Source organism: Limnoraphis robusta BA-68 BA1 (genome assembly GCF_034932365.1).
Lineage (GTDB): Bacteria > Cyanobacteriota > Cyanobacteriia > Cyanobacteriales > Microcoleaceae > Capilliphycus > Capilliphycus robustus.
This window is the reverse complement of record NZ_JAYGHR010000085.1, coordinates 1-57,671: the sequence shown is the minus strand read 5'-3', so window position 1 is coordinate 57,671 and position 57,671 is coordinate 1. Positions and strand designations below refer to the sequence as shown.

Annotated in this window: 42 protein-coding genes (1 of these 42 running past the window's edge); 21 read left to right on the top strand and 21 right to left on the bottom strand. The window is 41.4% G+C overall.

What is annotated here, in order from left to right; translation table 11 throughout:
- Nucleotides 1-1,503 carry the 5' portion of a hypothetical protein gene (locus VB836_RS25165; RefSeq protein ID WP_323223603.1) on the bottom strand. It extends 69 nt beyond the left edge of the window, so only the first 1,503 of its 1,572 coding nucleotides appear in the window; the start codon lies at nucleotides 1,501-1,503; its stop codon lies off the left edge, out of view.
- Nucleotides 1,504-1,649: 146 nt separating this feature from the next.
- On the opposite strand from VB836_RS25165, the gene VB836_RS25160 reads away from it, so the two are divergent.
- On the top strand, nucleotides 1,650-3,716 hold the full coding sequence (locus tag VB836_RS25160; protein ID WP_323223601.1) for a thioredoxin domain-containing protein: 2,067 nt from the start codon (nucleotides 1,650-1,652) through the stop codon (nucleotides 3,714-3,716).
- A gap of 120 nt (nucleotides 3,717-3,836) precedes the next feature.
- Nucleotides 3,837-4,841, top strand: a complete 1,005-nt coding sequence (locus tag VB836_RS25155) for an AI-2E family transporter (protein ID WP_323223599.1) — start codon at nucleotides 3,837-3,839, stop codon at nucleotides 4,839-4,841.
- Nucleotides 4,842-4,863: 22 nt separating this feature from the next.
- Here the strand turns inward: VB836_RS25155 and VB836_RS25150 are convergent, their stop codons facing one another.
- The 3 genes from VB836_RS25150 to hslO all read right to left on the bottom strand — a co-directional run bounded on the left by VB836_RS25150 (nucleotide 4,864) and on the right by hslO (nucleotide 8,701).
- On the bottom strand, nucleotides 4,864-5,187 hold the full coding sequence (locus VB836_RS25150) for a hypothetical protein (protein ID WP_046280092.1): 324 nt from the start codon (nucleotides 5,185-5,187) through the stop codon (nucleotides 4,864-4,866).
- Between the two features lie 24 nt (nucleotides 5,188-5,211).
- Nucleotides 5,212-7,515, bottom strand: a complete 2,304-nt coding sequence (locus tag VB836_RS25145; RefSeq protein WP_323223596.1) for a hypothetical protein — start codon at nucleotides 7,513-7,515, stop codon at nucleotides 5,212-5,214.
- A 253-nt stretch (nucleotides 7,516-7,768) separates the two neighbouring features.
- The gene (gene hslO / locus VB836_RS25140; RefSeq protein ID WP_323223594.1) at nucleotides 7,769-8,701 is read right to left on the bottom strand and encodes an Hsp33 family molecular chaperone HslO; all 933 of its coding nucleotides are present in this window, start codon (nucleotides 8,699-8,701) and stop codon (nucleotides 7,769-7,771) included.
- A 325-nt stretch (nucleotides 8,702-9,026) separates the two neighbouring features.
- On the opposite strand from hslO, the gene VB836_RS25135 reads away from it, so the two are divergent.
- Together VB836_RS25135 and rlmN are read left to right on the top strand one after the other, a co-directional pair.
- Entirely contained in the window at nucleotides 9,027-9,431 is a 405-nt protein-coding gene (locus VB836_RS25135; RefSeq protein ID WP_323223592.1) for a hypothetical protein, read from the top strand.
- A 323-nt stretch (nucleotides 9,432-9,754) separates the two neighbouring features.
- A complete protein-coding gene (gene rlmN / locus VB836_RS25130) occupies nucleotides 9,755-10,801 on the top strand; it encodes a 23S rRNA (adenine(2503)-C(2))-methyltransferase RlmN (protein WP_323223590.1) in 1,047 nt (348 codons plus the stop codon).
- Here rlmN and VB836_RS25125 read toward each other — a convergent pair.
- The gene (locus VB836_RS25125; RefSeq protein WP_323223587.1) at nucleotides 10,798-11,646 is read right to left on the bottom strand and encodes an AraC family transcriptional regulator; all 849 of its coding nucleotides are present in this window, start codon (nucleotides 11,644-11,646) and stop codon (nucleotides 10,798-10,800) included. The two genes, rlmN and VB836_RS25125, sit on opposite strands and share 4 nt — an antisense overlap.
- 95 nt (nucleotides 11,647-11,741) lie before the next feature.
- On the opposite strand from VB836_RS25125, the gene VB836_RS25120 reads away from it, so the two are divergent.
- A complete protein-coding gene (locus VB836_RS25120; protein WP_323223585.1) occupies nucleotides 11,742-12,848 on the top strand; it encodes an alkene reductase in 1,107 nt (368 codons plus the stop codon).
- 43 nt (nucleotides 12,849-12,891) lie between these two features.
- Here VB836_RS25120 and VB836_RS25115 read toward each other — a convergent pair whose 3' ends face one another.
- The gene (locus VB836_RS25115; protein WP_046280277.1) at nucleotides 12,892-13,128 is read right to left on the bottom strand and encodes a hypothetical protein; all 237 of its coding nucleotides are present in this window, start codon (nucleotides 13,126-13,128) and stop codon (nucleotides 12,892-12,894) included.
- A 386-nt stretch (nucleotides 13,129-13,514) separates the two neighbouring features.
- Nucleotides 13,515-14,387: a lysophospholipid acyltransferase family protein gene (locus VB836_RS25110; RefSeq protein ID WP_323223583.1), complete on the bottom strand. Its 873-nt coding sequence runs from the start codon at nucleotides 14,385-14,387 to the stop codon at nucleotides 13,515-13,517.
- An 81-nt stretch (nucleotides 14,388-14,468) separates the two neighbouring features.
- On the opposite strand from VB836_RS25110, the gene VB836_RS25105 reads away from it, so the two are divergent.
- Nucleotides 14,469-14,942, top strand: a complete 474-nt coding sequence (locus VB836_RS25105) for a CoA-binding protein (protein ID WP_235441116.1) — start codon at nucleotides 14,469-14,471, stop codon at nucleotides 14,940-14,942.
- Here the strand turns inward: VB836_RS25105 and VB836_RS25100 are convergent.
- The 3 genes from VB836_RS25100 to VB836_RS25090 all read right to left on the bottom strand — a co-directional run bounded on the left by VB836_RS25100 (nucleotide 14,930) and on the right by VB836_RS25090 (nucleotide 21,743).
- Complete coding sequence (locus VB836_RS25100) at nucleotides 14,930-16,342, bottom strand: diguanylate cyclase domain-containing protein (RefSeq protein ID WP_046280279.1); 1,413 nt, start codon at nucleotides 16,340-16,342, stop codon at nucleotides 14,930-14,932. The two genes, VB836_RS25105 and VB836_RS25100, sit on opposite strands and share 13 nt — an antisense overlap.
- Before the next feature lie 22 nt (nucleotides 16,343-16,364).
- Nucleotides 16,365-19,691, bottom strand: a complete 3,327-nt coding sequence (locus VB836_RS25095) for a PAS domain S-box protein (RefSeq protein ID WP_323223580.1) — start codon at nucleotides 19,689-19,691, stop codon at nucleotides 16,365-16,367.
- A 348-nt stretch (nucleotides 19,692-20,039) separates the two neighbouring features.
- The gene (locus tag VB836_RS25090; RefSeq protein WP_323223578.1) at nucleotides 20,040-21,743 is read right to left on the bottom strand and encodes a GAF domain-containing sensor histidine kinase; all 1,704 of its coding nucleotides are present in this window, start codon (nucleotides 21,741-21,743) and stop codon (nucleotides 20,040-20,042) included.
- A 504-nt stretch (nucleotides 21,744-22,247) separates the two neighbouring features.
- Here VB836_RS25090 and VB836_RS25085 point away from each other — a divergent pair.
- Nucleotides 22,248-23,129: a S1 family peptidase gene (locus VB836_RS25085; RefSeq protein WP_323223576.1), complete on the top strand. Its 882-nt coding sequence runs from the start codon at nucleotides 22,248-22,250 to the stop codon at nucleotides 23,127-23,129.
- 33 nt (nucleotides 23,130-23,162) lie between these two features.
- Here VB836_RS25085 and VB836_RS25080 read toward each other — a convergent pair whose 3' ends face one another.
- The 7 genes from VB836_RS25080 to VB836_RS25050 all read right to left on the bottom strand — a co-directional run bounded on the left by VB836_RS25080 (nucleotide 23,163) and on the right by VB836_RS25050 (nucleotide 35,422).
- Nucleotides 23,163-23,423: a hypothetical protein gene (locus VB836_RS25080; RefSeq protein WP_046280280.1), complete on the bottom strand. Its 261-nt coding sequence runs from the start codon at nucleotides 23,421-23,423 to the stop codon at nucleotides 23,163-23,165.
- Between the two features lie 84 nt (nucleotides 23,424-23,507).
- The gene (locus VB836_RS25075) at nucleotides 23,508-23,732 is read right to left on the bottom strand and encodes a hypothetical protein (RefSeq protein WP_046280281.1); all 225 of its coding nucleotides are present in this window, start codon (nucleotides 23,730-23,732) and stop codon (nucleotides 23,508-23,510) included.
- A 12-nt stretch (nucleotides 23,733-23,744) separates the two neighbouring features.
- Entirely contained in the window at nucleotides 23,745-24,077 is a 333-nt protein-coding gene (locus VB836_RS25070; protein WP_046280282.1) for a hypothetical protein, read from the bottom strand.
- Between the two features lie 159 nt (nucleotides 24,078-24,236).
- Nucleotides 24,237-24,815 carry a COP23 domain-containing protein gene (locus tag VB836_RS25065; RefSeq protein ID WP_323223573.1) on the bottom strand — a complete coding sequence of 193 codons (579 nt, stop codon included), beginning with the start codon at nucleotides 24,813-24,815 and terminating at the stop codon, nucleotides 24,237-24,239.
- Nucleotides 24,816-25,614: 799 nt separating this feature from the next.
- Nucleotides 25,615-29,853 (bottom strand): two-partner secretion domain-containing protein, encoded by a 4,239-nt coding sequence (locus VB836_RS25060; RefSeq protein WP_323223571.1) that lies wholly within the window; start codon nucleotides 29,851-29,853, stop codon nucleotides 25,615-25,617.
- 158 nt (nucleotides 29,854-30,011) lie between these two features.
- The gene (locus VB836_RS25055; protein ID WP_046281012.1) at nucleotides 30,012-30,965 is read right to left on the bottom strand and encodes a diguanylate cyclase; all 954 of its coding nucleotides are present in this window, start codon (nucleotides 30,963-30,965) and stop codon (nucleotides 30,012-30,014) included.
- On the bottom strand, nucleotides 30,962-35,422 hold the full coding sequence (locus tag VB836_RS25050) for a GAF domain-containing protein (RefSeq protein ID WP_323223567.1): 4,461 nt from the start codon (nucleotides 35,420-35,422) through the stop codon (nucleotides 30,962-30,964). The genes VB836_RS25055 and VB836_RS25050 overlap by 4 nt, the downstream gene beginning before the upstream one ends.
- A gap of 195 nt (nucleotides 35,423-35,617) precedes the next feature.
- On the opposite strand from VB836_RS25050, the gene VB836_RS25045 reads away from it, so the two are divergent.
- A complete protein-coding gene (locus VB836_RS25045; RefSeq protein ID WP_323223565.1) occupies nucleotides 35,618-35,800 on the top strand; it encodes a hypothetical protein in 183 nt (60 codons plus the stop codon).
- 437 nt (nucleotides 35,801-36,237) lie between these two features.
- Entirely contained in the window at nucleotides 36,238-37,692 is a 1,455-nt protein-coding gene (locus VB836_RS25040; protein WP_323223563.1) for a hypothetical protein, read from the top strand.
- A gap of 182 nt (nucleotides 37,693-37,874) precedes the next feature.
- Here the strand turns inward: VB836_RS25040 and glgX are convergent, their stop codons facing one another.
- Complete coding sequence (glgX, locus tag VB836_RS25035; protein WP_323223562.1) at nucleotides 37,875-39,998, bottom strand: glycogen debranching protein GlgX; 2,124 nt, start codon at nucleotides 39,996-39,998, stop codon at nucleotides 37,875-37,877.
- A 155-nt stretch (nucleotides 39,999-40,153) separates the two neighbouring features.
- Nucleotides 40,154-41,155, bottom strand: coding sequence for a tRNA lysidine(34) synthetase TilS (gene tilS / locus VB836_RS25030; protein WP_323223616.1), 1,002 nt, complete (start codon nucleotides 41,153-41,155; stop codon nucleotides 40,154-40,156).
- 203 nt (nucleotides 41,156-41,358) lie between these two features.
- Here tilS and VB836_RS25025 point away from each other — a divergent pair, with 203 nt between their 5' ends.
- From VB836_RS25025 to VB836_RS24990, 8 genes are all read left to right on the top strand, one after another.
- Complete coding sequence (locus tag VB836_RS25025) at nucleotides 41,359-41,865, top strand: SRPBCC domain-containing protein (RefSeq protein WP_323223560.1); 507 nt, start codon at nucleotides 41,359-41,361, stop codon at nucleotides 41,863-41,865.
- A 646-nt stretch (nucleotides 41,866-42,511) separates the two neighbouring features.
- Entirely contained in the window at nucleotides 42,512-43,798 is a 1,287-nt protein-coding gene (locus VB836_RS25020; protein WP_323223558.1) for a glycosyltransferase family 4 protein, read from the top strand.
- 22 nt (nucleotides 43,799-43,820) lie between these two features.
- Nucleotides 43,821-45,467 carry a glycerol-3-phosphate dehydrogenase/oxidase gene (locus tag VB836_RS25015; protein ID WP_323223556.1) on the top strand — a complete coding sequence of 549 codons (1,647 nt, stop codon included), beginning with the start codon at nucleotides 43,821-43,823 and terminating at the stop codon, nucleotides 45,465-45,467.
- Between the two features lie 12 nt (nucleotides 45,468-45,479).
- Nucleotides 45,480-46,019 carry a metal-dependent hydrolase gene (locus VB836_RS25010; RefSeq protein ID WP_323223554.1) on the top strand — a complete coding sequence of 180 codons (540 nt, stop codon included), beginning with the start codon at nucleotides 45,480-45,482 and terminating at the stop codon, nucleotides 46,017-46,019.
- Nucleotides 46,020-46,194: 175 nt separating this feature from the next.
- A complete protein-coding gene (locus VB836_RS25005) occupies nucleotides 46,195-47,037 on the top strand; it encodes a hypothetical protein (RefSeq protein WP_323223552.1) in 843 nt (280 codons plus the stop codon).
- Between the two features lie 42 nt (nucleotides 47,038-47,079).
- Nucleotides 47,080-47,808 (top strand): class I SAM-dependent methyltransferase, encoded by a 729-nt coding sequence (locus tag VB836_RS25000; protein ID WP_323223550.1) that lies wholly within the window; start codon nucleotides 47,080-47,082, stop codon nucleotides 47,806-47,808.
- Between the two features lie 20 nt (nucleotides 47,809-47,828).
- Nucleotides 47,829-48,866, top strand: coding sequence for an NAD-dependent epimerase/dehydratase family protein (locus VB836_RS24995; protein WP_323223548.1), 1,038 nt, complete (start codon nucleotides 47,829-47,831; stop codon nucleotides 48,864-48,866).
- Between the two features lie 34 nt (nucleotides 48,867-48,900).
- Nucleotides 48,901-49,674 carry an acyltransferase gene (locus VB836_RS24990; RefSeq protein WP_323223546.1) on the top strand — a complete coding sequence of 258 codons (774 nt, stop codon included), beginning with the start codon at nucleotides 48,901-48,903 and terminating at the stop codon, nucleotides 49,672-49,674.
- Nucleotides 49,675-49,904: 230 nt separating this feature from the next.
- Here the strand turns inward: VB836_RS24990 and VB836_RS24985 are convergent, their stop codons facing one another.
- On the bottom strand, nucleotides 49,905-51,317 hold the full coding sequence (locus tag VB836_RS24985; protein ID WP_323223544.1) for a flippase: 1,413 nt from the start codon (nucleotides 51,315-51,317) through the stop codon (nucleotides 49,905-49,907).
- Nucleotides 51,318-51,857: 540 nt separating this feature from the next.
- Between VB836_RS24985 and VB836_RS24980 the strand changes: the two genes are divergently transcribed.
- The 4 genes from VB836_RS24980 to VB836_RS24965 all read left to right on the top strand — a co-directional run bounded on the left by VB836_RS24980 (nucleotide 51,858) and on the right by VB836_RS24965 (nucleotide 56,336).
- Entirely contained in the window at nucleotides 51,858-52,949 is a 1,092-nt protein-coding gene (locus VB836_RS24980; protein ID WP_323223542.1) for a glycosyltransferase, read from the top strand.
- A gap of 484 nt (nucleotides 52,950-53,433) precedes the next feature.
- Complete coding sequence (locus VB836_RS24975; protein ID WP_323223540.1) at nucleotides 53,434-54,561, top strand: TRAP transporter substrate-binding protein; 1,128 nt, start codon at nucleotides 53,434-53,436, stop codon at nucleotides 54,559-54,561.
- Nucleotides 54,562-54,662: 101 nt separating this feature from the next.
- Nucleotides 54,663-55,883 (top strand): RNA-guided endonuclease InsQ/TnpB family protein, encoded by a 1,221-nt coding sequence (locus tag VB836_RS24970; protein WP_323223538.1) that lies wholly within the window; start codon nucleotides 54,663-54,665, stop codon nucleotides 55,881-55,883.
- Nucleotides 55,884-55,991: 108 nt separating this feature from the next.
- Nucleotides 55,992-56,336: a universal stress protein gene (locus VB836_RS24965; RefSeq protein WP_323223536.1), complete on the top strand. Its 345-nt coding sequence runs from the start codon at nucleotides 55,992-55,994 to the stop codon at nucleotides 56,334-56,336.
- A 115-nt stretch (nucleotides 56,337-56,451) separates the two neighbouring features.
- Here the strand turns inward: VB836_RS24965 and VB836_RS24960 are convergent, their stop codons facing one another.
- On the bottom strand, nucleotides 56,452-57,627 hold the full coding sequence (locus tag VB836_RS24960) for a tyrosine-type recombinase/integrase (protein WP_323223534.1): 1,176 nt from the start codon (nucleotides 57,625-57,627) through the stop codon (nucleotides 56,452-56,454).
- Nucleotides 57,628-57,671 lie beyond the last annotated feature (44 nt).

Sequence of the window (57,671 nt, the reverse complement as noted above, 5' to 3'; positions counted from 1 at the left end):
GGTAGACTCAAAGGAAATTCCGGGTTTAAACTGTCCGACTTGTTCGACTTTCAGGCGATAATATTCTCCTGCTGCATTTTCTAAAGCGTTGGAGTCGTTGGGTTTTGCGGTTTCCCAATATAAATTAAACAGATAAACGCCATTATATCCAGCCGTTACTAATTTATAACCATCGGTAAAAATTGGTGTAGAAATTGAACCGCCAATTCTTTGTTTAAAGACGATAACAGGGGTATGATAACTTTGTTTTAATAGCGGCCCTTTCACTTTTTCGCCTGTGATTTTATCCTGAGAACCAATATAAAGATAGCCATCAATTGCATTTGTAGCAAATAAAGCGGGAAAACCATCCGGGTTGTATTCATCGTTCAAGCCAACAGAACCAATAATTCCGCCTTTCCAACTGGCTAAATTTGTATTTCCGGTGGGTAAAAACCATTCAACGCTATCTTGAGGTGGTTTATCTGGATTGAGTTTTATCACACCACCTTGGCCGGGAATAAATTCTTTTTCAATCGTACAAAAAAGCCTATTAGATTTTGAGATAACGGCTGTACCATCTAAATCTGAACCCGTGTAAAAATCCCAGATAATTTTGCGTTCATCTAAACTAATTCCATAAATATGTCCAGAACCTGAAGCTAAAAAGAGGCGGTTGTCGAGGCGAGAAGGGGAAGACTCACTGACAATATTTCCGCCTTGTCGTCGAGAGTCTGAGGAAGTATACAGTGGAACTTCTGATAATATTTTTGGTTGCCGAAAGCCTAATTTTTTTTGAGCGGCTTTTGTCGAACTGCTGAGGAAGTAACCGATGCTATTTTCTCCCGCATTAAAAATAATATCATCACCGAGATATAATGCTGAACTGTCATTATCTTGGCTATAAGAAGCTGTTTTTTTTATATTCAGTTTCCAGAGTTCTTGACCCGTTCTAAAAGAAATTGCTCGAAAACTGGGTGCAATTCCATTTCGGGGTCTACCTGTTCGACTGCCTTGTAAAATCACAATTTGATTGTCTATGGTTGCTGTTTCATCAATATAAATACTCGAAGAACCTTTAATCACATCATCAAATTTATATTTCCAAATTTCTTCGTTTGTTTCAAAATCTATCTTTCTTAAATGATGATCATAGGCACCAATAACTAAATAGATTTTACCTTGATCGCGTGTAATTGTGGGTTGTCCTGTCCAACCAGCCCCACTCCAAACTTTTCGGGTACTCCCAACATAAGTTACTCCGGTTCCCAGGGGAAATTTATGGATAATATTCAAGCCTTCAGGAACCCCTCGACCATAAAATCGTCTCTGAGGATTCCCCAAAAAAGTCGGAACTAATAAATCGGTTTCGGCTTGCAAATAACTGACAATTTTATTAAAGCCATTGCTGATATTCTGTTCTTTTAAACGGGGTTGAAAAAAGTTTAAAAACGTTCCCGGAAACAAGGCACTGATTAAAAATTGAGCTGAATATTTGTGGAATTTTCGTCTGGATAGGTTCATCGACTTAAGGGTGCAATTCTAAAAGCAATCATTATTAAACCATGAATTGCTCTGATTGGTAGAAAATGTAAGTTGCCTAGAGTTTTGGGGTCATTTACGCTAAACTAGAAGACTAATAAGCGGACTCAATATGAGCAGGTGTTCCTATGGCTAACCGTCTTGCCCAGTCCAAAAGTCTCTATCTTCGCAAACACGGGGAAAATCCCATCGACTGGTGGCCCTGGTGCGATGAAGCCCTGGAAAAAGCCAAGGGTGAGGATAAACCCATTTTCCTTTCGATTGGCTATTCTAGTTGTCATTGGTGTACAGTGATGGAGGGTGAAGCGTTTTCGGATCGGGCTATCGCTCAATATATGAATGAGAATTTTGTCCCCATCAAAGTTGACCGCGAAGAACGGCCGGAAATTGATAGTATTTATATGCAAGCGCTACAAATGATGACGGGTCAAGGGGGCTGGCCGTTAAATATATTTCTCTCTCCTGATGACTTAGTTCCCTTTGTTGGTGGCACTTATTTTCCGGTTCAACCTCGCTACGGACAACCGGGTTTTATAGAAGTTTTGCGACGAGTCAGGAATTTTTATAATACAGAAAAGACTCGTTTGCAAAATCTTAAACAAGAAATTCGTAATGCTTTAGTTGAATCAACATTATTACCTGCTTCTCAACTGAGTGAGGGTTTATTACAACAAGGTTTAACAACCAATACAGGCATTATTAGTCGCAATGATTTTGGTGGGCCGCGTTTTCCAATGATTCCTTATGCGGATACGGCTTTACATGAAACTCGATTTGATTTGGAATCTCGTTATGATAGTTTACAAGCTTGTACTCAACGGGGAACTGACCTCGCTTCTGGGGGAATTTATGACCATGTAGCGGGGGGTTTTCATCGGTATACGGTTGACCCCACTTGGACGGTGCCGCACTTTGAAAAAATGCTTTATGATAACGGACAAATTGTTGAATATTTGGCTAATTTATGGAGTAAAGCCGTTACTGAACCTGCCTTCAAACGATCAATTTCGGGAACGGTCAATTGGTTAAAACGAGAAATGACTGCATCAAAGGGATATTTTTATGCGTCCCAAGATGCGGATAATTTTACCACTCCTGAAGAAGTTGAACCGGAAGAAGGGGCGTTTTATGTATGGACTTGGCAAGAATTAGAGGAGATTCTTTCACCGGGAGAATTTGGAGAATTGCAAGCCCAATTTACGGTTACAAAAGCGGGTAACTTTGAAGAAAAAAATGTCTTACAGCGTTGGAATTGTAATGAACTGAGTAAACAATTAGAATCAGCCTTAGCAAAATTGTTTGCAGTGCGTTATGGTTCCAAGCCTGAAGATTTAGAAACGTTTTCTCCCGCTACAAATAACCAAGAAGCCAAAACCAAAAACTGGCCCGGCCGTATTCCTCCCGTCACAGATACTAAGATGATTGTGGCTTGGAATAGTTTGATGATATCCGGTTTAGCGAGGGCGGCGACGGTTTTTCAACAGTCAGAATATCTGAAAATTGCCACAACAGCCGCACAATTTATTTTAGAGAATCAATGGGTGGATGAACGACTGCACCGGGTTAATTATGATGGAAATCCTGATGTTTTAGCCCAGTCGGAAGATTATGCGTTATTGATTAAAGCCTTAATTGATTTGCATCAAGCCAGTGTATTAGACGCGAGTTTTAAAGCCCCCGAATATTGGTTTGAAAAAGCGGTTCAAGTTCAACAGGAATTTGATCAATTTCTCTGGAGTTCAGAATTGGGCGGTTATTACAATATTGCGATGGATGCGGGGAACGAATTATTAATGCGAGAACGTAGTTATATTGATAATGCTACCCCGGCGGCGAATGGAGTTGCAATGGCGAATTTAGTGCGGTTATTTTTGCTGACTGAACAGTTAGACTACCTCGATAAAGCCGAACAAGGTTTACAGGCATTTAGTAGTATTATGGAAAAATCCCCCCAAGCCTGTCCGAGTTTATTTGTGGCGTTAGATTGGTATCGTAATAATACCTTAGTCAGAAGCAATGTAGAACACATTAAAACCTTGAGTTCTCAATACTATCCTGTGACGATTTTTAAAGTGGATACTAACCTTCCTGAAGGGGTAACGGGGTTAGTTTGTCAGGGGTTGAAATGTAAAAAACCCGCTAATACCTTTGAGGAAATGCAGCAACAACTTCAAGAGAGTCAAACTCGTTCCTAGAAGATTAAAAATTCCTGGTTTCTCAAAGAAGCCGGGATTTTTTTTGTCATTTAGTATTGCTAGAGGTCAATTTATGCTTAAATAAACGGTATGATTCTCGTCAAAATTTATTTAAGGTAAATGTTAGAAGATTTAAACTCAATTTGGAAACGGGTTAATAGTTCAATGTTGCTGCGTTTCCTGTTACTGTTTGCTTGCGGTTGGGTGGTTGTTCAACTGATTGATTATTTCTACTCTGTTATTACAATTTTTACCATTTCCGCAACGTTGGCGGCTTTATTAAATTATCCGGTTCAAAGCCTTTCTCGTTATATTCCGCGTGGATTTGCCATCGCTGTTACTTGTATCATAACCTTTGGATTATTAATAGCTTTAATTGGTATACTCGGTGCAGAAATTATTAACCAGGGACAGGGATTTGTAACCAGTTTACTGAATTTTTTACAGGATTCTGATGTTAATCCAATCGAAAACTTTTTAGATTCGATTAATATTGAAAGGATTATTCAAACCTTACAAACCGGATTGCTAACAGGTTTAGGTTTAGTTCAAGGCACATTTTCAAACTTTTTAACCTTAATTTTTATTGTTGTAATTTGTGTTTATATGCTGATTGATGGAAGTAAAATTTGGTCAGCTTGTTTAAAAATATTACCTGTAGAGATTCGCGAGCGCTTTTCTGTAACGGTTCAAGAAAGTTTCATTGGTTTTTTTCGTGTTCAGTTTTTATTAGTGCTATTTTTATCAACTTCTGGGTTTATTGTTTTTTCAATTTTAGGTATTCAATATGCTTTATTTTTGAGTATTATTTTAGGTGTAATTGATCTGATTCCGGGTATTGGTGGAACATTATGTGTGATTGTCGTGAGTTTATTAGTGTTTCTCTCTCAAGGGGTTTGGATGGGGGTTAAAGTGTTAATTGCAGCAACAATTTTACAGCAAGCTCAAGATAACATCATCTCTCCTAAACTGATGAAAGATAACTTAAATATTAATCCTGTCTTTCTGTTCTTTTCTCTGTTTGTCGGGGAAAGAATTGCCGGAATTTTAGGCGTATTTCTCGCGATTCCGATTGCTGGAATGCTGATTAGTTGGTTGAGTGAACCCCAGGAGGAAGACAATTAAATAGAGAAACTGAAGTCATTTTTTATTCAGTTGTTTCTTTTTTTGGACGGGAAAACATAGCTTTAAACCAACTGGTTTTACTCAGACTATTTCCCCACATCACAATTCCCGTTGTTAACATCAACAGCAACCCCAACCCATTCAATAAAACATAAACAGGTTCGAGTTGCTTTCCGAGATATTCTCCTTCGTGAATCACCATTAAAAAGTGAACTTGATCGCGAGATAAACCAAACCAACTCTTTCCTAATCGATAAGCTACACCTGTCGTTGCCGTAATCAAAAACGGTAGCATAATAATCGGAGCGAGTTGGCGATGGAATTGGCGAAGTGTACGAAGGTTCATAGGAGATTTGGTGTTTAAAAGTCCTTATCGAATATCTGAAACTTTGTTAACGGTGATCGGTTTATTCAACTCCACAGAATCATTATAAATTTCAGAAGGCGAAATTTGGGGTTGAAGAGTCGGTGTTTGCTGAATGGGTTGATAGGGTTGGCTATTGTAGTCCTGATAACCATCCTCATTATTGTAATTGTACCCGTCATCATAATTCCCGTAGTCATTGTAATCGTTAGATCTCGGAGGTTCAGGTTCAGGTTGAGGTTCAGGTTCAGGTTGAGGAGGCGGAGGGTTCAACCATCCTTCCCAGGTTTGAATTTGAGGTTGAGCCGCATTAAACGCATTTGTTCCATAAGGAATTTTCTTCAACGTAGCGATCGCCGCAGGTAAATCATAAACTGATTGATCCAAACCGATGTCTAACATTTCCTGACTCCATTCCCCAATTAAACGATCCGCACGTCCCCGCCAAGAACTCGAAGGAGACACTTGAGAAGCCAGTTGAATCGCTTTGACATAACTATCTACGGTACCACTAGCGGCGATATTTTCTGCATCTTGAACATTTTTAGTATCTTGAAGTTCAGCTTTCCATCCATCAACCTTCATTTTGGCTTCAGGATAGAGTACAATTCCGGGTTTAATCTGTTCAGCCACCGAAATGGCTTGGGCTAAATCTCCGTCTGAAGCGATTTGAACGGCTCGATCTAAAATGGGTTGAAATTCCAAGCGTTGGCTTCTTTCTGCCCACTCAGAAATTCGATCTTGAGCTTCATCATAAAGCGCCCGTCCTTGGCTAATTTGTTGTGCTTGAGAAATCGCTTCTTTGAGGGATTTCACATCTCCAAAACTGGCTAATTGATCGGCATTTTCTAATAAAGGTCTATCTTCTATTTCTTCTATTTTCTGATTCCAACGCACCATCTGAACCTGGGCATCGTCGCCCCGAGGATTAGAAGTCGGAATTGATCGCAGTTCAGCAACAGCAGCCTTTAAGTCTTTAACAGCACCAGAACGGGCTAATTTTCGAGCTTTTTCTAAAGTTGCCACATCCGAGATCGCCTGTTGCCAGTCGCGAATATATTGTTGTGCTTTATTATGAAAAGGACGACCGACATTAATTTTACGAGCTTGAGCGATCGCATCTTTCAAGCCTTCTACCGTATCCAACGAGGCGGGAATATGAGCGCGAGATAACAAGATAAAATCTTCAACTTCTTTATCTAAATTCGCCCGTTTGGGGATTTGCTGCGCCATATTAATTGAGCGTTGCCAATCTCCAGTTTTTAAATTTTCTTCTGCTAAATTCAGAGCGGTTTTGCTGTATTCTGTAATCGCCTTTGTCGCGCGATCATAGAGATAACTTTCTGAACCAATTACCTCTGCTTTTTTGATCGCTTCAATGATATTATCAAAACCACCTTGTTCAGCAATTCCTCGGGCTTCTGCCAATTTTTTGCTTTCTTCACGAACAATCTGAACGAAATCGGTCAGTTCTTGATATTTGGTTGTTTCCCAATATTGATTTCCCATATTCAGCAAACGAGTCGCTTCTCGAAATGCCAAATTCGTCTGTTCTTGACGCAAATGATCTTCCGCTTTGCGGTAAATACCCTCAGCTTCTTTCCAGAGAGCGTTCCATTCTTTAATTCGTTCTTCTACCTTCGCCATTGCTGGGGTATCTTGAGGAACTTTGCGAGCGCTTTCTATGGCTTTTTTCAGTTCACCTGCTTGAAATAAATTTTCACTCAAATCGAGAATATCCAGTGACCACTGTTCAATCCGACGGTTAATTTCAGGACGGAGGGGGTGAGTTTTCGATAAACCATCCACCAATTCAATCGCCACCAACAAATCTTGAACCGTTTCTTTTTTAGCGGCGGTTTCTGCACAATAAAGACGCAAAGAAGCCGAAGCAATCGGCCAGAAAATTTTCGGACAATTGGGTAAAGACGGCGATCGCAACAGCATCGAACTGGCTAAATATCCCACACCTCCCGGCGTTAAGATCATCAACACCAACCACAACGGCGTTAACTTCAGCACCAAGGCTCCCTTCGACTGTTTCGGCGCTCGGGGTGGCGGTTCAGGAATAGGTTCCGATGGAGGAATCGCTAAAGTCTGCGGAATCACAGTCTCCGGTTGGGGATCTGTTTTTGGCGGTTGAGTTGATTGTTCCTCAAGCCCCGACTCCAACAACGCCCGCAACTCTTTGAGTCGTTCAGCGCGACTTTTCCGCAGCGACAAGGGTTGCGCGGACAGTTGAGGATCTTTTCCTGGTTGCGTGGATAATCGTTCTATCCAACGGCTCTGTTTCTTGTGCTTTTCACTCATAGGTATGCTAACCCAAAACAGCTCTCACCACACAAACGCCTCGACTCCCGACCTGACAGTAGAAGTATGGGCGACAATCTACCGTAAATGAAAGGGGGAGAGAGGTTCAGGTCAGAGTATAGCGGCCATTGGTATACAACAGCTTCAACCCGATAATTCCCATGCTCCAATCTCCCCCATCCTGGTTTGATCAGACCAGGGTTTTGATTTTAACTTCGATTCGACTGTCATGTACAACTTGAGCTAGCTGACATCAGAACAGAATCGATCTTCTCCGAATATTAGGTGAATCGGTTCGCGATCGCAACTCCTCAATCAGTTTAGAGAGATGATCGCCATTGGCTTGATAGACTTCCCCGCAAAATTCACACTTGGCTTCGGCGCCGTTGTCTTTGGCGATCATGTCCCGCAGTTCGGCTTCTCCGAACATTTTTAAAGCGTTCAAGACTCGTTCAAAGGAACAACTACAATCAAAGCGGACAAGTTGGGTTGTCGGTAGAATCTTTAAGTCCATATCTCCCAACAGGTGTTGGAAAATGTCGGGTAGGGTTTGACGTTGGCGTAATAGGGGAGTAAACCCAGATAAGCCTTCAATTCGAGATTCTAAGGTTTTTACTAATTCTTCATCGGTTGCGGCTTTGGGCAGGACTTGCAATAATATTCCCCCAGCCGCTTGTACACCCTCACTATCAACAAACACGCCCAAGACCAAAGCAGAAGGCGTTTGATCGGAGTTGAGAATATAGTAAGTCAGATCGTCACCAATTTCCCCAGAAATCAGTTCAACGGTACTCGAGTAACGATAGCCATAGCCTTCATCCCGCACCACATAAACAAACCCATTGCGACCCACTGCACCCCCAACGTCGAGTTTTCCTTTTTCGTTGGGCGGAAGTTCCACATCGGGATTTTCTACATAACCTCGGACGGTACCATCTAACCCCGCATCAACGAGAACTCGACCAAGGGGGCCGTCTCCTTTGATTTGAATGTTGACTCGGGATTCAGCTTGCTTCAAACTCGAAGCAAGTAACAATCCTGCGGCCATTGTCCGACCGAGCGCCGCCGTAGCAACGTAGGAAAGTTTGTGGCGTTGTTTGGCTTCTTCGGTTAAGCGGGTGGTAATGACTCCCACCGCCCGGATTCCATCCGACGCCGCCGTAGCGCGAATCAGTTGATCAGCCATGCTTACATTTCTTTACACTGCCTATTTTAACCATTGTAGTTTTTTCCGGGGTCTTGGCTGAGGGAGAGTGCGATCGCTTACCATATAAGACAGTTATCAGTGACCAGTTATCAGTGACCAGTCAATATGTGTCAGGTCTTAGGTGTCAGGTGAGATGATAACTGTTAACTGAAATAACTGGTCACTCTCTTACAAACTTTGCTCTCGGCGGAAACCGCCGGGCCGCAAGTTTGCGCTGGTTACTGTTCACTGTTCACTGGTTACTGTTCACTGTTAACTGAAAAACTGGTCACTGATAACTGGTCACTGTTAACTGTAAAATACTATGCTGGGTACTTTTCAACAAAGCAATCTTCGTATTGAAGTCGAAGCGTCAGAAGCGGCGATTCGAGATAGTTTATTACGCCCGAGTCAGTTTCAACAATGGTTATGGCCCCAGCAGTTTTCTCCGGGACTCCCGGAACAGTTTCAAACCGGGATGATGTTTACCAGTTCTATTGGGCCTGTTACCATTCAACATTATGTTGATGTCGCTGAGTCGAACTGTCTCCGTTTGTTACTGAGTCGGGGAATTGATGGTTTTCACGAATGGTATTGGGGCGAGGGTTGGCTTCAGTCCCGACTGGAAGGAATTTCGGTGATTCCATTGAATTTAGGTCAAACGATTAATTTAATGCGATTAAAAGAATTTTTGAGTCATCAAAATAAGGTAGGGGCGGGTTCACGTTAACCTTTGATACCCACAAACAATTCAGATAAACCCGCCCTCAACAGTGAACAGTAACCCTTCGGGTTCAGCAGTCGCTCCACTTGGGGAGACCCCAAGACCGCGCTGCTTCACCAGTGAACAGTAACCAGTGATAACTAATAACTAATAACTACTAACTAATAACTGTAAAAACTGGTAACTGCATAACTGTAAACTGTAAACTGTAATGCCGAACCCGCCCCTACGGTTTGATTGTATATTTGTTAGGGGCGATCGCATTTTTTGATTTTTGTTGGTATTTTGTGTTATAATTTATAGGAATTACATCTTTATTCTAACTTTCTATGGTAACGGTTCAATCTGCTGCAAAACCGCTTTTAGGATTGTCTGTAGACGAATTAACGGCTTGGGTTCAACAACAAGGACAACCTGCCTATCGCGGTAAGCAACTCTATCAATGGATTTATCAAAAGGGGAGTAAATCTCTATCTGAAATTACAGTTTTTCCAAAACAATGGCGAGAAACGGTTAGAGATTTTTCTATTGGTCGTTCTACTATTCATTATCGTGCGGTTGCGCCGGATAAAACGGTCAAATATCTGTTAAAGTTGGCGGATAATAATATTATTGAAACAGTCGGAATTCCTACCGAAAAACGCCTAACGGTATGTGTTTCGTCTCAAGTCGGTTGTCCGATGGCTTGTGATTTTTGTGCGACGGGGAAAGGGGGATTTGTTCGCAATTTAGAAACCCACGAAATCATTGATCAAGTATTAACGGTTCAAGAAGATTTTGGGCGACGAGTCAGCCATATTGTGTTTATGGGAATGGGAGAACCCCTTCTCAATACGAAAAATGTCGTCAAAGGGATCAAATCTCTTAATCAAGATGTTGGTATCGGACAGCGAATGATCACGGTTTCAACGGTGGGAATTCCCCAACAAATTCGTCAATTTTCTGATTATCAACTGCAAGTGACTCTGGCGGTGAGTTTACACGCTTCTAACCAAATGTTACGAAAAAAACTGATTCCCAGTGCCGAACATTATCCCCTAGAAAAACTTTTAGCAGATTGTCGAGAATATGTCAATCAAACCAGCAGACGAGTCAGTTTTGAATATGTTCTTTTAGCGGGTTTCAATGATAAAACAGAAAACGCAGTTGAACTTGCTACCCATTTACGCGGCTTTCAAAGTCATGTGAACTTAATTCCTTATAACCCGATTTCTGAAGTTGATTATCAACGTCCGACTCCACTGCAAATCAATAACTTTATGAAAGCGTTGAAAGATCGACATATTGCGGTGAGTGTTCGTTATTCTCGGGGTTTAGAAGCCGATGCTGCTTGCGGACAGTTACGCGCTTCTCTGGCTAATTCTTCTCAAAATTAGCTCACAGTCTGACGAATTTGTAAAGGTGTTTTTCCCAAACGTTGCTTGAATAGGTTGGTCATGTGACTTTGGGAAGAAAAACCACAGTTTACCGCAATTTCAGCGAGAGATTGTTGAGTTTTTATTAACAATTTTTCAGCCATTTCTAGGCGTTTCTTGATAATATATTGATAGGGCGTTAAACCCATACTCTGTTTAAAACAGCGCAAAAAATGATATTCACTCAAGCCAACTTGTTGGGCTAAAGTGGTAATGGTAATCGCTTCGCTGTAGTAGATTTCAATATAATCGATCACCTGTTGTAAACTATGCCTTGAAAGTCCACTTTTAACGCGAGGAATGGAGTGTTTTTCGTGAGAATGACACTCTATTAAGCGCAATACAAACGTCATACAAAGGCTTTCTTTATATAAACTTGAAGAAATATCGGCATTTTCACTAACTTTTGCTAACGTGAGTAAAAGCTGTTCAAGTAAGGGATCTTGTTGTTTCAAGACAGAGTTTAACTCAAAGCGTTTTCCCTCTAAAAAACGTTCAGCATAGTGGTTGAATAATTGATGATCAATCGATGCAATTAACCCATGACAATTTTTCCACGCCGCCCAATGAGACGCCCCGGTTGGAAAGATAAAAAACTCACCAGGAGATAAGCGTAAATCCTGTGTGCGATCGCTATTATGACGAAGGGCGAGGCGATAGGGATGCTTGATGGTTAAGCCGATCATGTGGCGAGTTAATATTGTTTGTCCCGGATCTTCACTACTATTATTGTCACACCGATAAAGTTGAATCATCTGGGCGGGTGTTTCATAAGCCACAGATTTAGGGTTGGTGATAATTGCCATCGAAGTTTAGCAAAAATATAAAATATTTCGCAAAAATCAGCAAGACAAAGCTTTTAGATCTGTTGAATACTCAGGTTAATTTTACAAAATTGCTGATGAATACTCAATTGAATCTTTTTTCCCCGGTTCAACTGGGCGCTTATACCCTGCCTAACCGTATCATTATGGCACCGATGACCCGTCTAAGGGCGGATGACACCGTTCCAACGGCACTGATGGGAATTTACTATGCTCAACGGGCTGATGCTGGATTAATTGTAACTGAATGTACGATGGTTTCGCCGTTGAGTAAGGGTTACATGAATTGTCCGGGAATTTATTCGTCGGAACAAGTGGAGGGCTGGAAACAGGTGACGGAAGCGGTTCACGATGCAGGAGGGCGGATTTTTCTGCAATTGTGGCATAGTGGACGGGTAGCCCATTCGTCGTTGTTGGATGGGGAAACGCCTGTCGCCCCGAGTGCGATCGCAGGCGAAGGACAGCTACATACACCTGTTGGGAAGGTGGCGTTAGAAACGCCTCGCGCTTTAGAAATTGATGAAATTTCAGAGATTATTGAACAGTTTCATCAAGGGGCAAAAAATGCAAGGTCAGCAGGTTTTGATGGGGTTGAATTGCATGGGGCGTTTGGTTATTTAATTGATCAATTTTTGCAAGATGGTTCTAACCAACGTAACGACAAATATGGCGGAACGGTTGAAAATCGCGCCCGGTTTTTATTGGAGGTGGTTGAGGCGGTAACGCAGGTTTGGGGCGGCGATCGCGTCGGGATTAAGTTGTCTCCGAGTAATACGTTTTATGGGATGAAAGATTCTGATCCGAAAGCGACGTTTAGTTATGTGATTGAGATGTTGAATCCTTTTAATTTAGCGTATTTGCATTTGATGGAACCGAATGAACAGGATTTAGCAACTCGTGAGGTTTTGCATCCAGTTTTGCCGATTTTTCGTTCAATTTACTCGGGAACAATTGTCACGAATGGCGGTTATACTCAAGAAAGCGGTAATGCAGTGTTAGCTGAAAATATGGCGGAAGCGGTATCGTTTGGTCGGTTATTTTTAGCGAATCCTGATTTAGTGAAACGCTTTCAAGTGAATGCTGTTTTAAATGAAGCAAACCCTCGGACTTTTTATGGTCAAGGTGCGAAGGATGCTGAAAACGGTTATACAGATTATCCGTTTCTCGCCGACTTAAAAGTTTAGATGAATTTGGAGGAGGGTGAACTCCTCCAAGTTTTTTCAAAGGTTATTGAATACCAAAAACAACAGATTTGACGGACTGTAAATTTCCTGCATACAAACCGGGTGCTTGGGCTTCGATGACGTTTCCGGTTTTCGGACAAGTTACCATTAAATAGTCACATACCCCACATTCGGTTTTAGTGTGTTCCGGGTGGTGCCAACGTTCGGCTAATGCGCCACAATTCGGACAGTGAACTGCTTGTTTTGTTACCGTTTGAATGGATTTTTGTTTTGTAGTCATTTGAAACACCGCTTGTGTGATTGAGTAAAGGTTTTAAAGTGAGGTTCAATTTATTTCCGAATTTAGGCTGTAGGAATGTAACCCGATGTGACTACCGATGATTGCTAGAATTATAGAGTCTGATCAAACAAGGAGCAATCTTTTTCTACTTATCCTTATCGTTTGTCATCAATGACATCCCCCACAAATCCTTCTTTCGGCATATTTCATTGATCCCCTTTGATAAATTATGTAGATTTTACTGATTTAATAGAGGATCTTATCACAGTTTTCTCTAAAAACCAGAAAATATTTTCGTGAAGATAGTTTAAGGTTCCTCCAGGAAAATCATTAAAAAAAGTTAAACAAATCAAACAAAAGGCGGCAATAAGATTAATTTAATACTATTAATGGTTTTGGGCTTCAACAGAGGCGACTAGATCGTTGAGTTCTTGCTGCATTTTAGTTTGAACCTGTTGATAACAAGCATTGACATATTTGTTATCTTGAGCGGCTTCTCGGCCATAGCGTTCCAAGAAAATCGGCGCACATACTCGGGTATGAATCTGAACAGGTAGAGGAAAATTGGGCAATGGCCCGATGCTTATTCCCCAGGGAAGACCCAGATAAATGGGAAAAACTTCGGGGTCTATATTATTTATTAACCAAGGCATTCCCAAGTCATGCAATTGTTTGACCTGTTTGTAAAAATCTGCTAAAACAATTAAAGTATCGTGAGCGCCCCAAGAAATCAGGGGAATAATCGGAACTTCTTCTCGTAAAGCCAGTTTGATAAAGCCTTTACGTCCCGCAAAATAAATTTTATCCCGTAAGGAATGAGGACGAAAAACGTCTTCTGCACCTCCTGGATAAACAACGACTGGGGCGTTACGTTTAAAAGCTGCGATCGCCATTTTCGGATGGGCTATAATTGCACCACATTGCATCGCTTGACTGGCAACAGACGGTGCCGCTTTCCACATATTTGGGTGCATCAAGCCATACAACAAGCGATCAGTCCCAAAACGCCGAAACCAGTCATACAAACACATATGCATATCGGGTGAGGCTAAACCGCCATTGTGAGAACCGACAACCAGAAATTTCCCCTCAGATGGGACATGGTGCCAACCGTCTGTTTGAACTCGAAAATAATAGCGATAAAACCATTCCCACAATGGCATTAAAGCGTTAATATAGTCGGGGTTGCGTTCGTCTAAAGACCAACCATCGTAGCGAGAACGAGAAACAGGGGGACGAAAATCGGCGGAATCTGACACTGTAGATTAAGAATTGTAAACATTACCACTGCCTAAGATAATCTAGTTTTGCTAAAAGTGCCAATAGATGGAGATCAATTAATGATGAGTTCTGAATATTCACACCGTCTCATGGCAAACTTAAATCTAGAGGATGAAGTCATCGCTCATATTTTGACAAATGCTAAAGTCATTGCCGTTGTGGGTCATTCTGATAAACCCTCACGAACCAGTTATCAAATTGCCCAATTTTTACGAAGGGTTGGTTATCGGGTTTATGCAGTTAATCCAACTGTCAAAGAAATTGAGGGTGAATGTTGTTATGCGAGTTTAGAAGAGATACCTGAAAGGATTGATATTGTTAATGTGTTTCGTCGGGCAGAATTTTTATCTGAAATTGTCTCAGAAGCGATCGCAATTCAGGCGAAAACGGTTTGGGGACAGTTGGGTGTTATTGATGCAAAAGCCGCTCAAACGGCGATTGATGCTGGCTTAACTGTTGTGATGGATCGCTGTATTAAAATTGAGTATGCACGCCTGAATGTACAGCATTTTAATGGCTCTCAAGCCGATTGAGGTTCTGAGTGTAAGTAATAGGTGTCTCGTCCGCGTTGTTTGGCTTGAGATAAGGCTCTAATGGCTACAGTCATTAAGGCTTCCGCCGGACAAGATTCTGAACTCGGAACCACACTAGAAACTCCTAAACTTAAAGTAACGAATTGACTGACATTGGATTGATTGTGAGGAATTTTGAGTTGTTGAATAGATGAACAAATGGCCTCAGCAACCTGTGAAGCTTCTAAGGAATTGGTATGGGGAAGAACCACTGCAAATTCTTCACCGCCATAACGAGCAACCAGATCCGCAGGTGTACGAGTAATTTGCAAAAGAGTTTGAGCGATTAGTTGCAAACAGTCATTTCCGGCTTCATAACCGTAGGTATCATTATAATGTTTAAAGTAGTCAACATCGCATAAAATAAAGGATAATGGCGCTTGTTCACGTCCGAGTTTTCCCCATTGTTGACCCAAATATTCTTCAAAGCGCCGACGGTTGGCAATTTGGGTTAAATCATCAATGGTTGTAATTCGTTTTAATTCTTGAGTGGCGCGTTGGACGACGGCTTTGGCTTGTTTGCGATCGGTGATATCATTGGGAATTGCGAGGAGATAATCTTGTCCGTCATATTCAAAGATTTCGGCTGATAATAAGACGGTTCTAATGGTTCCTAATTTAGTCCGATAATTAAATTCTTGATTGCGAATGGTTCCTTCTGATTGTAATTGTTGAACGACTCGTTGTCGATCATCGGAGTTCACCCAAAAATCTAATTCATCTGCGGTTTTTCCAATCAATTCATCAAAACTATAGCCGGTTAAGCGACAAAAGCTTTCATTGACTTCAATATAGCGTCCTTCTGCGAGGGTGCTAATCGTCAAAGGATGGGGACTACAGCGAAAGGCTTTAGAAAACTTTTCTTCAGATAATCTAAAGGCGGATTCTGCTAGTTTTCGATAGCGAATTTCTTCTTGTAAAAGCTGATTTTTTTCTTCTAACAAGTGATTTTGTCGTTCGAGTTGTTTGGTTAAACTGCGTAATTTGAGGTGAACATTCACTCGGGCGATCGCTTCTTCATGTTGTAGGGGTTTTGTAATGTAGTCAACGGCACCCAAAGTAAACCCTTTGAGTTTATCAACGGGATCTGTTAAAGCCGTCATAAAAATCACAGGAATGTCTTTAGTTGCCTCTAAGGCTTTCAGGCGACGACAGGTTTCAAACCCATCAACTCCCGGCATCATTACATCTAATAGTATCAAATCTGGTATGATTTTTTCCAGTTTACTGAGGCAACTTTCGCCATCTTTAGCGATTAAAACTTTGAATCCAAAGTCTTTTAAAAAATCCGATAATACTTTGATATTCGTCGGATTGTCGTCAACAATTAATATAAGTTCTTGCTGTCTATTTTCTATCATAATTTTAGCCTTTTCAATGAGTTTAGTTTAATAGAATTAAATTGATAATAGCTTCTTCATCAAACTCCTGCGCCATTTCTAACATTTTTAGCGCAAAATTAGCATAACTTTCATCTAACCCCTTAATTCGTTCTGCTTCTTGTTCAATCGTTTCAAAATCCCCAATTTCTAATGCTTCTTTAACCGTGATCAATTCCGAGATGGGCGGCACTACCATGTCGGCACTGTTGTGATATTTTGCTGCATAACTCACGCCATTTTGAACTTCAGTTTCTTCATAAATCCAAGAGATTTTCAGCAAGACTTGTAAGGTTTCTAGCAAATCTTCAAGCTGCAAGGGTTTCGGTAAAAACGCATCACAACCTGACTCTTGACTTTTTTGGCGATCCAAGCTAAAAACACTGGCAGAAGTCGCAATAATATTTGTTTTTTTAAAGTGAGGTATTTGGCGAAGTTGTCGAGTCATTTCAAAGCCATCCATATGGGGCATGACTAAATCAGTAATAATCAGATCCGGTTGATGGAGAATCGCTTTTTCGATCCCTTCCTCACCGTGAGTCGCTTCTAGCAGTTGAAAACCTAAAGGTTCTAACATATTAATCAGAATCGAACGATTATCCCAACGATCATCAACGACTAAAATTTTATATTTTTTACCTTTGTACCCTCTAATAATTGCAGGCATCATTAAACTCGCATCTACCCATTGTGAAGCTTCATGTAAATCTAAATCAACCCAAAATTTACTGCCTTTGTTTACAACACTTTCCACATTTAACGTACTTCCCATCATTGCCACAATTTTCTGGGTAATGGCTAATCCTAATCCCGTTCCTTCAGCTTTCCGAAAGCGATCGCCAACTTGTTCAAACGGAATAAAAATCTTATCAATTTGTTCGGCAGGAATGCCAATTCCTGTATCTTCCACTAAAAATCTAATTTTGTGAGTTGCACATTGAGGCGGCGTAAAACATTGCTCCGGTTGTTCAAGTTCACAAACCGTAGCCGCACCATTTTCAATCAGTTCAACACTAAATTTAACACCGCCTGTATCGGTAAATTTAATCGCATTACTAATCAAATTAATCAAAACTTGGCGCAATCGTTTTTCATCGGTATGAAGATTTTGGGGCAAATGTTGACTGGTTTGATAGCTAAAGGAAATATTTTTTTGTTCAGCCCGAACACGGCAAATTTCCGAGACGCCACAGAGAAACGTTAAAAAGTCAAAATCCGTCGGATGAAGTTCTAGTTTTTGCGCTTCAATTTTAGACAAATCGAGGATATCATTAATTAACGTCAACAGATGAGAACCACATTGTTTAATCACTCCTAATCCTTTTTGTTGCTGGGCGGTAATCGTTTTATCCCGTTGCAAAATTTGAGCATATCCCAAAATTCCATTTAATGGTGTTCTTAATTCATGGCTCATATTCGCTAGAAATTCACTTTTAGCACGACTTGCAGTATCCGCCGCCGCTTTAGCACGTTTAAGTTCTTCTTCGGCGCGTTTGCGTTCGGTAATATCACGAACAAAAGCGGTATAAATCCGTTTTTTTCCCAGTTGTAATTTAGAAATAGAAGCTTCAATGGGAAATTCTTCTCCATTTCGACGTCGGCCAAATACGGTATTTCGTTCGCTCATTTTACGAGCCGATAATGAGGTTTGGGTAAAATTTTTAATATGCTGATGATGATCTTCAATAAACCGTAAAGGCAGTAAAATATCAAGGGGTTGACCGAGAACTTCGGCTTGAGAATAGCCAAAAATCTTTTCTGCTCCTTGGTTAAATAGAGTGATATGTTGAGTTTCATCAATGGAAATAATCGCTTCGTCTGCATTGTCTAAAATGCCAGCAAAGCGGGCTTCTGAGTCTCGTAAAGCCAGTTCAGCTTCATATTTAGCTTGAGCGATCGCAATTAACGCCCCGACTCGTCGCACTAAGTTAATCTCTTCTTGACTCCAAACTCGTGGTGATCGTACATTATCAAGACCAATAAACCCGACATCTTGATTAACTTCTAGCCCAGTTAATTGCATCGGAACAATTAATAAAGATTGGGTTGTTAGGCGTTTCAGTTCGGCTTTTTCTGCCTCGGCCACATCGGGTAAATGAGCAATACTGGAAACTTGAAAAGGCTTACCTTTAAGAATCGTTTGCACAAACCAAGGAAAAACTTCAATCGGAACTCCTTGATAATCTTGAATGAAAGACGGAACATCCTGACCGCACCATTCGTGAGTTTGAGTTAATTTGGTATGATTATCGGTGTAACGAAAAACATAAACGCGATCGCAGTCCATAAATTCGCCTGTGGCTTGCAAGGCTAGATGAATTCCTGCATCAGTATCTTGGTTGAGAAACTGTTCGGAAATGCGACTGAGTAAATTGTCTTTTTGGGCGCGATATTCCAGGGCTTCTTCGGCGCGTTTGCGATCGCTAATATCGGCGTGAGAACCTGCAAACCGAACCGCTTCTCCATTCTCATCAAACAGGGCTTGTCCACGAGATAAAATCCATTTATATTCACCATTTTTGCAGCGCATTCTAAACTCAAACGTAAAGTAAGTCGTTTTGCGCTTCGTATGCTCTTCAATGGCTGCTAAAATTAGGGGAAAATCATCAGGATGCACACGCCCTGACCATTCATCGAGGGTATTTCCGATCTCGTGATCTTCATAACCTAACATTTCTTTCCAACGACTCGAATAAAAGGTTTCACTGCTTTTCAAATTCCAGTCCCAGATGCCATCATTGCTTCCTCGTAGGGCCAGTTGCCAACGTTCTTCACTTTTTCTCAGTTGTTCTTCTTCACGTTTTAGTAGGCGATTTTTTTCTTCGAGTTCCCAAGTTCGTTCGGCTACTTTTTGTTCGAGACTGGCATTGAGTTGTTCTAATTCTTGATTAATTTTATGGAGAGCGGTGTTTTGGGCGGAGAGTTGTTTGTCCCGTTGATAACTTCGTAAAGCGGCGGTTACGGTTAAACACAGATCGGTTTCATTCCAAGGTTTGGGAATATAACGATAGAGACTGGCGCTATTAACTGCATTGCCAATAGCTACGGTGCTGGCTTGTCCAGTCAGGAGAATTTTTAGGGTTTTGCTCGAGCGCTCGTGAACTTGTTTGAGGAGTTCATCTCCAGTCATTTTGGGCATGATCAGATCAGAGATGATTAAGGGAATTTCCATCTGTTCGCTTTGTAACTCTTCTAGAATTTCTAGGGCTTCTTCTCCACTTTCTGCCAGTTCAATATTATATTTTTCTCCCAAATAGGGTAAGAGCTGATCCCGTAGACTAATCAGCACAACTCGTTCGTCATCTACACAAATAATAGCGGGTTTGCCCATAGATTCTCCCTCTATATTTTTTGTTTCCCAACCTCTTCGTCTTGAAAATTAATGATTTTCAAGGAGATTCCCAACTTTGATTCTGGTTTTAGAGGTCAATTCTTTTGAATAATCAATTAAAGTTTATATTAGACTGAGTTTGAGGTTAACGTTTAAGTCTCTCTGAAAAGACTAAAGCCGTAAGAATTTTTACTGACTCGGAAATTTATTCTAACCCAAACAGACCCTCTCGAATGATTGAGTCAACGGATGTCCGATGCGATTAACCCTGTCGATCCAGTGGGTTTAAAGATTGACTATTTTCCCACCCTAATCATCAGGATAAGCTGAAATTTCAACCCGATCTGTTCAAATTGAACTGATTTTACTCGAAGATGTAATGGCCTGATGAATGGGCAACCAGACTGTAAAGGTTGTTCGTCCTGGTTGACTTTCCACCTCTATCTGTCCATGATGTTGCTGAATTATCTGACGGGCAATATCTAACCCCAAGCCTGTCCCAACTCCGGCGACCTTAGTCGTAAAGAAGGGTTCAAAGATTTTGTCTTGGATCTCAGCAGGAATACCACAACCGGAGTCTGTCACTTGAACTCGGATCAAACCCTGATGGCCAGTCGCGGTGATGTCTAATTTTCCCTGACGTCCCATTGCCTGAATCGCATTATGAATCAGATTAGCCCAGACTTGATTGAGTTGTTCAGGATAACATACAATCTCAGGTAGATCTTGATAGCTGGTACTCACTTGAATCCCCTGTTTTAACTGATGTTGGTAAAGAATTAAAACGCTATCAATTTCTTCAGCAATTTGAGCGCTAATCATGCGATCGCAAGGATCAGGATGAACGTAACGTTTGAGAGCGGAAACAATCGTTGAAGCTTTATCGACAGCCAGCTTAATATTTTCACTATTTCTCTGTTGCAGCGTCAAATGATAAGCCGTGTCTAAAATTTCGCTATGATTCTGATTTTGTAAGAGGCGTAAAATCCCAGGCGTTGCTTCTGTTATCCCCATTTCGACTAACATGGTGGCGATTGTTTCTGCTTGTTCAATTCCTTGGCGGGTTAACTGTTCTTCCAGGCTGCGTTTGAACTGACGTTCTTCTCGGAAAGACGGAGGAATATGACTCGGGCGACAGGCGGCTAATAATGCCATCAAATCTTCTTGTTGAGTTCCAGACCATTTTCCCAGTAAAGAAGGCAGTTGTTTTAAGGTGCGATCAAAGGCATGAGAAAGGTTCTGAACCGAAGCATAAATTGCTGCCAAAGGCGTATTAACTTCGTGAGCAATTCCCGCAATTAGTTGTCCGAGAGCGACCATTTTTTCGGATTGTACCAGTTTTTTTTGAGTCTTTTTTAACTCACTCAAGGTTTCCGAAAGGGCTTGAGTTTTTTCAGTAACTTTTTGATTGAGATTGCTGTATCGACAAGCATTTTTTAAGGCGCTCGCCATCCCTGGAGAGAGACGATTAAACAGTTCTCGATATTCGGGAGTAAAAGCGTAGGATGTGAAATAATTTTCTAAGTATAAAATAGCAATCAGTTCACCGTGAAGTCGCAGGGGCAGACAAAGGAGAGACAGAGGTTTAACGGGACTATTAGGAATGAGATCCACTTCATTCTCAACATCGTTCAACAGCAGAGAAGTTTGAGTGTGAAGGACGCGATTAACAATCAGCCTCATCAACGGACTTTCAACGGTTTCTAAGGGCAGAGATTGTAAGATGTCTACAGTCTCAGACTCGAGACTTCCAGAGGCTTCGATTACCCATTGACCGGATTTTTCGAGAATCAGCCATGCTTGACTAGCGACTGGGGTTTCTAGAATCACCTCGATTAATTGAATCAGGAGATTGTTAAGTTCGAGTTCTTGGGAGAGGGCGCCCGAGGTGGCGAGTACCCAATTTAGATCCAAGCGGGTAGAACTTTTCGGGGCGGAAGTTCCACGCAGTCGGAAAGGTTCACGGGTCTGTCTATCGGGGAGCGGACAAGACAGTCTGAAGGTTGCACCGGATGATTCAAAATTATTGTGATCGTTATTCAGTCGCCTCATGTGTTCTCTCAATCCCTCTGAAAAATCAACCACAGTCGCAAACTGATCTGTTTTCCGTGACAGCACTATAGTGCCGAAAGTTGTCTTTATTTTAGCGATGTCTTCTGATGGGTCAAGTTGATGGAGCGTTTCCCTAACTATCTTTGAGAAGGATACATTTGGGGTCGTTATCGCTATATGATGAACATCTGCTATTTTCCGACGATCAGATTTTGAATCCGTATAATTCCTTGCAACCCAGGGCTTGAGTGAATTTGATGTTGTCCAAAGTCGGCCGAGTCATCAGCCGTTAACAACGAATGACTGTGATCCCTAATTTGATCTTGCCGTTTGGTCATTCAACTGCTACGCTAGCTGACTAAGACTGTGGTGTGAATTTTATTTTTTTAATTTTGGGCATCCTGATTTTAGATGGGATTGACAGAAGCAGATCGACGGCGATCACTCGAGGCAATCGGAATTTTTTTGAAAAAAACACAATTTACAACAAAAACACCAGATACTATGCTTTTTAATCAAAATCAATCCAATAAAAACTGTTTTGCTGCCGTTCCCCAATTGTCTCGTTCATTTTTGAAAACGGTGGTATTGGGAACTCAGGTGATCGGTGCCTCATTGTTCTTTCTTGGGGTTAACCTCCCGGCGGCTGACAGTCGCACTCCATCTCATTCTGCTGCTTATACCATGTCTTCCCCTTCAGCTTCCGAAAACCTCCCGCCAGCTTCAGTCTCAGAAATGGCACGTCAGGTAACGGTGAGAATTTTTGCCAATCGTAGTGTTGGGTCGGGTGTGATTATTAACCGTTCAGGACAAGGATACACCCTGATTACAAATGCTCATGTGGTCGGAAATCACTCCGGTAATTTTATGATTTTGACCGCAGATGGACAAATGCACGGGGGACGTCTGGTTTCCTCATCCAACCATCTCGATTTAGCAGTCTTGCAGTTTAATAGCAGTCGCTCCTATCAAGTGGCAACGATGGGAGATAGCAATCGGGTTGCTGTCGGAGAAAAGGTGATGGCGGCGGGATTTCCCAATTGGTTGAATACAACGCCAGGACAGATGCAAGACACTCGGGACTGGGGAAATCGGCCGTTTCAACTCACTGAAGGTCAAGTGGGAATGGTACCGAACCGAACCTTAGTTGAAGGCTATCAACTGGGTTATACCAACGACATCCGTAGTGGAATGAGTGGTGGCCCTGTGTTTAACCAACGGGGTGAACTGATTGCGATTAACGGTCGTTCTAAGTTTGCCCTCTCAGCCGATAAGGTTTATCGCTATACTGATGGTTCCGCTCCTTCTCCTGAACAAGTTCAACAAATGAAAGCTCTCAGTTGGGCGATTCCCATTTCTAATATGCCGTTACGCGGAATGTCTTAGTCGCTGCTTGCCTCAGACTGTCTGATCTCCAGATTACTGGTTTTGAATTTTGGAGACGGAGATCGCTGAACCTGTAGTGGGGTCTGTTACTTCGTAGCGATAGATGGTGACTCCTCCCTGTCTGATGCGATTGATTTCTTCTGTATGATCTTCGCTATGGTATCGAGCGGAAGGTGTTCTAGGCGTTTCGCTGATCACGCCTAACAAACCAATCGTGACTAAAGCAACAGCCGCAGAAATTTTCACGGGGTTATTCAGGTTTTGATTGTTGAGTTTGATTGATTTGCCAAACATGATCAGTTCCTCTGTAGATGGGGTTGAGATAATTGAATAGTGAACTGCACTGGGGAGATGAATTTTTTCGGGTTGAGGAAAGCGTTATTGTCCAACTGGGTTGGAAACTTTCATCTCAGAAGACTTGCACTCTGTCAGGGAGGGAAGATTTTGCTCAAGTCTCAATGTCAGTTGTGTCTTTTGAGATTTGACATGAACTTGAAGGCTGAGAGTTGTAATGATGGCGATCGCCATAATACAGGCTTCTGTGATTGTCAGATTTGAGCTTTCGATGCTTCCCTGAATTGATGCTTTCTTGACCGAGTTCATAGAGACTAGAGATTAGAAGTAACGTTTGAGTTTGTTATTCTCCCAGTCAACTTCTACTTCCCATCTCTGCTGGTTCTTGTCCATCTGTGAGTTAATGTTTTCACTCACTTGATTGAGATTGTTGCGCGAGAGTCCAGGCTGAGACTGAACTTCCAATTGATCTAAACTGACACTCAACACATTATTGTTGAGATCTTGATCAAGAACTTGATTGTTAGTCTCGTGAACTTCTTGCACTCTAGAATAAGAAGTTGTTGTCACTGCGGAGATTTCTTCTTGAGCGAAGGAGGGATAGGCAAAGCTAGCCGTTAGAAGCAGTGCGGTGGTGAATTGGATTGCTTTCATAGTAAGCCCTCGTGAAGTTCTGATATGTTGACGATTCTTCAATCAAGGCGATCAAGTTCGTTGAGCGTTGTTTAGCGTTGGAGAATACGGGAGTTGCCAAAACCAATCTATTTTGTTGCTTTTGTAACAACTCCCGAGGGTTCCATCTGGTAAGCTCAATTAGTTGTAAAGCGGCTCACCACTCGCAGTTGCATCTCCGTAGTCTTGCAAGTGTTCAACGAACACATCGCCTTGTTCCCGATTTCCAGGAGATAAGGTGAACACTACATTTTCAAAATTAGCGTCACCCGGTTCTGCTGAAGCAAAGATTACTGTTTCATAGTTGACGACTCCGGCTTGATACATTTCTTCTAAAGTCGTTACGCCTAAAGATTCAGCCAAGTTCGTTAAACGAGTGCTAATGGCTTGGGCGCGACGTTCCGGAGTGTATGATCCTTGAGGATCGCTAGAAGAAAGAGTCACTTGCCAAATGACTAAAGGTTCAGATGCAACCTGGACGACTTCCCGTTTCAGTAAAGAATTTCCACCGAGAAGACCAGGATAACGAGTGTCGTAGGTTTCCCGTACAATCATGGGAACCGTACCATATTGATTCTTTTCTGGGTCAATTTCAACTGTTTGAAAGACAACCCGTTCTTTAGTAAATGTATCCGGTTGAGCTTTGGCTTGGGAAATACCAATGACTAAACCAGCAGTTACGATAGCGGTGGTGACGAATGCTTTGATTGCGCTTTTCATAAGTTTGACCTCCAGGTGCTTAAAGAGAGGTTGTTTTGTTCGGTATGTTCTTAACATTAAACCAATCCTATAACCCTGTCAGTAAGAACAAAGTAATGTGTTCCAGACGTTTTATTGGTCTGGGTGTTACTTGAAAGTTAGGCAAAAGTGATCGAAAAGTAAGTGAGATTTTTGGGTGTTGTATTTCTTCTTACAATCTCCGGGTTACTTTGACTTTCGTCTTCCGTTTCATGTAAGTAATTGTACTCCATCCTTTATTCTTTTGATCAAAAAACAATTATATTTTTTTTAGATTTACTCAGAGAAAATATTGAAGTTCTCAGTCTGATTGCTCCTCAAAAATTTTCTCTGTGCAGAGTAACGATGATCACTGCTATACAGCCTCGCTCAAGAAATCATCTTCCAGCAAAAATTCGACTTTTTATAGATTTTCAGGAGAGAATTTTCAGTCAATTGAAAAAAAGAAGATTCAATATTTTATCATTATTTTTATTTATTTAATTAGAGGAAAAATAAATTAATTCATCACAAACCTTTCTCTATTTATTATAGAAGTTCCTGAAAAGGAATAAAACAATTACAGGAATTTCTGTTACTAAAGTTACAAAATAGAAAAAAGTTTGATAGCCTTGGGCAGAGGGTGATGAGGGTGTGCGATCGCCAGACAGGGACAGTCGCCCCAAAATCACCACTTTCGGCAGAGGATCATCCGTTAGACAGAGGCAGGAATGGGTAAGCTCATGGTATAAAAACTTCAGGAAAGAAAACGAGCCAATCATCGCTCTAGCAGTTGATAGCGTTACTGTTCAGGATTACACTGATGGGGAGTGGGTTGAGGTTGACGCTGAACTCCCGTTTTTGTTGGGTCATAACCCACTAATATAACGTCTCCTTTCTCATCTCTTATCCATCCCCTCGCCGGAACAATAGTTCTAGAATCAATCGGATGATTATCTCGTTTTTTTGATTGTTGTTGACGACGTTGGGAGGAACGATTAACTGAAGGAGTCACAGGTTCAATAAGGGATAATTCTAACTCGGGAACTGAAAATAAATCTTGAGTGGGGTTGAATGCAATACCGCCTCGTCCCGTTATAATAAATTGACTGTCTCCTCTTTGTTTGCAGGGGTCTTGAGCGATTAATGCAGCCGGATCAACCACTTCGACTTGAGTTGATTCAGGCGGGTCAAAATTAAGCGTTGTATCAATAGAAAGTTCTCCAGCAGCATTAATAATACTATTTTGAGATTGTAAAATAGCCAGTTCTGAATTACCTAAAGGACGAATATTAATATTGCTGCCTCCTGTTGGGTCAAAAGCGCTGGTAATAATTTCGCTATTTTCCAACAACACTAAAAAGTTTGAATTAATATCAATATTTCCATCAAACGTTTGACCGCTTTGACTTCCTGCGGCAGAAATTGCGCTTTGACGCCGCACGCTAATATCGGGTGAATTGATAGTAATATTTCCACCTTCACCTGTTACTGAATCTGCGAATAGAGCTGCTTGTTCCAAACGAACTTGGGAAGCACTCACGTCTATATTTCCGGGATTACCTACACCGTCACCGTTTACTATAATACTAGATTGATTTCTAATCGTTAATTGTTCAGCATCAACAGTAACCGTTCCTCCATTACCCACCCCCGTTTCAGAAACGTCCGCAAGGATAGAAGATTGATCTGTTAACTCAATATTTTCGGCTTGTATGTTCACTGAACCTGCATTACCATTTCCGCCAGTTGTTGTGAATAATTGAGCTTGATCACGAAGTGTTAAATTCTCAGTTTCAATGGTGATATTGGCTCCATTACCCACTCCAGTTTCGGAAACCAATCCGATGACAAAAGCTCGATCTGTTAATTCAATATTTTCAGCCTGTATATTCATAAAACCCGCATTCCCATTTCCTTGAGTTCCTGTAGATAATGAAGCTCTATTGCTTACGGTTAAACTTCCTGTTTCAATAATGAGATTTCCCCCATTTCCTATGGCTCCTTCTGAAATCCCAGTAAAAATTGATGTTTCTTCTCCATCTATATCAATCGATTCTGAAGCTTTAATGAAGACCGTTCCTCCTCGGCGACTAGGCGGAATTTCAACAGCAATGATTTCAGATTCATTGAAATTAATTCCTGAAAAAATTACAGAGTTATTCAGCAGTCTAATTTGTTCGGTTTCAACAGTAATATCTCCTCCATTACCCGCACCATCCGTTCCACTGGAAATATTAACTTGATCATTAAATAAAACCTCTTGAGCTTGTATTTGAATTGAACCAGAAGAACCGGTTCCCGAACCAGAAGTTCTAATTAATGCTCCATCTTGTCCGATTAATCTTTGTGTCGTAATTGAAATATCTCCGGTGTTGCCTCCGTTACCCGCTTGAGCGGAAATTTGGCTACCTATTGTGGTTTCTCCGGTTGATAAGGTAATCGTTCGAGTTCCCCTACCACTAATTTCGATAGTATTTGCACGAATATCTATTGAACCAGAACTCCCTATATCCCCTGTAAAATTTGAGATCTCTGCTCCGTTGAGAATTCTTAATTGGTCTGCTTCGAGTGTGATACTTCCCACGCTACTACCGCTAAATTCTACATTAGTAGATGTTTCGTCTGGTATCCTATTTGTTGTCACAGAAATTCTACTGGGAAATCTTCCATCACCAATTAATTCAACAACAGAAGCTTGAATATTGATGGAACCTGCACGACTCCCATTTAAACTGCTTACTGATATACGACCTCCATCTCGAATGGTTAATCGTCCGGTTTCTAAATTAAGAGTTCCTGCGGTTCCTTCACCATTTGTAAAAACAGTTAAGCCGCTTGTTGAGGAGCCTCCATCAATAGTCAACTCTCCTGCTATCTCCACTTCATTTGCTTTGACTTGTACAACACCCGAACTCCCCCTTCCTGTAGCAGAAGTTCCAATCTCTCCTCCCTCTTGAATTGTGAGTTTATTTGTCGTGATGAAAACACTTCCTGCGCTTCCTTCTACATTATCACTGCTGGTTGATATGTCACTAAAAAATGCAGTGAAATCTTCAGGAGAAATGGCAGGTTCTTTACCAAATTCAACGGATTCTGAATCGATTTGAACGGGGCTTCCTCCACTTACTTCAACGGATTCTAAAGCGTTTATAATGACATCTCCTGCTTGTCCGGTGTTGAAGCTACTAGCAAAAATTCTCCCTCCATTCCGAACGGCTAATCTAGGAGTATTAATAATAACGCTTCCTGCACTACCATTACCTAGTGTTCGAGTAGCAATTCGACTGGTAATGCCAGTCGGTGAAACTCCTATTATTTCTATAGACTCAAAAGCGTTAACGGTTATATTCCCCGTTGAACCTGTTGCTTCTGGGTTAACATCAAGCCGAATATCGGCACCATCGCGAAGCATCAAAGTTCCCGTATCGATAGTAATATTTCCGAGATTACCCGTTCCAGAAGTTTCGCCGAATACAATAGAATCTGAAAGATTAATCTGCTGTGCTTCAAGATAAATATTTCCTGCGTTTCCGTTCCCTGATGCACTTAAACTAATCTGTCCATTTATTGCATTAAGCGATGAGGTTGAAATTTCAATATTTCCTGTATCTCCAACTGCATTTTCTGCTATTCCACCCAAAATAGAACTGTTTGCTAACTCCACAGAATCGGTTGCAAAAATCGAGATAGAACCTGCATTCCCTTGTCCAAAGGTACTAGATTGAATTAGCCCTCGCTCTGTTAATCGTAATTGTCCGGTTTCTATGTAAATATTTCCTGCATTACCAATACCTGTCTCACTGACATTAGCAAAAAAACCACTCCGAAACTCACCATTAGGAGAAGTACCCCAAGCTTCAACGGATGCGGCTTTTATATTGATATTCCCCGCGTTTCCTTGTCCAAAAATAAGTGTATTGATAAACGCTCCATTATTCATTGAGAGTGAATTAGCTGTGATGTTAATATCTCCTGTTTGACCAATTCCATTGGTATCGATAGCATTTATAATCGAACTTCCTGCACCTGTTATAAAAACATTATCCTGAACATTAATATTAACATCCCCACCTTCCGCTTCAATAGAACCCAATCCATTATCTATTCCCGCTCGAATAACACTTCCACCCGATATCTCAACATTTCTCGCATTAATATTAATGTCTCCACCTCCATCTGCACGAACGTTAATTTCTGATTGATTGGTTAACGCTACATTCCCTCGTTGAATATTATCGGGAAACTGAAGAATGGGCGTATTGCTATTCGCCCCTACATTTGTTAATTCAATAATTCCGGCTTCTGATAAGCCTCCTAATTGAATTCGACTACCCGGAGAAATTGCAACGCCTCCATCAAATAATACATCTCCGCCTATTAATGCTAAGGTTTGATTTCTGGGAACGTTTAAGCCTTGTGGAATCAGAAATCCTGCATCATTTCTTAACGGACTTTCATCCAACCGAACGAGTTGTGGTAACGTTTGATTAACAATAGCGCCTGGATTTTCTCGAATATTCAATCCCAACGGCATATTTATCGTTAATAATGGCGGTGCTTCGGGGTTACTCGCGGCAAATTCAAAGCCATTTTCAAATAATACTCCATCGGCTGTTGTGGCAAAAAATGAACCGCCTACATCTAATCTTGCGTTTGGCCCAAAGACTATCCCCGCAGGGTTAATTAAAAATAGGTTAGCATTCCCCAAAACGCCTAATGTTCCGAGGATTTCTGAGATATTTCCCCCGGTAACGCGAGTTAGTATATTGATAATATTATCGGGATTGGAAAAGTAGGCTCCCCGTCCCTCTCTAATATTAAATTCTTGAAAACTATGAAATAAATTTCCCCCTCGAACCGCACCCCCATCGATGCGATCGCTATTAATTCCGCGAATGTTAATATTAGGAGTAACCACAGAGTTTTCCGAACCTAATGTGTTATCGGGGACTATTTGTGCTAGGGCTGTTAAAGGAGTTGCACTGAACAGAGTTGTCAGCGTTGCTAAAGCTGGAAAGGTCAGTAAACGTGGGGACATAGGTTGATGAATTCAACGATTTTGGCTAACGGGCTAACAGCAATTCACCTATTATAAGTTAACTAATCCCTATTCTGGGTGAAGTTGCATCTAATTTATCCCCCTAGCCCCCTTAATAACTGGGGATTAGTTGCATGATTAAGGAGAAACAGTATCAGTTAAACCTGACAAGATTGATTTCTTCCCTCAGCTTTTGCTTGATATAATCCTTGGTCGGCTCGCTTGAAAAGCTGGTCAACTATTTTATCCTCTCGCTCATAGGTTGTTACCCCAATACTCACTGTTAATTTTAATTCTCCTTGTTCTGTGAAAATCGTCATTTTTTCAATTTGTAAACGAATCCGTTCGGCGGCTTTCCAAGCCGAGTCTGTCGAAATTTGGGGTAAAATAACGGCAAATTCTTCACCGCCATAGCGACCCACAAAATCGACTTGACGAATACCATTGAGGATACTTTCAACAACAGCACAAAGCGCCTGATCTCCGACGGGATGACCATAGGTATCATTAACTTGTTTGAAATGATCGACATCGAGCAATAGAATAGAAAAAGGCGTACCGTAGCGCTTGGCTCGATTCATTTCTTGCTCCGCAATTTCCATGAGAGCGCGACGGTTTAAAATACCTGTTAGTGGATCAAGTCGAGCTAATTTTTCAACCGCTTCTAGAGCTTCTTGAAGTTCGATTTGAGTCTCTCGCAGTTTATCAACCGTATACTTTAGTAATAGATGAGTTCTGACTCGAGCTAAAAGTTCAGGTTTTCTAAAAGGCTTAGTTACATAATCAACCGCTCCAAATTCAAAAGCTTGAATAAGATGTTCTTCTTCTTGGCTAGCGGTGAGAAAAATCACCGGAATATATTGAGTTTTGGGTTCTGCTTTTAACGCTTCACAAACTTGCAACCCATCGATTTCAGGCATCATTAAATCGAGTAAAATTAGATCGGGTTTTGCCAGTTTTACTCGTTCGAGAACCTGATCTCCACTCCGAGCAAAAGTCACACTATAGCCAACGGGTTCTAAAATCTCTTTCATCACCTTGAGATTAGCTGGAATATCATCAACAACAAGAATTAGAAAGTCTTCTAGATGGGTTAACAATTCATCTGTCATAGGGTTTCCAACTCCTGTTTTTTAATAGATGCAATAACTGTTGTAAAATCTTCTACGGTTTGAGGTAATTTATCCCAATCAAATTCATTAAGCTGCTGAGTTAATCTGTTCACATATTCTGCTAATATCTGAGATTGATGTTCCTCCGCCCAAGCTTGTAAACGGGCAGTGAACTGTTCAAGATCCCGCGTTTTCATGGTACAGTGAAGTTCTTGCCAAGAGGTTTCGGCTTCCTGATTCAGCTTAGTCAGCAATTCCGGTATACGAATCGATTTTTGAGGAAAGACTTCTGATACAGGAGAGTGATCGATTGCTGCTTCAGACAACGATAAACTGGGGTGTAATGGTTGATCAGTTTCAGCTTGAATAAGTTCGGGAGATAATGGCTCTAGAAGCGGCTTCAATACCGCTACCAATTGACTTCGACTAATCGGTTTTCGGATAAATCCTTCACACAAACCCTTTAATTCTTCCTCGTCTAAGCGTTGTGAAGATGCCGTTAAAATCACGATGGGAATCTGACGAGTTTGATCACATTTCTTGAGATAATGAGTGGCTTCTAAACCATCCATCCGAGGCATCCGCAAATCCATTAAAATCAGATGAGGTTGATAGATTTCCGCAAGCTGAATTGCTTCTTGACCATCATTGGCAAAAAATAATTTATGCTGTGTTTGTGAAAAATATCCCGCAATTAAATCTCGATTAGAAGCGACATCATCAACCACTAAAATTGTCGCAGGCTTAAACTGGTTTAAATTATCATCAACTGGAACTATTGATGCAGTTTCTGAAGACATTGATGTGATCTCTAAATCCGGAAAGTAGAAGCAGAAGGCGCTACCCTCTCCTGGTTGGCTATAGAGTTCTATCGTACCATTGAGTAAGTGAACTAAACGCTCTGTAATCGCTAATCCTAAACCCGTTCCTCCGTATTTGCGGGTACTTTGACCATCACTTTGGGTAAAGGCTTGAAAGATTTTTTTCTGAGATTCCGGTGCAATCCCAATTCCGGTATCTTCGACTCGAATTTTTAGGTTGATTTTCTGTTCTTGGAATGACTCACAACCCACCTCTATTTTAATAGATCCCTTCTGGGTAAACTTAATCGCATTCCCAACAACATTAAACAAAATTTGACGAATCCGAACCTCATCGAGTTGAATGGCTAGGGGTAAAGCTGGATCAATTTCTGCATACAGGAACAATCTTTTTTCTAACACCTTTTGTTGAAAAATTTGCTGAATTTCTGTAACAATACTCCGTAAATTCGTCGGTTCATAGTGAAGTTCTAATTTCCCCGCTTCGATCTTAGATAGATCTAAAATATCATTAATCAGAGCCAACAGAGTACGACCACTGGCAACAATCGTATCCACATAGGCTTTGATCTGCGGCTCACTCACACTCGACTGAAGCAAGTCTGCAAAACCCAGAATGGCATTCATCGGTGTGCGAATTTCATGGCTCATATTTGCCAAAAATTCACTTTTCGCGGCGTTGGCTTTTTCTGCTTCTCGTTTAGCTCGTTCTAGATCAATATTTTTGCGGCTCAACTCTTCACTGCGATCGACTTCTTTCTCCAACCAGTGAGCTTGCGCCAGAGCAATTCCCACCTGAGCCGCAATATCTTCTAAGAGCTTAATTTCATCAACAGTCCAGACTCGATAGCGATCGCATTGATGAACCCCAATCATACCATTGGGTTTTCCCTGATAGGAAGTACGGATCGATAACATCGATTTAATTTGTAGTTGATGATAGAGATGAATCACTGGCTCAAATAAAGGTTCATCATCGACATCATAAACAACACTGGCTTGATTATTTTTCAAAACAAATTCCATATGAGGATTACCTTGAACTGGAATTTCAACGCCTCTCATAGAGGGATAAGAATCTTTGAGATATTCAGCCACTAAAGGAATTTCGGGTGAGGGCTGGGCATTATAACTATGAATTAAACAACGGCTCACTTGAAAAGCTTGTCCGATTTGCAAAGCTGTTGTTTCAAAAATGTGTTGAGTATTGAGACTTTGACGAATTTCATCGGTAATTTGACGCAGCAAAAGAGCTTGTTGATATTGACGTTCTAGAGCTTCTTCAGTTTGCTTGCGATCGCTAATATCCGTCGTAATAATCACAGCCCCTTCAATCTGTTTATTTTCAGAGAAGGGAGCAATTCTGACTTCTTCATATTGAGTTACACCCTTTGGAGTTTTTTGTGTGTGAGTCTCGAATCTCACTCCAACATTCAATTGAAATACCTGTTCAATCCCTTGAGAATAGATTTCTTTATTCTCCAAGGGTAAATGGTCATAAATCTCACTCCCGATCACTTCTGAAGATGAACCACCTGCTGTCAAATGATTAACAAACAAAATCCGTCCTTGGCGATCTACCACGCTAATAAAACTCGGGATATTTTCGAGAATTGATTGCAGTTTTTCTTGAGAATCTTTGAGTTTTTGCTGTGCTTCTTGACGTTCAGAAACATCTCGCAAAATAACCGTTAAGACGATGCCATTTTGAGTATTTAGTTTAGAAATTGATGCTTCGGCGGGAAACTCGGTTCCATCCCGACGACGAGCCAAAATTTCCGGACTGCGATCGCCCATTTTGCGAGCAGTTGTGTCAGATTTGCAAAAGTTTTGAATATGTTGACGATGCTGTATTTTCAGGGATTCAGGTAAAAGAAGATCGAGGGGTTGACCAATAGCTTCTTGTGGACTGTAGCCAAAGATTTTAACAGCACCTTGATTAAATAATATAATCCGTTGTGATTGATCCACTGAAATAATCGCATCCTCTGCAATATCTAAAATTCGGGCTAATTGAGCTTGACTTTCAGACAAAGCGGTTTGCATCTGTAGACGCTCAACCCACTCTTGTTGTAACCGAGCATTAGCTTGATCGAGTTCGTTCGTTCGTTGAGTAACTCTGGCTTCGAGTTCGCTATTCATCTGTTGGACTTTTGCTAATAAAGCCGCTTGCTGAATGGCGATCGCGACTTGTACAGAGAGTGACTCTAGAAAAAAGACTTCTTGGGGTTGCCAATATCGAGGCTGAGTGCAATGATGAGCGATCAAAAGTCCCCAAAGTTGATCATTAACGTGGATCGGAACGATTAAATTTGATCGGACTTGAAACTGTTCTAGAAACTTCACGTGACAATCACTTAAACTATCGGTATAGATATCGTGAAAAACTTTGCTTTTTCGCTTGTGGTAAGGTTCCAGCCAAGCCTCTAGAAAACATCTATCCTTGACAACCCGATCTAGGACAGAAAAGCCCGATTGACTGACTGATTCTACCACAACTTTTCCATTCCATTCCGAGTCAAACTGATAGATAATCACCCGATCAGTATTCAGTAATTGACGCACTTCTTGAACGGTTGTATTGAGAATTGTCTCTAAATTGAGTGAGGAGCGAATTCGCAACGCCACCTCAGATAAAAGTTGCTCTCGTCTGGCTTGAGTTGCTAATTGAGTGGCTTGATTATTCACTTGCTCTTCGAGATTTTGATTAAGACTTTGCAGCATCTCCATTTTTTCGATTTGTAGCGTTTTAACTTGCTGCTGCAATATAGAAATAATTTCATGCAGTTGAGTTGAATCAATCATCTGCAAAATACTGGTTTGTGTTAATATACCCAGCAGTTCATTTTGAGAATTCACGACAACTAACCGTCCCACTTGACGCTGCTGCATTTGTTGGTATGCTAACCACAGCGATTCTTCGGGATGAGTACAAAATAGCGACTTACTGATCACCTGATCGGCTCGTAGCTTACACAAGTCAAGTTTTAACGCTTGAAACTTAACAATATCGCTTTCAGTCACAACGCCTAGCGGGGAAATTTTACCGCTTTCCTGTTGTTTGGCGATCACAATACAACTGACTTGCTGAGATGTCATTTGTTGAGTCAGTTCTAATACAGTCACATCGGGTGCTGCATAAATCACCTGTTGACTCATCACTTCATAGACTTGACGACATTTCAACAAACCCGCAGGTTCGACGGCGGCTTGAATACTGCTTGGGGTGATGATACCGACTGGGTAATATTGGGCGTTGACAACCGGGAGATGGCGAATCCGATGTTCAGCCATGAGTTTCGCCAGATGTAAGACATCTTGGACTTCTGAAGTTTGACAGACAATTAACTGTCGAGTCATCACGTCAGCCACGTTCATCTGTTCTAAAGATGTCCCCTCCGCAATCAAACGCACAACATCTCGCTTAGTCATTAACCCGACTAATTTCTCTGTTTCTAACACGAGAACACAACTCACTCGCAAAGGTGTTGTAGCATCAACACCCGAGTCAGGCTGGCTACTAGAGCTGATCAGTTCTATGGCTTGTGTTAGGGGAGTTTCTGGAGAAACAGTAATGAAATTTTGATCAATACAAGCTGATGCTAAAATAGGCTGACCCGGATTGAGAGATGACATCAGAACAGTCACTTAGTTTTTTGTCAACGATGATTGTACTTATCCAGTATGGGAATTAAAAACAATTACCTCTTCTATCATAGGTTAACGGGTATTAAACTTTACTTAATGTTAAGTTAAATCAAGTCAAAATTTTGTTAAAATTTAATTAATTTTATTTAATCCCTGCCCATTGCTCTATATTCATTAATCAGGATGGAGATTCTTTTTGCTATTTACTCCTGTTTAGATCAGCCGTTGCCAAAGCGTCCTCCCCATCTGCAACCCATGCAACAGGCTATTTGTTTGATTGAAAAACGTTTAATGAAAACGGAGACAACCCATTTAAACATCCAATCAAAATTTGAGATGGAATGGGGAGTTGTGATGGAAGATTAGGTCAGTTATAATGATCATAAAAAGTTCTAATAGAAACGATTCATTCAAGTCAAGCACTCAAAGATAAACGCCTAGAAATCTTTCATATAGCATCCTGACAAGAGGTACTGATGCCAACCCTGATTCCCACCAGTCTTTTGGCTTCCTCCCTCTTGCATGAGTGACTAGGGCTTATCTGGGGGACAGAAGCTAATTAATCCTTGATCAAGACCCATCTTTTCCGCTCTTATTTAACAAAATTTCCGGATCACCCGTGAAAAAATTGTATGATATTAATCAAGTTTAATTGAATAGAATTTACAGAATATTTACAGAATATTTACTTTATCTTTACAGAAGTCCCTGTTCTTTTAGGGGAAGTAGATGTTAGCTTTAAACAGAAGCAATCATCACCGTGTTTTTACGGATTAGTTTTACCCCAGTCTCAGGAGATTTAAATGGCAATTCTTGGTTTTACCGGACAAGCAAAAGAAATAGATATTAGTGATTTTTGGTTAAATGATGCCACAGGCAGCTCTGCCTATAAATATTCAAGCTGGTGGGCGGAGAAAGGCAATAGCTTGCTGTTCTTTGACGAAGCTCAAAATGTCACCCTCTCACAAGATATCAAAATCAGTGATCCCCAGGATTGGGATGATCTCAATAATTTAGGAACGATTCCAAAAGGAACTGTTGTTGACAGCCATTTCATCTATATGAATAATGCCAACACGTCCACACGGAAAACCTTTACAGCCACCTTCACTTTTGATAAGCCTATTATTGGCTTCATGGCTGATGATGAGTTGTTTGGTAATGCCAGCACCTTACAACCTCTCAATGGTAATGACCAACTGGTTGGCTATCGGGCTAGGGTCTTAGCAAGTGGGAATACTCTAGAAGGGCCAAACAGTGGACTTCCTCAAGATACGGTCAGAATCACAGGAGCCAATAACAACATCTTAGAAGTTACATTTACCAGTCAATCGGCTGTTGACCCTCTGCGGGTAATTACACTAGATTCTGGAACCCTAGCAAACCCCTCACCAACACCGCAACCCTCACCCACACCCACTCCGGTTCCCACTCCGGTTCCCACTCCGACACCCACTCCAGCTCCCGACAATGGTGGTAACGTTGAGTATAACAAAGTGATTGATGTTAACCCCAACGCTGATTCACCAGGAGCGGGTGAAAAGGACAACTTGAGTGGAACGAACAACCGAGATCTGTTTATTCTTGGGGATGCGAGAACAGCCTATTATAAGGAGGGCAGTGATCAAGCCACAATTTCTAGGTTCAATCTTGCAGAAGATAAAATTCAACTTCATGGTAGTCCGGATGATTATACCCTCAGAAATAACACCCATGCCCACATCTTCTACAAAGACGAGTTGATTGGAGTTATTCTTAATCAACCCGCTTCCTCACTGTCATTAAACAGCGACATCTTTAGCTACGCTTCAGGAACCGAACCTGCGCCCGCTCCAGTTCCCACTCCGACACCCACTCCTGAACCCACTCCGACACCCACTCCTGCTCCCGATGGTAACATTCAATATCGGCAAGTGATTGATGTTAATCCCAGTGATTCTTTACCGGGTAAGGGTGAAAGGGATGTGCTAACCGGAGAGAACGGCCCGGATAAGTTCATTCTTGGGGATGCAACAAAACCCTACTACATCGATGGTAACACCGCCACTAATAGTTGGAATGATTATGCTCAAATTTCCGGGTTCAATCCTCTAGAAGATAAGATTCAACTTCATGGCAGTTCGGTTGATTATAGGCTGAGACAAGAAGCGGGAAGTACGCGCATCTTCTATCTTGGCGAGGGGACTCAAGAGATCATTGGAATTATCTCGAATTCTTCCGGTTTGACATTAACTGACGACAGCTTTCAATATGTCTAGTCCTGAACTCCGGCTGCATTCAACCGATTGATGTAGCCCGGTAGTGAAGTGCATTAAATACGCATCCTATCCATCTGACTGTAGTCAGCATTCGAGAATTGTACATGGGATTTCAACAAAAAATAAAGTCGGGAATCAGCCACCGTTCCCGACCTTTTTTAATCTCAATATGAATTCAGCTTTTAACACCGTTGCAAGATAACCACTGAACGCTCGGTTACAGGTACAGCTTTATCTTCGGAATAAGTCACCCAATCGGTGATAAAAGACGGCTCTTTCGTATCAATCACCACCCGCCATTGGCGATCGCGTAAACCTTCGGGTAAATCAAACTCAATCATCTCATAGTGAGCGTTAAAAAAGAGCAGAAAACTATCATCCATCACCCGCTCACCTTTAAATCCCACCTCGGGAATTTCTTCACCATTGAGAAAAACAGCGATCGCTCTCGCAAAACCCATACACCACTGTTCTTCTGTCATTTCACCGCCATCTGGATTATACCAACCCAGATCACTCACCACTGATCCATGAATGGGCTGTCCTTGGAACCAACGACGGCGCCGAAACACCGGATGACGACGCCGAAAATCAATCAATTGACGGGTAAAATCCAGTAAATCTGCATTACTTTCTGGCAAATTCCAATCAAGCCAAGACAATTCATTATCCTGACAATAGGCATTATTATTCCCTTTTTGAGTGCGTCCCAATTCATCGCCACTGACTAACATTGGCACCCCTTGAGACAACATCAATGTAACTAAGAAATTCCGACGTTGGCGGTTGCGTAACTCCAAAATCTCTGGATCATCCGTTTCGCCTTCTTCCCCACAATTCCAAGAACGGTTATGGCTTTCACCATCACAGTTATCCTCACAATTGGCTTCGTTATATTTTTCGTTGTAGCTAACGAGATCATTTAACGTAAAACCATCGTGAGCTGTGATAAAGTTAATACTGGCGTGGGGTTGACGGCCGTTATTTTCATACAAGTCTGAACTTCCGGTAAACCGATAAGCAAATTCAGCTAGCAAGCTATCTTCACCTCGCCAAAAATCCCGCACAGTATCCCGATATTTCCCGTTCCATTCTGACCATAAAATGGGAAAATTCCCCACTTGATAACCGCCTTCCCCAACATCCCAAGGTTCAGCAATCAGTTTCACATCCGACAACACCGGATCTTGGTGAATAATATTAAAAAATGCCCCCAAACTATTGACTTCATACAATTCTCGCGCCAACGCTGAAGCCAAGTCAAACCGGAAACCATCAACGTGCATTTCCAGCACCCAATAGCGTAAGCTATCCATAATCAGCTTCAGGACTTGCGGATGAGAAACGTTGAGAGAATTACCGCATCCGGTAAAATCCATGTAGTAGCGAGGATTGTCTTCAACTAAACGATAATAAACTGCATTATCAATTCCTCGCAATGATAATGTCGGCCCTAAATGGTTGCCTTCTCCGGTGTGGTTATAAACTACATCCAAAATCACCTCGATACCGCCATTGTGCAGGGCTTTCACCATTTTTTTAAATTCTTGCACCTGTTGTCCTGGCGTTTGATCTGCACTGTAAGGCTGATGGGGCGCCAGATAACAAATTGAATCATAACCCCAATAATTTTTGAGGCCGTTTTTGATTAAATGTCCCGGTTGAGAGAGAAAATGATGTACAGGCATTAACTCAACTGCGGTAACGCCTAAAGACTGGAGATAGGCAATAACCGCCGGATGTCCGAGTCCTGCATAAGTTCCTCGGAGTTCTGAGGGAATGTCGGGATGCAGTTGGGTAAAGCCCTTAACGTGCATCTCATAGATAATAGTTTTGTGTTCGGGAATGCGGAGTAGTTTATCGTCTTCCCAATCAAAGGTTTCATCAATGACGACGGCTTTGGGGACGAGATGAGCATCATCAAGTTCAGAAAACGACAAGTCTTGCTCTTCACTCTCCCAAGAGTAGCCAAACAAGGCTTCTCCGCACTGAATTTCACTGTCTAAGGCTTTGGCATAGGGGTCAATGAGTAACTTATTGGGATTAAAACGATGACCTTCTTCGGGGCAATAGGGGCCGTGTACGCGAAACCCATAGCGTTGACCGGGTGCAATGCCAGGGATGTATCCATGCCAGATAAAGTTATGGACTTCGGTGAGGAAAATACGGGTTTCCTGGTCTTCACTGTCGAACAAACATAGCTCAACGGCGATTGCATTTTCACTATACAACGCAAAGTTTGTTCCTTTACCATCCCAGAGTGCGCCTAAAGGATAAGGTTTACCGGGCCAGACAGGTAAATACATACAAACGCTTCCTATTTTAATTTAGGTTCAGGACACCCCGAGGCTGAAATAACTAAGAGTCAACAGCTTCGAGATGCTGTCCACACTGAGTCAGGTTTCAGCATGACCTGAGTTTTAAAACAATATTAACGAAACAAAGTGAGTCAGACCATCGGTTAAATTGTATATATCCATTCACCGTCAACTTTGGCGATCGCTCCACCCGGAAAGGGATCGCTCTGGGATCGGTTCGGGGCTGAGATTAAAGCGGTCAGCTTCTCGATCATCTCAAAACTCGGGGATGTGGGAAGAATCTGTTGCAGCCAACGACGGATGACTCGACGTTGCAGGGCGAGGGGGGCTTGACGTAAAATCAGGCGATTGATTTTTAAAGGGGTAGAATTCGCTTCAAATGCGATCGCTTGTTGATACAGTTGTTCGGTGGCTTGTTCTAAGTAGTCTACTTCGGCTTGTAAGAGTTCAGCAGTTTGCGCTAAAGCTTGTTCGGTTCGCGGGTTAAAATGGGTTTGCAAGTAGGGTATTAACTCAGTACGAATCCGGTTGCGAGCATATTTTAAGTCTTGGTTGGTACTATCAGACCAAATTTTTAACTGTTGGTCTTGGCAAAATTGACCCGTTTGCGATCGCAAAATTTCTAACATCGGTCGCACTAACCATATATTATTATCCGCTTCAACGCTTAAAGGACGACACCAAGTTAAGGCTTGTAAGCCATCAGCCCCACTACCGCGAATTAAATTGTATAATAACGTTTCGGCGCGATCGCTCTGGGTATGACCTGTAACAACATAGGCGTAATCATCACTTAGAGCAATTTCAGATAAAACCTGATAACGCCAGTGACGAGCATCGGCTTCACTTTTTGGGATTTGTTGAGCCGTTTTACCGTAAAATAAGACTTGCCAAAATTGGGCAAGTTGTTTAATATACTTAGCATTATCCGCAGAGTCAGAGCGCCAACCATGATCACAATGAGCGATCGCTAAGTCCCAACCCCATTTCGGTTGCAAGTCTAGGAGCAATTTGATTAGGCATAGGGAGTCTTGTCCGCCGGATACTGCCACCAAAAGCCGTTGACCGGAAGGTAAAAGTTGACGTACTTTTAAAGTTCGATGAAGTTGAGCATGGAGGGGTGTCCAAGAAGCAGAATCAGACATTTCATTGAGTAACAATCCTTTAATTAGAGGAAAAGTCGGCGTTAATTGCATCGATTAGATGCTGGGTTTTTAGACTGGTTGAATACCCTGCCAGTAGAGTTATTATAGCATTTCCTTGCCTTGTGCCTTGTATCCCCATACCTAAAGGTAGGGGCGTGTGCGGCAATTTACGGTAAAATTGCTCAGGCAGAGAATGGTCTGGGATGATCGAAAGAAAAATCAAAAATTCTAGCATTCCGGCTTTCTCTTTCCTAATTTTAAATGATATGTCAACGATTTATACGGAAATTGAAATTAATGCCTCCAAACAGCGAGTTTGGCAAGCACTCTATCAAAAAGAAGATTGGGTTGAGTGGAATAGTTTTTTATCTGACCGTGACTCCAGTTTACCCTTTGAGGTGAATCAAATCTTGCGGCTATCGGTGTGGCGAAGTCCGGCTGACGAAGATACAGAGTTTCAAGCCATTGTTAAAGTTGTACAACCGGCCGTCTGTTTGAGTTGGGTTTGTGAAATTCCGGGTTTTCGGGGTGAATATTGGTTTGAGTTGCAAGAAATTGGGGAAGGTCGGACAAAGTATATTCACCGAGAAGAGTTTTCAGGATGGATATCACGGGTATTTTTACCGTTTATTCGTGAAGATGAAAAACGAGGCATGGACAGAATGGCCCGAGAGTTAAAAGGATATGTCGAAAAGCTTAAAGTTTTGTGAAGTTACTTTTCAATAGAGGCCTAATATGAAATGAAAAAATAATCCGACAAAAAGCAGAAAGCAAGAGGACTGATCACTGGTAGAGGCAATTCTACAAAACAGGTCACTGTCAACGGTCTCCTCATCCGTAATTTGAACCAAACATTAAAGTATTTCATATAATCTTTCTGGAGTCAATGAGGCGATTGACTTCTTAACAAACTGCTGCACTCAGTCGAATATCAATTCGGACTTCCACATCCTCGAAAAAATACAGAGGAGAACTTCCTGCTGTGCTTATACAACAGATCAACTCCGTAGACTTACTGAAGCCTCTAAAAATTAATAATACAGTATCTTTACTGAAGCTTTACATAAAAGGGTTCAGTTGTCTGAAAGGTTTTACACAACCCCCCTTACTTTTTCAGAAATGTCATTGTAGGATTCAAATACAAAGGACTAAAGCATAATTATTCAAAACTAGAGTGTTCTTCAGTTAGGGTTGTAAACTCTTCTGCCTAACAGATCAGGATTGAGAATTGACACATCAAGTCGGAAACTTGATCAAAATTTAGGCGGAGACTAACTTGATTAGAAGCCCAAAAATCGGAAGGTTTTAGGCTGAAATTTTATACGACAATATTGTACATAATTTTGAGGGGTAAAAATGGTACTCGCAAGTCAGACTAGCTCTAAACTCAAAAGTGCTGCCAGACATCAGATCAAAAGTTTTCGCCTCTATCGGCAACAAAAGTTAAGAAAATCAAACGGACTAAATATCTTGTTTTTAGCACCGCATCCTTTTTATCAAGACCGAGGAACCCCGATTAATACAGGCTTTTTTTTAAGAGCGTTATCCGAAAATCATCACCAAGTCGATGTTGTTACCTTTCCTGAAGGAAAAGATATTGAACTCGAGAATGTCAGAATCCACAGAACCATAAAAGTTCCTTTTGTTAAAAACATTAAGCCGGGATTTTCAGGAAAAAAATTAGTCTATGACTTCTTGATGATCTTTAAAGTGATGCGACTGGCGGCGAGCGGTAAATATGATCTGATTCAAGCCATAGAAGAATCTGTTTTTATCGCCTTACTGATGAAGCTAATGTTTGGAATTCCCTATGTTTATGACATGGATTCCTCCATTGCTCAACAAATGATCGAGCAAATTCCTGCGTTAAAACCCTTGGCTGGGGTGTTTAACTGGTTTGAGAAAATGGCAGTTCAAAACGCGAAAGCTGTGGTTCCGGTCTGTAATGCGATCGCTGAAGATATCGCTCGTTATAAACCGGAAAAAGTAACTCTACTGCCTGATATCTCGCTGTTAGAAGACTCGACAACAGAAGTCAACGAAGACATTCGCAAACAACTTGGTATCCAAAATAAAATCCTGATGTATGTCGGAAATTTAGAAGGATATCAAGGGATTGATTTGCTGCTAGACAGTTTTGCACTCACTTTAAAATCTACCAATCAAGCCGACTTAGTAATTATTGGTGGAGATGCAGCCGGAATTGAAAAATATCAAGCAAAATCCACTCAACTGGGAATCAATCACAAAGTACATTTTCTCGGTCAACGTCCCGCTCAACACTTGAGTGCTTATTTGTCTCAGGCTGATATTTTAGTCTCTCCTCGGACAAAAGGGATTAATACCCCGATGAAAATTTACTCCTACCTCGATAGCGGGAAAGCGGTTTTAGCAACTGATTTGCTGACCCATACCCAAGTTTTAACTCCAGAAGTTTCCATGCTGGCGCAACCTACACCAGAAGACTTTTCTCAAGGTATGATTGAGTTGATCAACAATCCTAACTTGTGTTCACAACTCGGAAACGCTGGACAACAATTGGTTCAAGAAAAACACAGTTACAGTGCATTTCGCAAAACCGTTAATGGCCTTTACTGTTGGTTACAGCGTGAAATCTTTCCGACTCAGTTGCAAGTAGGATAGATAGAGTGATGTATAAAAAGTAATGAAAAGAAACCTTGCGACTTTAACCCAAACGGTCTACGATGTCCTGATTATTGGCGGCGGAATCTACGGCGCAAGTGTTGCTTGGGAAGCCAGTTCACGGGGTTTAAGCGTCGCCTTAGTCGAACAATCTGACTTTGGTGGCGCCACCTCAGCAAACAGTTTAAAGACCATTCACGGGGGATTGAGATATCTACAAACGGCGGATTTGAAACGGATGCGAGAGTCGATTTCTGAACGCACAACGTTAATGGGAATTGCGCCCCATCTCGTTCATCCCCTCCCGGTTCTCATTCCCACTTACGGACATGGAACGAAGGGAAAAGAAGCTCTTTCTATCGCTTTAAAACTCAACGATCTTGTTAGTTTTGATCGCAATCGACTTTCAGATCAACAAAAACATCTCCCCAAAGGTCGAGTCGTTTCTAAAACCGAATGTCAACAATTAGTTCCGGGTTTAACGATAGAGGGATTAACAGGAGGAGCAGTTTTTCACGATGCCCAGGTGTACAATTCTGAACGACTCACCCTGGCGTTTTTACACTCAGCAGTTGAGCAAGGTTCAGATCTTTCTAATTATACCAAAGTGACCGGATTTTTACAACAGGAAAATCGGATTACTGGTGTTAAAGTTGTAGATGTTTTAAGTGAAAATTCCTTTGAAATTCAAGCCAAAACGGTTATTAATACCAGTGGGCCTTGGGTGAATCATGTTTTAGGTTTAGTCAAACCTCAACCCCCTCAACATCAAATGGGTTTAGCCCAGGCGATGAACGTGATTACTCGCCCTTTATTTAATCATTATGCAGTCGGTTTACCGGGTAAAGGACGCTTCTGGTTTGTCTCTCCCTGGCGAGGAAAATCGATGATTGGGACTTGGCAAGGAATCGAACCTCAAAACCCCGATGAATTTAAAATTTCCGAAGAATCTATTCAAGGGTTTATCAATCAAATTAACGAAGCTTATCCACCCGCTCAATTAACCCGAGAAGATATATTATTTGTACATCAAGGTCAGCTTCCTTACAAGGGAATTGATCCGAAAACAGGCGAACCTGCGATGCTTAAACAGTATCAAATTCGAGATTTTACTGCCGAGGGACTGAGTGGATTAATTTCAGTTGTGGGAGTGAAATATACAACCGCTCGTGATGTGGCTCAAAAAACTCTGGATTACCTGTTTAAATCTTGGGGTCAAAAATCACCCCCGTCTGTATCCGCAACAACACCACTTTATGGGGGAGAGATTAGCAATTTTTCCGCTTTCTTACAACAGGCAATCACCACGAAACAGTCCGAGGGATTTGCATCGGAGACGATTCGGAGTTTAGTCTATAATTACGGTTCTGTTTATCAAGATGTGTTAGGCTATTTAAAGAAATTACCTCAGCCGAGTTCATCGGATCATGCGGTTCTCAAGGCACAAGTCTTGTATGCTGTTGATTATGAAATGGCACAAACCCTAAGTGATGTTGTGTTTCGGCGAACAGAACTGGGTAGTGCAGGTGAATTAGACGAGAGTTCTGTACAGTTATGTGCGGAAACAATGGCTGATCTGTTGGGCTGGAGTTCAACTCAAATCCAGCAAGAACTCCAACAAGTGAAAAATATAAGTAAGCATCATACTCCTATTTTATCTGGTGTTTAATTAATTTGAATTATGCCTTCTCCCATCGCTCACGCTGTTTCTGGATACGTTTTATCTGAATTATTTCCCCTACAATCACGCCCTTTTCATCAAGGAAAGCGGTATCATTGGGAATCTTTTGCTGCGGTTTTCATTGCGATCGCGGCTGACTTTGATTTTATCCCCCAATTACTAACGGGAGAACGATTTCATCGAGGGTTAACCCATACCCTACTTTTTACCGTTGGCTTAAGTCTGGTTATCGGTTTATTGGGAAGTCGCTTCAAGAAGTTCTCCGCCCAAAAATTAATCGGGTGGACATTGATTATTTATGGTTCCCATTTACTCTTGGATATCTTTACCGCAGGCGGGTCAGGTGTACAAATATTCTCGCCCTTTTCAGACGTTTCTATTCAATCTTCTTTACCCCTGTTTCCCGGCGTTCATCATTCGAGAGGACTATTTGATCTCAGCCATTTAGTCTTTATTGGTTGGGAGTTGGGTTACTCTGGACTAATTCTAGCCGGATTATGGTTTTGGAAACAAACCCAATCTCAAAAATTTGTGGAGTAGAATAGTAATACCATTTCTTTCTAATTATGCAACTTTTTTCGATCCCCCCGCCTGCGGCTTCCCCCCTTAGTAAGGGGGGCTGGGGGGGATAAATTAGATGCAGCTTCATAAAGAATTGGTATAAGATAAAACTTACCCAGCCAAACTTCAACAAATCCCATTGTGAGCCTTAGCGATGACCTCCCTATTAGCCAAATCGATTGACTCTGCTCATCCTTTAATTCTAGCAGATGCTCATGTTCATATCTATAACTGTTTTTCCCTCGAACAGTTTCTCAATTCAGCCTTTGAAAACTTTCAAAAAACTGTCGCTAAACTGCCCGGAAAACTTCCCTCTTTTTCCCTATTATTCTTGACAGAAACAAGTGGCAATAACTGGTTTAAAACATTAGTAGACTATGCAGAAAAACAGCAAAAGATAGAAGACTGGAAATTTAATAAAACATCTGAACCTGAGTCAATTTATGCCGAAAATCCCCAACAACAGGGGATGTTTTTAATTGCAGGTCGTCAGATCATTACCTCAGAAAATTTAGAGGTTTTAGCCTTAATCACCGATCAGACTTTTACCGATGGTTCTCCCCTTCCAGAAACCCTACAAATGATTCGAGAAGCAGGCGGTTTACCCATCCTTCCTTGGGGGTTTGGAAAGTGGATCGGACGACGGGGAAAAGTATTAAGTAACCTGTTGAAGTCTGATGATGCTTCTCCGTTATTTTTGGGAGATAATGGCGGACGTCCTATTTTTTGGCGTCGTCCTGCTTATTTTCAACTCGCAGAAGCCAAAGGATTAAGAATTTTACCCGGAACTGATCCGCTTCCGCTTACTTCGGAAATTACTCGACCCGGCAGTTTTGGATTTCAGGTTCGGGGTTCATTTAATCAACAAGAACCCGGAAAAAGTATGAAAGAGATTTTACTTCGTCCTGAAACGGTTGTGCATCCTTACGGCTCTTTACAAACCCCTTGGAATTTTATTCGCAATCAAGTTCAAGTTCGCTATCAAAATCAAGAATAAAGCGGTGAATATTCGCATAAATTAAGTAACAGGGTGAAAAAGATGGTTGTTAATTCAAACTTTCCAGAAACCGCAGATATAGAAACTTCTTCAGAGGGTTATGCTTCTCGGTTTTCCGGTGCAGTTGGAACTTGGATGCTGAACATTCAAACCGAAGCAACATTACAAATGCTTCAAGACTATCCCCAGGCGACGGTTTTGGATGTCGGGGGCGGACATGGACAAATCACCGCTCCTTTAATTGAAAATGGCTATCAAGTTACAGTATTAGGAAGTTCTGAGGTTTGTCAAGCAAGAATTCAGCCTTGGCTTGAAAGTAATCGCTGTTCCTTTCAAGTCGGAAATGTTCTCGATTTACCCTACCCGGATAACGCCTTTGATGTGGTGATTAGTTATCGCTTTTTAGCTCATGTGACGCAATGGGAAAAATTCTTAAGTGAACTGACGAGAGTGGCAAAAAAAGCGGTAATCGTTGATTATCCAACCGTTCGCAGTGTGAATTCAATTGCACCCTATTTATTTAAACTGAAAAAAGGATTAGAAGGCAATACTCGACCCTTTATTTCTTATCAAGAATCTACGCTGCTTAACTACTTTAAAGCCGCAGGTTGGCAACAAACGGGACGTTATGCTCAATTTTTCTGGCCGATGGTTTTACATCGTACCCTGAAATCTCCCGGACTTTCATCTCAACTTGAACAATCTATGAGAGTATTGGGATTAACCTATTGGTTAGGTTCTCCCATTGTTGCTAAATTTACACCCCGTTAACCTCCAATTTTTAAGTTAAGATGACTCTCACCGAATCTCAATATAAACTTCCTCCTGGCTCCCGCGCTCTGGTTACGGGAGCAACTGGTTTTACAGGTTCAGTTCTGGTTAAAAAGCTGATTAATCAAGGGATTGAAGTTGTTGCAATTGCCCGTCCGAGTTCCAATTTAGAATCCTTTGCGGGAATGCCCATTCAATGGCTAAAAGGCGATGTATTTGATGAAGAACTGATTAATAAAGCCATAGAAGGCGTTAACTATATTTTCCATATGGTGACACCGTTTAGAGAAGCAAAATCACCCGATATTGGCTATCATAACGTTCATGTTCTTAGTACCCAACTTTTAGCAAAAGCTGCCCTCAAACAACCAGATTTTAGACGGTTTGTTCACGTTTCAACGATTGGGGTTCATGGTCATGTTGACAATCCTCCTGGAGATGAAAACTGTCCTTTAAAACCCGGAGATGTTTATCAAGAAACTAAACTTCAGGGAGAACAATGGATTCAAGAATTTGGTCAAAAAGAAGGCTTACCGATAACTGTTGTTCGTCCGGCTGGAATCTATGGCCCTGGAGAAAAACGTCTTCTGAAAATCTATAAATGGGTTGCTAAAAAATGGGTACCCGTGATTGGAAATGGAAGTAACTTACTGCATTTTATTCATGTTGATGACTTGACGGACTTTTTTATTGTGGCTGCGACTCATCCCAAAGCGATAGGGGAAGTGTTTATTTGTGGAAGTAAAGAAGCCATGAGCTTTAAAGATATGGTGGCTTTAATTGGGGGGTATTACGGCGTTTCTCCCAAATTTATTAAAGTTCCTGCGGCACCTGTTTTTGCTATTGGTGATTTCTTTGAACTCATTTTTCGTCCCTTGGGAATTGAACCGCCTATTTATCGACGACGATTGGCTTTTTACACCAAAGATCGTTCTTTTAATACCTCAAAAATGAGAAATTTAGTGGATTTTATTCCGGCTCATTCCGATGAAGAAGGGTTAAAAGAACTGGCTCAATGGTATCTTGATAACGGTTGGATTTCCCTGAAAAAATCTTAAGATTAAATCCTAGAAGGAATAGAAAAAAATTATCATGGTAGCTCCCGATGAACAGCAACGAATTGCCAAAGTTCCGCTTTCCCAACAGCTCAATCAAACTCAGTCTTCTGCTTTAAAACGATATCAAGAAAAAGCGGTTGGTACGACTCAATTAATCCCTTTTTTATCCTATGAACTCACAACTTTATTGTTTGGGAATTTACCAGGAGCTTTAGGCTACATTACCCGCAAGATGTTCTATCCTCGTCTGTTTAAACAGGTGGGGAAAAGTGTGATTTTTGGGAAGGGAATTGTTATCCGTCATCCGGGAAAAATTAGCTTAGGAAATGGGGTGGCGATTGATGATTATGCCCTGCTGGATGCGAGTGGCGCAGGTGAAGCGGGAATTAACATCGGAGATTCGGTTATTATCTCTCGAAATTGTGTGATTCAGGGTAAAACAGCCCCCGTTACAATTGGCGAAAAAACGGATATTGGTTGTAATACCATTCTAACTTCGGGAGGGGGGATTTTTATTGGTCGTTCTGTTTTAATTGCGGCGAATTGTTATATCGGAGGTGGACGTTACATTACAAACCGTTTGGATATTCCGATGATGGAACAGGGCGTTTATACAAAAGGGCCTGTTGAAATTGGTGATGATGTTTGGTTAGGTGCGGGTGCGATTGTGCTTGATGGTGTTAAAATTGGCAAGGGCTGTATTGTGGGAGCGGGTGCAGTCGTCACGAAGAATTTACCCGATTATTCTGTTGCTGTTGGAGTTCCCGCTAAAATCATCCAAAACCGTCAAGATACTGTTAGCAATTGATAGGTTTTAAAAGGTAATCGACTGCACAGAGAAACGATGAAAATTGAAAAATATCAGTTTGAAGATCAGTAAATTTTAGCTGACTTCCTTTACGATTAATCTAATCCTAGATCAATTGTGAAAAACTTGGGAAATCCTAGACTACAAAAAGCCTAAGATTCCCAATTTTTTTGCAAAACTCTGTTCTATAGCAACAGAGTAAACTCTCAAGTTCAGACAGGAATCTCCAATCAGAGTTGCTCTGATGGGACGGGTTCTAGAAAGTTTTTGTAACGCATCCTGAACAGCAAAATCGCGATGCAGGGTATGATTAATCCGATGCCAATTATTGGAGTTAATCCATATAGCAGAAGAGAAGGAATCGCCGTCACAACTAAACTAATAATGGCGATGAAGCCAATATTTTTACTCGCCTGACTATATCCAATTTGAGCTAGAATTCTCAGGCTTAAAGTCGCGAGTATACATTCACTCAAAAAGGTGGCGAAGGCTGCACCCATTGAGGCGTAATGGGGAATTAGGAGAGCGTTAATTAAAACGTTAGTGGAAGCCGCAGCCATTAAAATTAGGGGTAGCTTTTTCTCATGTCCAGTTGCTTGGAGAAACTGATCAGCAATATTTCCGAACATTTTAATCGCCAAACTGGGTAGGAGAATCGATAAGGATGTGACAGACTGTGAAAATTCATCACCGTAGAGAATATTAATTAAATGAGTCTGAATCAAACCCGCGACTACAATAGCAGGAATGACAACGAGGAGTAACAAACGAGCCGCTTTGAAAATTTGCTCTGGCAACTTGTCTGGCTCAGTCGTATAGTATCGAGCAAACCGAGTGAAAATGACATAAAAAACGACTCTAGGTAGAGCCGAGAACATTTCTAAAACTCGATAAGATGCACTGTAAAAGCCTGTTTCCTCCCCTGTTGAGAGAGACTTGAGCATGACAACATCAACCTGATAGTACAAAATCCATAACACCCCAGACAAAGCAAACGGATAGGCAATTTTTAGGGTGTTTATTAATTGTTGTCTGCTGACGGGAGAGTATATTTTGATCTGGCGACTGAGATAATAAACTAGCCCAATAATATTAACGAATCGCACAATCGCAACTGTCGCAACCACCAGTATGAGGTTCTTGGTTTGAAATAAAACTACAGTCGCTATTGCGACAACTGCTAATCGTTCAACGCCAACTGCAACACTTTCAGTTCTAAACCATCCTAGACCCTTAATTGCTCCCCGTAGTGTCATTATAGCGGCGCGACAAACTTCCGAAATAACCGCTAAATAACACACAATTAAGACTTCATTTTTGTAACCTAATAAAAGAGCAACTGGTAACAGAATAATCAGAACCCCGATAGAAGTTAATCCTTCGAGTACCAGAAACAAAACAGTTGATTGCGTTGCTTCATCTGGATGGGCTGCAACTTCTCGTGTCAGCAGAGTGGGAAGTCCAAACTGAATGAACAAAGATAATATTGCGGCTAAAGCGATCGCTGCTGCAAAAATCCCATACTGTTCAGGCCCTAAAACCCGAGCGATGGTAATATAGAAAGCAAATGTTAGAGCTAAAGTAGCCTCTCCTATTAGGGCATAGAGATAAGAAAAGTCTAAACGAGCCAGTAATTTTTTCATAGAGACGAGCAAAAAGTCACAAAATCAAAGGTTGCAGCAGGATATCGGTGATTCACAGGGAAAGATTAACTTCAGGAGTCCCAGAGCATTTGAGCATTAACAGAGTAATCAGAGGCTATCAATTAATCTTCCCTTTTTATAGTTTAAGTTGAGATTTTACATTGTCAAATTATTGATCTTTTTTGGCTCTTTCAAAAAAAAACAGATGAGCTAACCCGATTGTCTGGCTCAATTTTTACCAGAAATCACCCTGAAAATCTATGCTCAATTCAATTGATGGTACAATTAGCCGTTGAAGGGTGTATGACTCCGGTTGAGGATTTTGAGAACGCTAGTTAGCAGCTTCAACTGTTAGATCTCAATTTCTTCATATGGTGTTTCAGCATTTCACCCCCTAGCTCTTAGCCTGTGTATTCAGAACAACTTGCTTACTATCTTTACAGAGCAATCGGTTAACGAGTCAAAAACTCTATAAACATCCGAAAAGTAAGGAATTAAGCATTGATGACAATAGACTGATTTGAGAGGGAAAAATTCTCGATGTATTCCAGAAAAAATATTCAACCTGGTGCAGAAACTCCTAACGTTTCATCTTTGAAAAAGCCTGAAATTACAGTTGCAGTTGTAACTTACAATGGCAAAAATGTAATTCAACGCTGTTTAGACTCCTTACAGTCTCAAACTTACAAACCTGCTCAAATTATCGTGATCGATAATAATTCGACCGATCATACACCAGAATGGGTAGAAGATCATTACTCACAAATTAAAGTCATTCGTTTAGACTCTAATCGTGGCCCGAACCAGGCTAGAAATCAGGGAATTCTCAATACACCGGATGATCATTTAACCTTACTGGTTGATGATGATGCCATCCTTGCAGAAGACTGTTTAAGTGAATTAGTCAAAGCATACTATCGTTATCCAGAAGCAGCAATTTGGGCGCCCCGTCTAGTCTATCATGATCAACCTGATATGATTCAACATGAGGGAGTATTCATTCACTATACCGCAGAAGCGATTTTACTGAATAGTGATAAACCCCTCAATCAAGGTGTAAAAGATATTACACAAGTTCATGCCGTTTCTGGAACTTGTTTGCTCGTTTCCAAGTCAGCCGCAGAAACTATTGGATTATTTGATGAAGATTATTTCTTTGGACGCACAGATGGAGAATTTAGCTTCAGACTAACAACATCGGGTCATCAACTCTACACCGTTCCCCCTGCAATTTGCTATCATCGAGTTAAAAAGCGGGGTCTTTCAAAAGTGTTTTATCAAGTGAGAAATAGATGGTATTTTATTTTGACAATCTATTCCTTACGCACGTTAATGGTATTGATCCCAGCTTTGCTGATCTATGAAGTTTCTCTGATTGCGTTTTTGATGTTAAAAGGGAATATCATTACATATTTTCAAGGGATTTTAGCCGTGATTGCATCTTTGCCTAAACTTTTGAAAAAACGCAAATTAGTTCAATCTCTCAAAACCGTTTCAGATCGAGAACTCCTGAAAAATGAATCGATGTATATGAGAGATGATTTACTGAAAAGTAAAGCTCAGGCTTTCTTGAAATCTAAGTTGGATCAGTTCTTTAAAATCTACTGGAACTTAGTATATCCCTTAATTTAGACAAGGCTGCCTTGCAAGGCAGGAAGAAATCTCGGGGTTTAGGCGGGGTAAAATATCCGTCTAAACCAATAAACTTCTGCCTTTTTTCATAAAATATGGAACTGAACTGTCCTATTTGAGTCTAAAGATTTTAGTGGCTGCCGAAAAAATATAGCAGTCAGCCTAATTTAACCACCAAGATACAAAGAACAACAAGAAGTTGTAAACAGGCTTTCTGAGCATTATTATAGGAAAGAAAGTGAATCTTTTCGTCAATTTTCTCAACCTTGGCAACTATTTAGAGATGGGGTTTAGGCTGGGAGTTCCGTTAGAGAATTAGCCGATAATAGCTTGGTCTTGGTCGAGCAATCAATTTGAGAGGAATCAAAAACAATTTATATTTCTTAACCCCAAGCGATCGCGACTTTGTTAGAATTGAATCCGATTGACAAATTTGATCTCAATCACTTATTAATATTCTCAGTCTACCCTGAATTCTAACAACATGAAACGTCGCATTCTTTTAAGTTATGCTGCCACCGCTACCGCCACGACTGCTGCCCTTGCTGCTTGTAGCCCCAGCAACACCACAAGCACCACTGCCGGAGCGTTACCGAATGTGCGTTGGAAAATGGCAACCAGTTGGCCGACTTCCCTCAAAACCCTCTACGGTGCCGCTCAGAGAGTCGCACAAAGAGTTAGCGAAATGACCGATGGACGGTTCAGCATTCAAGTGTTTGCGGCGGGTGAAATTGTACCGGGGTTGCAAGTTTTAGATGCCGTTCAACAAGGCACTGTTGAATGTGGTCACTCTGCCAGTTATTATTATATCGGAAAAAATCCCGCTTTGGCATTTGGAACGGCCGTTCCCTTTGGATTAAATGCTCAACAACAAAATGCTTGGCTCTATCATGGTGGCGGATTAGAGTTAATACAAAAGCTTTATTCTGATTTTAATACGATTGCCTTTCCGTCGGGAAATTCCGGCGTGCAAATGGGCGGATGGTTCAAGCGAGAAGTTAATAATGTCAGTGATTTACAGGGCTTAAAAATGCGAATTCCTGGCTTGGGTGGAGAAGTATTATCGCGTTTGGGGGTGAATGTTCAAGTTTTACCGGGTGGAGAAATTTTTCTAGCCTTAGATCGAGGTGCAATTGACGCAGCAGAATGGGTAGGGCCGTTTGATGACGAAAAGTTAGGCTTAAACAAAGCCGCGAAATTTTATTATTATCCAGGCTGGTGGGAACCCGGCTCAACTTTTGATTTACAGATTAATTTGACGGCTTGGAATAAGCTCCCGAAAGAATATCAAGAAATTGTCAAAGCTGCATCAATACAAGCGAATATGGAATGTTTAGCTATCTATGATACTGAAAACCCTATCGCCTTAAAACGGATGATAGAAGGCGGAACCCAACTCAAGGCTTTTAGTTCAGAAATTATGACAGCCGCTCAACAACAAGCCTTTGCCATTTATGAAGAAAATGCCAGTAAAGATGCTACCTTTAAAACGGTTTATGAACAGTGGAAAAAGTTTCGAGAAAGTATTTACCCCTGGAGTGCAGTCAGTGAACTCGCCTATGGTAATTTTACAATGGCTCCAGCATTACAATCAATCACCGGAAAAAGTTAAGTGATTTTACCGAAAATTTTGGGTCGAAAGCCCCGTTCTTCTAGGACGGCTTTTTATTCCAAGCTTGATGTATTATAAAGCTTGTTGATTAAACAAAGGAAATGAAATCCAGGTATCGCTACCGATGCTACCCGACACCCTCCCAAAAATTGGCATTAGCCAAGTTATTTGGGTGTGTCAGAGTTGTGTGGAACGATAGCCTGGGTTTCTGTGTTTCCGAGTATAAAGAAGGTAGAAAGAAACCAAAGAATAGTGAACTACAAAAACAATTTATCACCCAAGCAAAGAAGTTAGAAGAACGGGAATGGCTGTCAGAAGTTTCAGCAATTCCACTCCAGCAAAGCCTTAATGATTTAGAGCAAGCCTATAAAAACTTCTTCAATTCCTGCAAGGGAAAACGGAAGGGGCAAAAAGTTAAACCTCCTCGCTTTAAAAAGCGGAAATCTAAACAATCCGCCCGATTCACTAAATTAGGATTTTCCATCAAAGGAGAGAAAGTCTATTTAGCGAAAGTTGGAAAGCTTAAGGTGGTTTGGACAAGGGAACTCCCTTCAGAACGCAGTTCGGTCACGATCATCAAAGATAGTGCTGACCGATATTTCTTAAGCTTTGTTGTAGAAATCCAATCCGAAATTTTTCCATCTTTTAACAGTTCAGTTGGCATCGATTTAGGAATTACAACCTTTGCCACACTGAGTAATGGACAAAAAATAAAAGCTCCCAAACCCTTGATTAAAAGGATGAGGAAGCTGAAAAAGTTATCTAAAAATCTATCTCGGAAAACCAAAGGATCTAAACGGTATGAAAGCCAAAGAAAACAGTTAGCTAAATTTCACGCTAAAGTAGCTGATACCCGAACCGATTTCCTGCACAAATTATCTACCCAGATTATTCGTGAGAATCAAACAATTATTCTGGAAGATCTTCATGTGTCAGGAATGGTTAAGAACCGCAAATTATCCCGTGCAATTTCTGATTTAGGATGGAGAAAATTTAGAACGTTTCTAGAAGCTAAATCCGAAAAATATGGAAGAGATTTCCGAGTAATTAACCGATGGGAACCGACATCTAAAACTTGCTCTTGCTGTGGGTTTAAAATTGGTAAATTAGACCTTTCAATCCGAGAATGGATTTGTTTAAACTGCGGGATTTCTCATGATCGTGATCTGAACGCCGCAGTTAATATTTTAGTCGCCGGAGGACTTTCGGATACTCTAAGCGAGCGTGGAGGAAGCGTAAGACTATCTCAGGATAGCAGCACCCAAAGAAGCGCTAACCCGCCAGAATTTAAGCAGCTATCAATTTTTGATCTGCTTAAATAGATGGAATCACCGTCCGTTCACGGCGGTGAGGATGTCAACTGATCTATTGGTAGGATGGGCAGTATTCATCCTACTCTGAATTTAGATGATGAATTTAGGAGAAAGATTATGAGTGCAATTGAAAAAAACTGCGTTGTGGTTCCGTTTGACTTTGGGGAACTCTCCCTCAACGCCGTTCCCACCGCTTTAGAATATGTAAAATCCCCCGAACAAGTTCATGTCATTCATGTGTTAGAACCCCTTCCTTCAACCGATCCGGCGATGGTTTGGAACACCTTAGATGATGATCAACGCAAAATTAATGTTCACAAAGCATTAGAAAAAGCGTTAAATCACCCTGAATATCAAGGGATTCAAATGTATGTTGAGATTGGACATCCCATCGAAAAAATCGTTGATTTCGCTCAGGAAAAAAACGCGGATTTAATTGTCATTCCAACTCATGGTCGGTAATTTCCCCTGTCTTGAATCTCTTCTCAGTTAAGGCTTTCAGAGGTTAAGGCTATTTGGGTGTAAGTAGGATTCACTCCAAACTCACTCCAAAAGTGGTTGTTTGATGACTTGAGACTCAAAGTTCAGGGACAGATAACTCGGTTCTGTGACCTGCATAATTTTTGTAAATTATCTCCGCACTATTACCTACCCACTTAGCAACATCCTTTGCATCTACTCCTTTCTCAAGGCAGAGGGTGATAAATGTGTGTCTGGTCTGGTACGGCTTCCTATACTCAATCCCTAAGCTGTCAAGCACTTTGACCCACACTTTGCGGAAAGAATCTGTGCTGAATACCTTGCCTCGGGTTGAGGGCAATACTAGACCTTGAGTAGACTGACGGGTTGACTGAATTTCTCTCAGTAACTTCTGAACCTGATTGTTGCAGGGAAACACCCGCTTTTTCTGGGTTTTAAGCCCCTCAACTTTTTCCAGACCTTCAACACCCGCTACTATGGCATTTCTGAAAGTTATCTTACTTAGGTCGTCTGAGATGTCTTCCCAAGTCAAGGCGATCGCTTCACTCGGTCTACAGCCAACATAAAAACAGAAGGCAGCGTAATAGTAATACTGACGGTGTTGAAAACGGGTTTTGAAAGCTTCTATGATGACGTCTCGTTCAGAGCTAGTGAATGGATTAATATCAGTTTCCTCATCCTCTGATTTCTTGATCCGCTTTCTGGCTTTCCCTGCCATCCCCTCAAATGGTGAACGGTTTAGCTTGACTCGTTTGGATTCAACCGCCCACTTTAAACAGGCGTTGAGCTGAACCATTAACCGCCTGCAAGTGTCGCCCGAAAGGGTTTGACTTCCCCAGTCCAGCATCTTCTGAGCATAACCAGTGTTTTCTAAGTTGGGGTCAGTATTTGCAAAAGGCGATCGCTGAATGTGACCCAATATAACCAGATAAGTACCTCTCCATGTTCCCGGTCGGACGCTTGAACGCCTAGTTTCTATGTACTGTTTATAGAGTTGAGCTAGAGTTTCTTGACTGGGTTTCTGTTCAGTAATGACGGTTTTCTGATGGCGGTAGCGTTCAAGAGTTTGGTCAAAGCGCTCATAGACAATATCTGTCTCAATTTGTTGGGCTTTTGCCTCTGCAAGCTTGCGGTTAGCTGGAGTATCTTTTAAGCCTAAATATAAATATCTCCGTTCACCTCCACACACGAAACGGGGAAGTGATAGCCGTAGAATTCCATTATGACATGACACTCCAACCCGCCCTTTGCGGCGTTTGGATGGATTTTTCATTATTTGTTGTGTCTTATTTAGTTAACAGCGTTTGAGTTGATTTT

Excerpts from the sequence above, each read along its gene's own strand:
- VB836_RS25075 (WP_046280281.1), bottom strand. The coding sequence starts at position 23,732 with ATGAACTCGGTCAAGAAAGCATCAATTCAGGGAAGCATCGAAAGCTCA.
- glgX (WP_323223562.1), bottom strand. The coding sequence starts at position 39,998 with ATGTATTTACCTGTCTGGCCCGGTAAACCTTATCCTTTAGGCGCACTC.
- VB836_RS25045 (WP_323223565.1), top strand. The coding sequence starts at position 35,618 with ATGGAGATTCTTTTTGCTATTTACTCCTGTTTAGATCAGCCGTTGCCA.
- VB836_RS25020 (WP_323223558.1), top strand. The coding sequence starts at position 42,512 with ATGGTACTCGCAAGTCAGACTAGCTCTAAACTCAAAAGTGCTGCCAGA.
- tilS (WP_323223616.1), bottom strand. The coding sequence starts at position 41,155 with ATGTCTGATTCTGCTTCTTGGACACCCCTCCATGCTCAACTTCATCGA.
- VB836_RS25050 (WP_323223567.1), bottom strand. The coding sequence starts at position 35,422 with ATGTCATCTCTCAATCCGGGTCAGCCTATTTTAGCATCAGCTTGTATT.
- VB836_RS24990 (WP_323223546.1), top strand. The coding sequence starts at position 48,901 with ATGGTAGCTCCCGATGAACAGCAACGAATTGCCAAAGTTCCGCTTTCC.
- VB836_RS25000 (WP_323223550.1), top strand. The coding sequence starts at position 47,080 with ATGGTTGTTAATTCAAACTTTCCAGAAACCGCAGATATAGAAACTTCT.
- VB836_RS25135 (WP_323223592.1), top strand. The coding sequence starts at position 9,027 with ATGCTGGGTACTTTTCAACAAAGCAATCTTCGTATTGAAGTCGAAGCG.
- VB836_RS25125 (WP_323223587.1), bottom strand. The coding sequence starts at position 11,646 with ATGGCAATTATCACCAACCCTAAATCTGTGGCTTATGAAACACCCGCC.
- VB836_RS25100 (WP_046280279.1), bottom strand. The coding sequence starts at position 16,342 with ATGATAGAAAATAGACAGCAAGAACTTATATTAATTGTTGACGACAAT.
- VB836_RS25150 (WP_046280092.1), bottom strand. The coding sequence starts at position 5,187 with ATGAACCTTCGTACACTTCGCCAATTCCATCGCCAACTCGCTCCGATT.
- VB836_RS25155 (WP_323223599.1), top strand. The coding sequence starts at position 3,837 with ATGTTAGAAGATTTAAACTCAATTTGGAAACGGGTTAATAGTTCAATG.
- VB836_RS24995 (WP_323223548.1), top strand. The coding sequence starts at position 47,829 with ATGACTCTCACCGAATCTCAATATAAACTTCCTCCTGGCTCCCGCGCT.
- VB836_RS24980 (WP_323223542.1), top strand. The coding sequence starts at position 51,858 with ATGTATTCCAGAAAAAATATTCAACCTGGTGCAGAAACTCCTAACGTT.
- hslO (WP_323223594.1), bottom strand. The coding sequence starts at position 8,701 with ATGGCTGATCAACTGATTCGCGCTACGGCGGCGTCGGATGGAATCCGG.
- VB836_RS25070 (WP_046280282.1), bottom strand. The coding sequence starts at position 24,077 with ATGAAAGCAATCCAATTCACCACCGCACTGCTTCTAACGGCTAGCTTT.
- VB836_RS24960 (WP_323223534.1), bottom strand. The coding sequence starts at position 57,627 with ATGAAAAATCCATCCAAACGCCGCAAAGGGCGGGTTGGAGTGTCATGT.
- VB836_RS25040 (WP_323223563.1), top strand. The coding sequence starts at position 36,238 with ATGGCAATTCTTGGTTTTACCGGACAAGCAAAAGAAATAGATATTAGT.
- VB836_RS25085 (WP_323223576.1), top strand. The coding sequence starts at position 22,248 with ATGCTTTTTAATCAAAATCAATCCAATAAAAACTGTTTTGCTGCCGTT.
- VB836_RS24970 (WP_323223538.1), top strand. The coding sequence starts at position 54,663 with ATGAAATCCAGGTATCGCTACCGATGCTACCCGACACCCTCCCAAAAA.
- VB836_RS24985 (WP_323223544.1), bottom strand. The coding sequence starts at position 51,317 with ATGAAAAAATTACTGGCTCGTTTAGACTTTTCTTATCTCTATGCCCTA.
- VB836_RS25080 (WP_046280280.1), bottom strand. The coding sequence starts at position 23,423 with ATGTTTGGCAAATCAATCAAACTCAACAATCAAAACCTGAATAACCCC.
- VB836_RS25120 (WP_323223585.1), top strand. The coding sequence starts at position 11,742 with ATGAATACTCAATTGAATCTTTTTTCCCCGGTTCAACTGGGCGCTTAT.
- VB836_RS25105 (WP_235441116.1), top strand. The coding sequence starts at position 14,469 with ATGATGAGTTCTGAATATTCACACCGTCTCATGGCAAACTTAAATCTA.
- VB836_RS24965 (WP_323223536.1), top strand. The coding sequence starts at position 55,992 with ATGAGTGCAATTGAAAAAAACTGCGTTGTGGTTCCGTTTGACTTTGGG.
- VB836_RS25025 (WP_323223560.1), top strand. The coding sequence starts at position 41,359 with ATGATCGAAAGAAAAATCAAAAATTCTAGCATTCCGGCTTTCTCTTTC.
- rlmN (WP_323223590.1), top strand. The coding sequence starts at position 9,755 with ATGGTAACGGTTCAATCTGCTGCAAAACCGCTTTTAGGATTGTCTGTA.
- VB836_RS25055 (WP_046281012.1), bottom strand. The coding sequence starts at position 30,965 with ATGACAGATGAATTGTTAACCCATCTAGAAGACTTTCTAATTCTTGTT.
- VB836_RS25005 (WP_323223552.1), top strand. The coding sequence starts at position 46,195 with ATGACCTCCCTATTAGCCAAATCGATTGACTCTGCTCATCCTTTAATT.
- VB836_RS25095 (WP_323223580.1), bottom strand. The coding sequence starts at position 19,691 with ATGGGCAAACCCGCTATTATTTGTGTAGATGACGAACGAGTTGTGCTG.
- VB836_RS25015 (WP_323223556.1), top strand. The coding sequence starts at position 43,821 with ATGAAAAGAAACCTTGCGACTTTAACCCAAACGGTCTACGATGTCCTG.
- VB836_RS25060 (WP_323223571.1), bottom strand. The coding sequence starts at position 29,853 with ATGTCCCCACGTTTACTGACCTTTCCAGCTTTAGCAACGCTGACAACT.
- VB836_RS25065 (WP_323223573.1), bottom strand. The coding sequence starts at position 24,815 with ATGAAAAGCGCAATCAAAGCATTCGTCACCACCGCTATCGTAACTGCT.
- VB836_RS25145 (WP_323223596.1), bottom strand. The coding sequence starts at position 7,515 with ATGAGTGAAAAGCACAAGAAACAGAGCCGTTGGATAGAACGATTATCC.
- VB836_RS25090 (WP_323223578.1), bottom strand. The coding sequence starts at position 21,743 with ATGAGGCGACTGAATAACGATCACAATAATTTTGAATCATCCGGTGCA.
- VB836_RS25010 (WP_323223554.1), top strand. The coding sequence starts at position 45,480 with ATGCCTTCTCCCATCGCTCACGCTGTTTCTGGATACGTTTTATCTGAA.
- VB836_RS25160 (WP_323223601.1), top strand. The coding sequence starts at position 1,650 with ATGGCTAACCGTCTTGCCCAGTCCAAAAGTCTCTATCTTCGCAAACAC.
- VB836_RS24975 (WP_323223540.1), top strand. The coding sequence starts at position 53,434 with ATGAAACGTCGCATTCTTTTAAGTTATGCTGCCACCGCTACCGCCACG.
- VB836_RS25115 (WP_046280277.1), bottom strand. The coding sequence starts at position 13,128 with ATGACTACAAAACAAAAATCCATTCAAACGGTAACAAAACAAGCAGTT.